Here is a 57671-nt window from a genome sequence, read left to right as displayed (position 1 = left end):
ATCAGTTAAAATCGGGGCTATCGCTTAATTCAGAGTTCTATAGCTACAAAATTACAATCTTGGGAGATCTGGTGCAGAATAATGCGATTCCTTTAAAAGATGGATTAAAAGCTTATACGGGAATTGTCTATGCGATCGCTAGTGATGATGCTAATCAAAAAGTCACAAAGTTACTTCTATGTGAAAGCAATATTCCCACTAAACAAATCCCAACTAAACCTCAAAACCAAGATGAAGGCTATAAATGCCCAAGTGCTTATACTTCAATCAATCCATAAAAAAAGGCGCAAAGCGCCTTTTTTTATGGATTGGAATTACGCAAACGAGCCAAGAACTCAAGTTCTTGGCTAAAAGCTCAAGTCCACTAAAGTGGACTAAAGAATACTTTCGATTAACCCGTTTCAACGGGTTTGAGCTTTTAGCCCGCACTTGAGTGCAGGGCTACAAACCTATGAAGCAGACAAATTAACCGTTCAGAACTTCGATCGCAGCTTTTACACCAGCACCGTAAGTGAAATTAGTGTAGCCAAGAGCCGAAATAGAGGCTTCGAGGGCAGCAATTGCAGTGAGAATATCGCGATCGCCAACAAAGCCTAGATGACCAATGCGGAAAATCTTGCCATTAAGATGATCTTGACCACCAGCCATGACAATATCAAACTTCTTCTTGATCGTGGCGCGAATCTTTTCCGCATCCAAACCTTCAGGTGGAACTACCGATGTGATTGACGCACTAGCTGCATCATCTGGAGCTAGTAAGCCCAGATTGAGAGCTTTCATCGCCGCACGAGTTGCTTCACGATGACGTAGATGACGGGCGAAGATATTCTCTAAACCTTCACGTTGCATAATATCAAGCGAAGCTTGCAGAGCCATTACCATGTTCACCGAAGTAGTGAAAGGCGTGGAGTTTTTAGCAGCATCTTTACGAGCCTTGCCTAAATCGAGATAGAACCTTGGTAGATTTGCCGTTTTATAGGCTTCCCACGCTTTAGGACTGACCGCCACAAATCCCAAGCCAGGAGGAATCATATAGCCTTTTTGAGAACCAGAACCGACTACATCTAGTCCCAATTCATCGATAGGAACATTCATTGCGCCCAAACTGGTAACAGCATCAACGATTATCAAAGCCTTTTCATGAGCTTTAACATAACGATTAATTGCGACAAGATCGTTGAGAACACCTGTCGAGGTCTCACTATGGGTAATGATTACTGCCTTGATCTCTTTGTTAGTATCCGCCTCTAACTTGGCGCGAAAATCTTCGGGATCAAGGGCTTTACCCCATTCAGCCTTAATTACTTCGGCATTCACACCATATGCTTGACAGACTTCGACCCAGCGTTCGCCAAACTTGCCATTATCCCCAACAAGGACACGATCGCCTTTGCTGAGGAAATTAATGATGCCTGCTTCCATTGCCCCCGTACCGCTTACGGTGAGAATTAATACATCATTAGTAGTTTGGTGTAGCCACTTGAGCTTGGCGGTCACATCTGCCATGACCTTGCTAAAATCACCGCTGCGGTGTCCGATGGGAGCTTTTGCCAGTGCCAACAGCGCCTGTTCAGGCACAGGTGTTGGGCCTGGAATCATCAACATCAACTTATCTTCCATGAGTCGAAATCTTGTAATGCTTGGTTTAATACTAGATCTAGTATTCTATAGCAGTATATGAACAAATATAGCAATGCGAGAGATGGCTCGGCTATTCTCATTAAAAAAACGATTTTGGTGTTTCCAGCGCTTTTAGCGCTGGAAACACCAAAATCGTTTTTTTGAAAGCCTGCTATTGAGGCTTGGTGAGTAGTACAGAGAAATTTTTGGAAGCGCTGCTTAGCGCCGCTTCCAAAAATTTCTCTAGATTTTAGGCATTATTTCGTAATACATAACCAACTCCACGTACAGTGTGCAGTATGCGTTTAGAGTTATTGTCTTCTAATTTAATTCGCAGCGCCCGTATGTAGACTTCGATGATATTAGACTCACCCATAAAGTCATAACCCCATACAGCTTCGAGAATTTGGTCACGGGATAGTACTTGTTGGGGATGTCGCAACATAAATTCCAATAGATCAAACTCTTTTGCCGTAAGAACTATTTTCTGTCCAGCCCGATACACCTCATGGGATAGGCGATTTAAAGTGATATCTTCAAATTGTAAGTTGTCAGAAATTTCGGGATACATCCGCCGCATTCTGGCTTTAACTCTGGCTAGTAACTCCTCAATACTAAAAGGCTTGGTGAGATAATCATCAGCTCCTGAGTTCAACCCCGTCACCCGATCGCTTATTTCATCTTTTGCGGTCAGCATAATAATTGGTACTTGCACTCCCGTTTTGCGTAACCTTGTACAAACATCTAGTCCTGATATTTCGGGCAGCATCCAATCCAAAATCACTAGATCAGGCTGATCGTCACGGGCTATAGTTAATCCATCTAAACCATTGAATGCCACAGTAACTTCATAGCCTTCTAAACTAAGTTCTGATTCGATAAACTTAGATAATTTGGGATCGTCTTCAACTAGAAGAATGCGATTATTCATCGTTGTGGATTCCATATCGGTAAAGTAATTGTAAAAATACTACCTTCATTGGGTTTGGAGAGCACAGTTATTCTTCCATCCATTCCTTCTACTAGGCTTTTTGCGATCGCTAGTCCCAGTCCCGTGCCATCTCTGGAGCGTGTGGAAGGATCATCACTGCGATAAAAACGCTCAAAGATACGATGTTGATGGGCTAGAGAAATACCAATACCGCGATCGCAAACATGAATTATCGCTTGCTCATCTTTAGTTGCTAATTGAATTTCCACAGGATCAGTAGAATATTTAATCGCATTATCAACTAAGTTAATTAACACTTGTTGCAGCCGATCTTGGTCAGCCAGAGCAACTATATCTTGATCGGTTGATAATAATTTTACCGAGCGATCGCTGACTTTCTCACTCATGCCTGCAACTTCCGCAGCTAAAGTATTTAGAAAGACGGGATCTTGACGAAACTGTAAATTACCACTGTCCGCCCTTGCGAGGTCTAACAAATCTTGGAGCATTTGGATTGTACGCTCAGTCTCAGCGCTGGCGGTTTCGAGGGCTTGTTTTTGATAAACGCTGAGATTGTCACCTCTCCGTAATAAGCTCTGCAAATAACCACAGATAACGGTTAAGGGAGTTCGTAATTCATGGGATACATTGCCGACAAATTGATGCTGCTGCTCCCAAGAACCTGACAGCCGATGCAGCATTTCATTAAATGCCTGTGCTAATCCCAAAATCTCATCAGGAGCCTTAGCTAGTTGCAGTTTCGCCCCACCTAAGTCGTCAATAGAAATTACACTTGCCATTTGACTCATTTGCTGTAAAGGGACAAGGGCTTTGCGAATTCGCAGAGCGATCGCTAAGATCAAAACCCCAGTTGCTATGGTGCTGACGATCGCTAATCCATAAATGCCATTATTTAGTTGACGTTGTTCATTGGTGATATCTTGCGAGAGATAGACTTTTCCAACTATATTTCCATCTACGATAAGAGCGCTACCACACATGACTGCATAGCGATCGCCTATTTGGACTACCTTTGGTGTAGTTGGTACTTCGTTATAACCAATATTTGTCAAGTCTGCCGATAGGTCATGATTATTCGCAGATTTAGCAAGAATTCGTCCATCAGCACTCTTAACCAAAACCGATAAATCTGAAGTCGAGACCTTGCTAGATGTGCGTTCTATTCCTGCGTTAATTCCGCCCGTTTCCATATACATTTCCACTAGATCGGGGAAACGCATCGCAATGTACTCCAGCATTTGCTTATGACCATTAACTACAGTCTGTTCCATGCTCCAACCTGCCCAAGCAGATACCCCCATTAAGCTAATGACGGACAGTGCAATCAGTTCTACGGTCAAACGAAACTGAAGTGAGGTGGTAGAAACTCGCTTACCAAGTAGATTAGAAATCGCTGTTCTGATTGATTTATGCATTGACATTATTTTTCGCTAAGAAGGATGTAAGGTGCTTCGAGTCATCCTTGTATTTAAAAAACTCTAGCGGTGCGCCGCTCTACATCAAACTCAAAACGTTTACTATAGTCAGTTATACCGTAGATATTCAAACTAATTGTGGGTTCATCACCAATCACTTCAATTTGGTGAATTGCATTGGGCATTAAACAGAGAATATCACCTGTCATAAGTATATGTTCGCCTGTTTTGACAATGCGATCTGGAAAGTCTGGAGTAGGCGATCGCTGCCAAAAGGTATTTTTCTCTGCACCATCAATCAACGCCACAATTCCCCAAGTTGCATGATTATGAATTGACGAAGTACGCTGCGGCGACCAAGCGACGGTCTGCACCGTTAGCGCAAAATCTGGCTCATCATAGAGCATTTGGACTGACCAACCTGTTTCGCGATCGGGAAGCAAAAAACTAGTTAATATCCATTCTGAACTATTTAATAATCGACGAACTAATGGACAAATTTTTTGTAATCGCAAACGGTCATCTTTTTCTTGCCAGATGATATCTTCAATATCTGTGAGGAATCGATAGAGTCGATAGGGCGGTGTAAATGAATCTTCTTGCAAATCATTTTTCTCAGTTTTAAGGGGAAGACATTGGCTCTCATCATTAACTAACCAGTCTTGATTTGTCTCTAGAATTGACATTACTTTAGCGATTTTCGGCGATTTTGATGTTATACCAAATCACAAATTGGCTATACCATTTTGTGATTTTAAAAACCTTATTGGGTTCGTTTTTTTAATTTCCAAAAGTGAGGACATAAAACCCAAGAATAGAATGGCGGCGCTTCGCGCCGCCATTCTATTCTTGGGTTTTGCTTTTACACTATCACAATCGACAGCAGCTACAATTTCTGACGTTATGTAGAACTTAGATGATGAATCTCTTGCATGGATTGTCACAGTATAATCTACGTGACCTGAATCAATAATTACCAGTTGTTCTACCATACATATCTATCCCCAAAATTCTTAATTTACTACCAATAGAACTTAACCGCCAATAAACCACTTTATACCTATAAATAGATAGTAAATTCCTGCCAAAATCAGCGCAATACTGCCGAATCTGGTAATTCCTTCTGAGTATTTCAGCAGCAGTTTGGCTTGTTTAGCGAAGCCAGTCAGCAGACTAGATAAGAAGATCACAATCGTGTAGCCCAACGCATAACTTACCATAGTCAGCACCGATAGAACTTGCGAACCACTTGCCGCCGAAGCTGCAAGCACTGCAAACAGTACAGGGCTAGCACAGGGAGAACTAACCAAAGCATAGGTTAAACCAACCCCAAAAGGACCAAGATTAGATCCGCCAACATTAATTTGAGGTAAAGGAATCCTAATCAAGCCCAATAAACCGAATCCCATGATTAAAATAATCGCTCCAACAACCACATTAATGTGGCCGCGATATTCCACGATTACAAATCCTGCGAAGGAAGAAACTAATCCAAATAGGCTAAGAATAATCACATTGCCAAGTACAAACATTCCTGCTTTGATCAAGGCATCTTTACGAGAGGTAATATTGCGAGTGCCGATATAGCTCAAATTTATGGGCAGCATGGCAAGAATGCAGGGGGAAATGCTGGCAATCAAGCCACCAATAAATGCGAGAGGCATTAGTACCATTGGATTAGCTGTGTCTTGTTGCGCGAACCATTCCTGATAGCGATTTTCCACAACAGATATGGCATATTCCAGTCCTTTAGATACTGGGTCAATAATTAATAGAGCGAGTGCAAAACCTAGAAGTGCTAATCCTCCAAAAACAAACCATTTTTTAGGGATTTTAGAACTGGTTTTCTTGCCTGTAGTAGTTTGCATAACCAGATCATCAGTATCGCGATCGGGTTTCTGAAGATGATTCATATAAGTTTCCTAAGATGAGAAATGAAAAACATTCCATTTGTCTAAGACAAATGGAATGTTTTGGAATTACTTTGTCAGCGCGGCATCCAAAACTTTGGTGTAAGCCATTTTGTCGGCATTGTTGCGATGTTGAGCCAAAATCTTCCCCGTAGCAGGATCAACAATTGTGAGCGAACCAGTTTGAGTTTTGTTCTCTGCCAAAAACTGGCTTAGTCCTAGCTCTTTAGCAGTAGCTTCCGCCGTCGCCGTGGTGGCTTTATCCGATACATCTAGTACCACAAATTCGACTTTGCCATCGTATTCTTTCTTCAGTTCAGAAACAGTTGGGGCAATATTTTTGCAAGCAGGACACCAACTTGCATAGACATCAACCACAACGGGCTTGCCCTGCAACTTTTGAGCAAGAGGACCGCCAATAGAAGCGCCAGAGGCAGATTTAGCAGCGCAAGGATCAGCTTTCTTCGCAGCGCAAGGATCAGCTTTCTTCGCAGCACAAGGATCAGCTTTCTTTGCAGCGCAAGGATCGGCTTTCTTCGCAGCGCAAGGATCAGCTTTCTTCGCAGCACAAGGATCGGGTTTAGTTGCAGTAGTGGTTGTGGCAGCATTGTCTTTGGATGCTTCAGGTGTAGCGCAAGCAATAAATACACCCGTACTCAAGAGCGCGATCGCTGCTAATGAAGCAAGATACTTAATTTTCATAGAATTTTTTGATGACGAATATTGATAATTGAAGGTCAAAGGGATTGGGATAGGCGATCGCCTTATTTTTTAGATAAAGCTGCATCTAAGACCTTTGTATAGGTAGCTTTATTGGCATTATTGCGGTGTTGCGACAAGACTTTGCCTGTGGATGGATCGACGATAGTTAACGAACCTGTTTGAGTCTTATTGGCAGCAAAGAAAGCGCTGAGTCCTAACTCTTTGGCGATCGCCTCAGATCTGGCAGTAGAAGATCGATCAGATACATCTAGCACCACAAAGTGAACTTTGCCAGCGTAGTCTCTTTTCAGTTGAGAAAGGGTGGGGGCAATATTTTGGCAAGCAGGACACCAACTCGCATAAATATCAACAACCACTGGCTTACCATGCAATTTCTTGGCAAGAGGTCCACCGACTGAAGCAGATTGGGCATAAGCAGCTTCACCTGCGATCGCCTCGGATAGAGATTGTTGAAGAGATTCTGGCATTACTAGTGCGATCGCCGTGCCAAAGCTTAGTAAGGAAATCGCAGCAAGTGAGGTTAAGAGCCTAGCTTTCATAGAAATTACTCGGTTAAATATTGGAAGAAATTCAATATAGAATCTATTAAAGGTTAGAAAAATGAGTGGCAGATGAGGACTAGATTGAGATTACATAAATAAAATTGGGGTGGTTTTGTTTCGTACAAGTACTTATAGCAATGCAAGAGAGCTCTAGGACAGATCAAAATCCAAAAGATAAACGGTGGCGCTGTTTATCTTTTGGATTTTGATCTGTATTGAAAACCAAATTTTTGCTAAGATTAGTAATTGGCAACAAATACAGTACAAAATTTGGATTTGTTTTGCTGCCACCGATCGCAAATTCTTCTAATCATCTAGTCACAATACAAACCCTGATATGCTTGATTCTCTAGCTGGTTCTACCAAACTCTATGAAAGCCTGACCGCAATTTATAACAAATTGTCAGCACTAGAGAAGCAGATGATCCAGATATTTGCGATCGCCTATGAGCCAATCAATCGCAGTGTATATTTTGATTGTTTACTTCAGATTGGACTTAAAGACAAGGACAATAAGCATTTTACTGCCATAAGTTTAAAGGGATATGTTGATCGCTTTTTAAAATTAAATTTGCTCACTCAAGACCGCTCTCAAGGTACACAATGCAATACCTATTTAGTGGATATTGCGTTGCGTGATGCTGTTCGATCAGGAAATTTCGAGAAGATTGTTAGTGCGATCGAATTGCAACTCCCTGTACCATCTTATGGAAGAACCGACTCACGCACTTTCAGGAGTGAGTCGCAGTTTATTCGTGAAGTGAGGATTGGGATTTATCGCCAAGATATAAAGTTTGTTACCAAGCAGTTTGAAGACTTCTATCGCTATGGCTATTCCCAGCAAAAAATCACCTTAGATGCAATTTTGTATCAAGCCAGTTGTAATCCCTTTGACTCTGAGTGGTTTCAGACCTTAAGTATAGAGTTTTATGAAATCGCTTTAGCCACAATTTTGACCAATGGAATGCTGAAACTGAAGTCTACGGATGCGGCTTTGACGATCCTGCGGCAGGAGTTTCAAGCGAAAGGCGATCGCTGTACAGATCCGCTAATACTGGTTTTGATGGAGCAGAGTTTATTGCGGGCTGATTTGCAGACCGCCCAAGAAGCATATGATCGCCTATCTAGTGACTACAAAAATGCTGGAGATGCCTTATTAGCTTGGCTGCATTTCTTGAAAGGCGATCGCGAGATGGCGATCGCGCAATTTCGGCAATCACTGAAGATGATCAAAAAAGCCACAGGCAAACGTCAAGTTTACTTTAGTGGTGAACCAGGGCTATTTTTTATATTGGCGCTGATTCAGGAAGGTACTGCTGAGAGTATGCGCGAAGCCGAAGGCTATACGGCGATTATGGCAAAGCAGACAAATCACTGGTTGCAGGTTACCTATAGTCGATTACAAAAAGTCTTGAAATTCCAATTGGGAGATATTCCACAAAAAGACTTGCTAAGTAGTGAATATATTCACAATCATACCGAAAGTCATTGTCTTGAAGCATTTTTTAGTGCACTCTGTCTCTATTGGGTAAATCCTGAAAAATCCAGAATTGAATTACCCAGAATTCTGGAACCATTGCTTAAACAGTCCGTTAATGCTGAATATCATTGGATATCAATGGAAACAGCAGAGCTATTGGGAGAACTAGCAGCCAATTCTATTCATCAAAAACATGCTCAAAAATTAAGACAAGGTAATCAAATCTCCTCAATTGTCAATTTGATTCGTCCTCAAGAGACTTGGGAACTGAGCCTAAATGCTTTATTGAATCTCAGCAAGTCGCCACAGGAACAAACAAAATCAGCCAATACTTCACCGCAGCGTTTGGTATGGTTTATTACCTTTAATAAGGGCTTATGTACGATCCAGCCGAGAGAACAGAAAATCAATGCTAAAGGCGTATGGAGTGCAGGGCGGAATATCGCAGTAAAGCGTTTGAAGGAGTCTGTACACGAGTTTCCCTACATGACTCCGCAAGATATTATCGTCTGCTCCCATGTGCAGGTCTATTCCTATCACGGATATTATGGACAGAGCCAATATGAATTTGACGAAGATACGATCTGCGCCTTGATTGGGCATCCCTTAGTGTTTTGGGAAGATTCACCAACTACTCGTGTCGATATTGCCAAGGGTGAACCAGAGTTATTAGTCAAGGCAGGAAAAGGCGATCGCCTAATTTTAGAATTTTCGCCACAATTAAAGGATGGGCAAAATTTTGTCGTCACCAAGGAAAGCCCCACGCGCCTAAAAGTGACACAGGTGAATGAATCCCATCGCCGCATCACCGAAATTATTGGCAGAAAAAACCGCCTCGAAATTCCTGTAGCCGCGAAGGATAAAGTACTTGCAGCGATTCATGGGATCTCTTCGATTGTGACTGTGCATTCGGATATTGGCGGCGGTGTAAGTGACGCTGAGGAAGTGCCATCGGATAGCAAGCCCCATGTCCATATTTTGCCAGCGGGGAATGGATTGAAGGTGGCTATATTAGCGCGTCCCTTTGCTAATGCAGGGGCATACTATCGTCCAGGGGCAGGTGGCGCAACAGTACTAGCTGAAATCGATGGGAAGCGCTTGCAAGCAACTCGCAATTTAAAAGAAGAGAAAAAGCTTGCAAATGAAGCGATCGCAGCTTGTCTGACATTAGAAAGTTTTGAAGAGCATGAGAGCGAATGGACGATTGATGATCCTGAGTTTTGTTTGGAATTATTACTGGAACTGCAAGCATTAGGCGATCGCATTGTCTTGGAATGGCCAGAAGGCGAGAAGATGAAAATTAGTCATCGGGCTGGCTTTGGTGATTTTAGGATGTCGATTAATCAAAGCCGTGATTGGTTCTCGGCTGAAGGCGAATTACGCTTGGGCGATGACAAAGTGCTAGATATGCAGCATCTATTGGAACTACTCGATAAAACTCCTAGCCGTTTTATTCCTCTTGGCGATGGTCAATTTATTGCTTTAACTCAGCAGTTTCGCAATCGACTCGATGAGTTCCGTCGTCTATCCGAGAAACATGGCAAAGGCACAAGATTCCATCCTCTCGCCGCCTTAGCTCTTGAAGATTTTGTGGATGAAATCGATGATCTTAAATCCGATAAGCACTGGAAAGCTCATGTCAAAAGAATCAAAGAAATGCGGAACTTTGAACCGCAGTTACCATCGACATTGCTTGCCGATTTACGGGATTACCAAATCGATGGATTTGCATGGTTAGCTAGGCTGGCGCATTGGGGTGTTGGTGCTTGCTTAGCCGATGATATGGGCTTAGGTAAAACCTTGCAATCTCTTGCCTTGATCCTCACTCGCGCTCCGCAAGGTCCAACGATGATTGTCGCGCCAACTTCTGTTTGTATGAACTGGATCGGTGAAGCCGCCAAATTTGCGCCAACATTGAATGTGATTGTGTTTGGTACAGGCGATCGCCAAAAGGTGTTAGACAATCTCCAACCCTTTGACATGGTGATCTGTAGCTATGGCTTGCTCCAACAGGAAGAAGTTGGGGAAATGCTCGCTAAAGTCGAATGGCAAACAGTTGTACTTGATGAGGCGCAAGCAATTAAAAACACAGCCACAAAGCGATCGCAAGCAGCAATGAATCTCCAAAGCGGTTTCAAACTAATCACCACTGGCACGCCAATCGAGAACCATCTCGGCGAACTGTGGAATCTATTTCGGTTTATTAACCCAGGACTACTAGGTTCCCTTGATAATTTCAATACGAACTATGCCAATCCGATCGAGCGATCGCAGGACAGAGAAGCCCGTAATCAACTCAAAAAGTTAATTCAGCCTTTCATTCTCCGTCGAACCAAAAACCAAGTACTGCAAGAGCTACCATCGCGCACGGAAGTCACGCTGCAAGTGGAACTAACTAAAGAGGAACTCGCCTTTTATGAAGCACTGCGTCGTGAGGCAGTCGCGAAGTTAACTAGTACCGAGGCAAATGCAGGACAAAAGCATCTTCAAGTTCTCGCGGAAATCATGAAATTGCGTCGCGCCTGTTGCAATACCAAGCTGGTCAGACCCGATATTCCTTTACCGAGTTCTAAGCTTCAGCTTTTTGGTGAAGTGGTTAGCGAGCTTCTGGACAATAAGCATAAGGCTTTAGTATTCAGCCAATTTGTCGATCATCTACATATCATCCGTGATTATCTCGATTCTCAAAAGATCAGCTATCAATATCTCGATGGTAGTACTCCCGCCAAAGATCGCAAAAAGCGCGTAGAAGCTTTCCAAGCAGGTGAAGGTGATGTCTTCCTCATTAGCCTCAAAGCTGGTGGCACAGGGCTGAATCTCACTGCTGCGGATTATGTGATTCATATGGATCCTTGGTGGAATCCTGCGGTGGAAGATCAAGCTAGCGATCGCGCCCATCGCATCGGTCAAAAGCGCCCTGTCACGATTTATCGCCTTGTCGCTAAGGGAACGATCGAGGAGAAGATTGTCGATCTACATACTCATAAGCGAGATCTGGCGGATAGCTTGCTGGAGGGTACAGATATGAGCGGTAAGGTGACGACTGATGCGTTGCTGCAATTGATTAATGAGATTTAGATAGGAGAAGAGGTGAGATCTATGAAAAAAGATAATGGCTCAATAGGTGTTTCGGGGAGGTAAAGAAAGTAGGGAGTCTAGCAAAGCACTCAGCAAAGCTTTACCCCTCCTCTTGGCATTATGAACAAACTCAAAGAAGCTCAAATACAAAGGTAACTTTTCTTGAGAAATACCACGATGAGGTCGTAACCAAGAGCGTAAAAGCGACCAAAAGCCTTCCATTGTATTGACATGAACTTCACAAAAGCCATCACCATCCTCATCTCTAGCATATTCGCCTACCCCATGACAAACAGTTTTGTGAGCATAGCCCCAATCTTGTAAAGGGTTGTAGATAGCATATTCGTCAGTGTAAACCATAGTACCAAGAGCAATCGTTGCTTTAACCAGAGGCTCAATAGAGAGTGTAAAGTAACTGCTAGTCTTGTTAAGACAAACAATGATTTGAGCATAGATTCCGCTCGTAATTGAAGCCTAAAAATATTTACAACTAGACAATCAGAATTTTAGTAATTTTGAGATAAATTAATAATAAATAATCCTATTAATGTGTCGTTATTGACAATATCAAAATAGTGATTTTTATGGCTAAAGCTGAAAACACTCGCTATATAAGCTTTTTTCTTGTGAATATTCTTTTTAGTAAAATAAGAGCGGAAAGTGAGTTTCATCTGAACCCTTAACTAACAAATTTTCTATAAGACTTGCAAAACAAACCTTTTAGAAAATTTATTGTGTTTCATTTACTCAAAAAAAGGTGGTGCGGCGCAAAGCGCTGCACCACCTTTTTTATTTTTATGTCCAAGGATCAAGTGCCTATAGCTATGAAAGCCAAGCTTTATGTAGATTTTATAAAATACATAAGTTTGGTTACTCACAATTTTATTAAAACTGTTATTTTGCAACATTTTTAGCAAAATTTAAGTGGTTTATTGAGATATTGTGGCTGTAAGTTTGGCAATTTCTTAAAGCTGTTCTAAAATTGCTTAAGCCAACAGATCAGAAAAGTATGGAAACTGAAAACAACCAACTAGTTACTAATGAACAACTTTTCTTGGCTAAAGTTGACCGTTTGGAGCAAGAAATCGAATCATTGCGATCGCAGAATATAAGCTTAAAAGAGCTTTTAAATACAAAAATTTCTCAAGGAGAACAGCTAACGCAAGCTAATCATCGTCTGCAAACTGAAATTCTTGATCGCCAACAGACAGAAACAGCTTTGAGATTACTTTTAGATAGACTCTCAAGTGAAAAAAGTGATCTAGAAATCATTCTTGACACCACTACATCTCATAGTGACACGATCGAAGCCTTGCTTTATGATCGAGCTCTGTCACTTGCCCGTGAAGTAACTATCGATGGATTGACCCAAATTGCTAATCGTCGAGCCTTTGATCAGAGATTAGACAAAGAATGGCAACGCTTAGCTAGAGAACATTTGCCACTTTCTTTGTTGATCTGTGACGTAGATTTTTTTAAGCGCTATAACGATCGCTATGGACATCCTATGGGCGATGATTGTTTGCGGGCGGTAGCAAAGACGATCGAGTCTTGTATACGTCGTCCTGCCGATCTGGTGGCTCGTTATGGTGGTGAGGAGTTTGCGGTGATATTGCCTAATACTCTAAGAGAAGGAGCCACTTTTATCGCTGAAGAAATTTGTATTGCCATTGCCGCTCTCCACATCCCACACGAAGCCTCTTTTGTCAAAGATTGCGTTTCTGTAAGTGTTGGCATATCCACAACTATGCCTGAGAAGAACATACATCCAAGAAGTCTCATTGAATCTGCTGATAAGGGCTTATATCTAGCCAAAAATCAAGGTCGTGATCGGGCTGTATATAGCAGTAACTAAAACCCAATATTAATGTTGTGTGGCAACGCCGCACGCCATTAATATTGGGTTTTAGTTGTTTTTATTTCGAGGAGATCGCATTTTCGATCTTCACCTCATTTACACAATTTCCAACCCGTTCAAATTCAGTAATATTGGTAAGAGTAGTTTCGGCGATATTTGCTAGAGCTTGGCTAGTAAAGAAAGCCTGATGCCCTGTAACAATTACATTTGGGAACGTTAGTAATCGCTGAAATGTATCATCTTGAATAACTTCATTGGACAAGTCTTCAAAAAACAAATCCGCTTCCTGCTCATACACATCGATACCGAGATATCCGATCGCGCCTGATTTTAGACCATCGATTGCCGCCTGAGTATCAATTAATGCACCGCGACTTGTATTAATTAACATCATCCCAGTTTTCATTTGGGCGATCGCTTCAGCATTAATCAAATAATGCGTATCGGGCGTAAGTGGACAATGGAGTGAAATAATATCTGACTGAGCGAAGAGTTCGGGCATTGGCACGTATTCCATTCCCATTTCTAAACAAACAGGATTTTGATAAGCATCATAGCCGATTAATTTACAACCAAATCCGTGCATAATTTGGGCAAAAATTGCACCAATTCGACCAGTGCCAATCACACCCACAGTTGCCCCATGCAAATCAAAACCAAGTAATCCCTCAATAGAGAAGTTACCTTCTCTAACGCGGTTATAGGCACGATGAACTTTACGATTGAGCGATAAAATTAGGGCGATCGCATGTTCGGCAACTGCATAAGGGGAATAAGCTGGAACACGCACAATCGTTATTCCCAAATGAGATGCAGCAGCTAAGTCCACATGGTTAAATCCAGCCGATCTTAGAGCAATTAATTTTGTGCCGCCTTGAGCCAACTTCTCCAACATTTTTGCATCAAGATAGTCATTAATGAAAATGGATATGGAAGGAAACCCTATGGCAAGGGAAACAGTCTCATGGCTAAGATGACATTCAAAAAAAACTATTTCGTGCTGATGTTGATCGTTAGCAACATTAAACGATTGACGATCGTAGGACTTAGTATTGAAAAAGGCAATTTTCATAAATAACTTGATAGAAATTTTTCTGTAAACAAGAAGGGCTCGCTTAGCGAGCCCTTCTTATTTGCAATTTAGATGTTAGCCGCCAACATTGAGAGTTGCCCTTGCAGGATCATAGGGTTCCATATCCACTTTCACTGGCTTCACATTCCAGATATCATCACAATACTCTTTGATTGTGCGATCGGAAGAGAACTTGCCAGATCTTGCTACGTTGAGAATGCTCATAGTTGTCCATTTCTCAACATCTTGATAAGTAGCACTGACTTTAGCCTGACAATCCGAATAGGCTTGATAATCCGCCAACAACATATAGTCATCGTGATACATCAATGAATCAACAAGCGGCTTAAACAAGTCTTTATCGCCAGGGGAGAAATATCCCATACCTAGGCGATCGAGAACATTGCGAAGTTCTTCATTGCTTTGATAATAGGTTTGAGGATTGTATCCTTCGGCTTTCTTCTGTTCAACTTCCGCAGCCGTTAAACCGAAGAGGAAGAAATTATCATCACCGACTTCTTCACGAATTTCAATATTCGCGCCATCAAGAGTACCAATGGTCAAAGCGCCATTCATCGTGAACTTCATGTTGCCAGTACCCGAAGCTTCTTTACCTGCGGTGGAGACTTGTTCGGACAAGTCAGCAGCAGGATAAATCAACTGACCGAGTGAGGCGCTGAAGTTAGCAAGGAAGACGACTTTAATTCGCCCCTGCACATCGGGATCGCGATTAACGACATCAGCAACTGCATTGATTGCTTTAATAATCAACTTCGCCATGAAGTATCCAGGGGCGGCTTTACCACCAAAGATAAAGGTGCGTGGAGTAATGTTGATACTAGGATTTTGTTTGATTCTCAAGTACAAACCAATAATGTGGAGTAGGTCAAGATGCTGACGCTTGTACTCGTGAATCCGCTTTACTTGAATGTCAAAGATGGAATTAACATCCACTTCTACGCCATTGTGAGTGCGGATATAATCGGCGATTTTCTGCTTGTTAGCCTGTTTGATCTGTCTCCAGCGATCGCGAAAATCTTTATCATCAACAAAAGATTCAAGTTTACGAAGTTCGTCAAGATGCTTCAGCCAAGTATCACCAATTTTTTCGCTAATTAAACCTGACAAAGCTGGATTGGCTAGTAATACCCAACGTCGAGGAGTGACTCCATTAGTTTTATTATTAAACTTCTCTGGCCAAAGCTTGTAGAAGTCTTTCAATACATCAGCTTTCAGTAATTCGGTGTGCAAAGCTGCGACACCATTAACTGCATGACTGCCAACGGTAGCGAGGTTTGCCATCCGTACTTTTTTGCCGCCACCTTCTTCGATAATCGATAGGCGCAATAGCAACTCATTGTCTTCAGGAAACCAAGTTTGTACATCTTGCAAGAAGCGATGATTGATTTCGTAAATGATTTCTAAATGACGAGGCAGAAGGCTCTCAAATAGAGGCACACCCCATTTTTCGAGCGCTTCAGGCATGAGAGTGTGATTAGTGTAAGCAAAGGTGCTTTGGGTAATCCGCCATGCTTCATCCCAGAACATTTGATGATCATCTACCAACAAACGCATCATTTCAGCAATGCTGATGGCTGGGTGAGTGTCATTTAGCTGCACGGCTGCATGATCAGCAAGGTTGTCTAGACGACCATACTTTTTAAGATGGCGACGAATGATGTCTTGCAGTGAGCAGGATACAAAGAAGAACTGCTGCTCTAAACGCAATTGACGACCTTGGGGCGTGTTGTCGTTGGGATAAAGAACTTTGGAAATGGTTTCCGATTTGATCTTGGTTGCCACTGCACCGTCATAGTCGCCAGAGTTAAAAGCTTGGAAGTTAAAGTCTTCACCTGCCTCGGCTTTCCAGAGACGTAGCGTATTGACGGTATTAGTTTGATAGCCAGGAACAGGGGTATCGTGGGGAATGCCTTCGACCGTGAAACTAGGAATCCAGCGCGTGTGTGGGCGACCGCGATCATCGTTATAAACTTCAGTATGTCCGCCAAATTTGACTTGGACGGTAGATTCGTAACGCACGACTTCCCAAGGATTGCCACATTTCAGCCACTTATCAGGAATTTCTACCTGCCAGCCCTGTTGAATTGATTGGTTAAAAATCCCAAATTCATAGCGAATTCCATAGCCCATTGCAGGGATTTCGAGGGTGGCTAGTGAGTCGAGGAAACAGGCTGCTAAGCGTCCGAGTCCACCGTTACCCAGTCCTGGATCGGGTTCTTGCTCTAGCAATTCGGTCAGATCGAGTCCTGACTCTTTAACGGCTTGGGCGATCGCTTCGTACAAGTCCAGATTAATCAAGCTATTACCAAGATGTCGCCCCATCAAAAATTCGGCGGAGAGGTAATAGACGGTTTTGATGTCTTGTTCGTGGTAGACCTTGAGGGTTTGCAGCCAACGTTGTAAGAGGCGATCGCGTGTTGTGTACGATAGCGCCATGTAGTAGTCGGTGAAGTTTGCCTGCGATCCGAGTTTGCCTTGAATATAGAACAGGTTATCGGCAAAGGCACGTTTGAGGGTTTCGATACTTAAACCTGTGCGATCGTCTTCTACCGTAATATTGCTGGTTTGATTAGCAACATTTGTTTGCATAGAATTATTCCTGAATAGTTACTTAGTCTTATTTCCGTTCTACTGACCCTAAGGCGGAGGGTGATGCCCCCTGTCCTATCCAAGCATAAACTTTGAGCTGTTGGTCATTTATTAACTGATAATTTATGTTTGAGGGGCGTAATATTTACGGTTCCCTGACATTAGCTTAATTTTTTATGAAAAATTTACCTCTTATGCTTTTGGGATCACAGGAAATGCCTCGACTAGATCTCTGCCCCAATCATCAACTGCAACGCAGAATCAAAAATGTCGAGACTTACTCTTTAAACCAATGAAATTACCTACAAAGCTAAAAAAAACAATCAGCACCACTTGGTGGATTGATAATTTAATTATTGCAGTGCTTTACTTCGTCTTAAGCGCATTAGTTTTAAAGATACCCCAATCACAGCTAGGTTCGCCAGTCTGGCCTCCTGCTGGTATAGCGGTTGGAGCTTTATTGGCAAGAGGGCGATCGCGATGGTTAGGAGTATTTTTGGGAGCTACTTTAAATAGCTTTCTTAATTCTAAAGTACCTTTTCTTTTTGCGATTTGTGGAGGGACTATACCTGCGATCGGCGCTTTAGTCTCTACCACATTAGTATTGTATTTTAACAAGACAAATAATTTATTTGGGTACGTTAAACATTTTGTCAAGTTTACTCTTGCAATCACTTTTAGTGGCACTCTTTTACAAGCTTTACTAGGGACTTTAATAGTCCTTTCGGCAGGTTTAATTCCATGGAATATTTACTTGAGTGTTACATGGGGATGGTGGGTTGGCGATGCGATAGGAGTTTTACTATTTGCGCCTTTAGTTTGTGCATGGTGGAGTAAGAAGTCAAACATAATATCGCATCATCAAACTGAGCAGAAATTTGATTATAAAGAGCTATTTTTATGCTTGTTAATCTTAGTTATAACCTCTTATTTTGCACTTATAGAAAATCAACCAATTGAGTATTTTTTATTGCCACCGCTACTATGGTCGGCGTTTCGGTTTGGCACAAGAATCACAACACTAATTACGATGATTGTTGCTATGGCTGCTGCCATAAGTACTGCCTATAAATCAGGAATTTTTTATAAGGTTTCTCAGGAGAGTAACTCTCTAATATTCTTGCAATTATTTATGGGAGTAATGCTAATTACTACAATCGCAGTCTTGGCATTGGTCGCTGAGAATAATCGCGTTGCAGAAAAACTAAAAGAGCAAGTTGTTCTCAAAGATCAAGCCTATACCCAGTTAGATCAAGTCAATAAAAATTTAGAAGATATCATTGAGGAGCGTACCCACGAATTAGTAGAAGCTAATCGGGAAATTAATTCTTTGAATCAGAGGTTAACTGTAGAAAATTATCGAATGAGTTCAGAGTTAGCGGTTACTCGAAAATTACAAGAGATGATCTTACCAAGAACAAAAGAATTAAAAAGAATTGAAGAATTAGATATTGTGGGATTTATGGAGCCTGCGGATGAAGTAGGTGGTGATTATTATGATGTTTTACAGCGCAATGGGCAAATTAAAATTGGGATCGGGGATGTTACAGGGCATGGATTAGAAAGTGGAGTAATCATGATCATGGTACAAACCGCGATCCGTACTTTACTGATTAATGGAGAAAGAAATCCTGTTAAGTTCTTATCTACAGTTAATCAGACGATTTATGAAAATCTTCAACGAATGAATTGCGATAAAAGTTTGAGTCTGATCCTTATGGATTATCATGACAACAAACTCTGTTTAAGTGGACAGCATGAAAGTGTAATTGTAATTCGAGCAAATGGAGAAATCGAAATTATTGATACAGACTCTTTAGGCTTTCCAATTGGATTAACTGATGAGATTACTGAATTCATTTTTGAAGTAGAAATCTACTTGAATTTGGGAGATATAGTCTTGCTATACACTGATGGTATTCCTGAAGCTGAGAACCAAAGCAAACAATATTATGGACTCGAACGTTTGACTCAAGTTATCAGGGAAGCCCATGAGAAACCCGTCGATCAAATTAGAGAAATTGTAATTACAGATATCCGTGAGTTTATCGGTTCTAACAAAGTATATGATGACATCACTTTTGTAGTCATGAAGCGCAAAATATAAGCGAGGTGACTAATCGAGATAATTGGCGCGATCGCAATTTTGACTTGCCTATTGAAATCCTGCAAATCATGAGTTTTTAGTCTGTATAGAATAGATCTGTGATTTAAATATACAACCGTCAATAGTTATGCCTCAAATAGCCAGTAGCTCTGGGAAAAATATCGTTTTAGTCTGGCATCGGCGAGATTTGCGAATTGATGATAATCCTGCGCTGAGTGAGGCGATCGCCCAAGTTGGGGATCAGGGGATCGTGCTGGGGGTGTTTATTTTTGATCCTGACATTCTTGATGATGGTGTGACCGAGGGTAGCAAGGTTGACTTTATGCTGGGGTGTTTACGGGAGTTGCAAGCTAACTATCGGCGGTTGGGCAGCGATTTATTATTTATGTATGGTCAGCCTATTCAGTCGATTTGTGAATTAGCCAAGGCAGTTAATGCAAGTCATGTCTTTTTTAATCAAGATGTCGAACCCTTTGCCATCAAACGCGATCGCGCTGCAACTCTTGCCTTGCAAGAGTTAGGAATTAAAGTTCAGAGTTTTATTGATATTGGTTTGATTGCTCCCGATGCGATCGCTACCCAATCTGGTGAACCTTACAAGGTTTACACCCCTTTTTGGCGGAATTGGCAAAGTAAGCCTAAGCCTAAGCCTTTTGATGCTCCCCAGAAATTAAGGGGTTTAGCTAGTTATGAAAATCTGCCTGTAATTTCTTTCCCAAGTTTGCGCGAACTAAAATTTATTAACGACATAACTTTACCGAAATCGGGAGAAGCTGAGGCTCTGCAATTATTAGAAACATTTTGCGATGGTCATGGGATCTTGCGCTATCAAACCGAACGTGATTTTCCTGCCCATGCTGGTACATCGACATTAAGTCCACATTTGCGATTTGGGACTGTGGGAATTAGAAGAGTTTGGGAAAAAGCGATCGCGGCTGAGCAGCTTGTACGTAGTGAAGAAGAAGCCACGGGGATCACTACATGGAAACAGGAATTAGCATGGCGCGAATTTTATCAACATGTTTTGTACTATTTTCCTGAACTAGAAACAGGTGCATATCGTCCGCAGATGCGAGATTTCCCTTGGGATGATGACGAGGAGAAATTTGTGGCATGGTGCGAGGGGCGCACAGGCTATCCGATTGTCGATGCGGCGATGCGTCAGCTTAATCAAACAGGCTGGATGCATAACCGTTGTCGAATGATTGTCGCTAGTTTTTTAACCAAAGATTTGATAATCAATTGGCAATGGGGTGAGCGCTATTTTATGCAGAAATTACTGGATGGGGATCTGGCGGCAAATAATGGCGGTTGGCAATGGAGTGCTTCTAGTGGCATGGATCAAAAACCTTTAAGGATCTTCAATCCTGCTTCGCAAGCTCGTAAGTATGATCCTGAGGGTGAATATATTTTGCGTTGGTTACCTGAATTGCAGGGCTTAACTACGGCTGAGCTTTTAAGTGGTAATATTCCACCGCATCAGTGCAAGAAACGTGATTATCCTTTGCCAATCGTTGATCACAATATTCAGCAGCAAAAGTTCAAGCAGCTCTATAAAGATTGCAAAGCTAGCCCCTAAGCTCGCACTTAAGCCCAGCACTCAAGTGCGGGCTAAAAGCTAAAACCCGTTGAAACGGGTTACGGAAAATTATTTTTTAGTCTGCTTCAGCAGACTTGCGCTTTTAGCCAGCACTTGAGTGCTGGGCTACTGCTACTACGTGATCGCCATTACATCTCTGCACAAATTGCTTAACTTTCGACAAATCTTTATCCCCAGCAGTCCATTCGACCCCACTTGATACATCTAAACCATGTGGATTTACTAAAGCGATCGCATCGGCAACATTTTCAGGTGATAAGCCTCCCGCTAACCACCAGTCACAAGCTGGGCGAAAATCGCGCAACATTTGCCAATCAAGAGTTTTGCCAGTGCCTCCCGCCATGTGCGGATCATAAGCATCAAGTAAAACCGCATCAACTGTATTACTAAAAAGATGTGCTTGCTCTAAACCTATTTGATCTTTGACTCGTAATGCTTTAATTAGCTTTATTTTCGGGTGAGTAGCACTTAGATGCGATCGCAGTTGATCACAAAATTCTGGAGATTCATCGCCATGTAGTTGCACCGCGTTTAGTCCAGCTAGCGCAACTGTTTCACTAATTTCACTGATACTGGAATTAAGAAATACCCCAATCAAATCGATCTCTGATAATCTGGCAATCTCAGGCTGGGCAGAGAGTAGACTAGATGTGATTTGCCCGATCGCAGTTGGGTTGATATATCGTGGTGAAGAGGATACACAGATAAAACCAAGCGCATCGACTCCCATTTGCGCGATCACTTGGGCTTGATCGAGTTTCGTAATGCCACAAATTTTGATATACATACACAATAAATTAATTCCATGACAGACTCATCCTATCCAAAGTTTATGCAGTCTCATCAACAACTAGATCAGAAATTAGGCAAGAAAATCGTGACAAAAATTTCCGCAGGCTCGGCAATGTTTATGGCGATCGCGATCGCTTGCTGCACTCCAACCCTCCCTGCCCGTGCTGCACTCTTTGATGGTCCAGTTGATCGTCTGCCCTCAGTGCAGCGTGATTCATTGCGCAAAGGGCAAACAGTGGTCACAGGTAGCAGCGGTAAATATGTAGCGCGAGTACTACTCACTGCCTCACCTGATGCAGTTTGGCGAGTTTTGACTGACTATGCCAACCTTTATAAATTTATTCCCAACATGACTTCCAGCAAGATCATCGAAAATCGTGGCACTCGTAAAGTGATTGAGCAAGTGGATTCGCGTCAAGTCTTCTTAGTTTCGATTGTTTCGCGCACCAAGCTTGCTATTCAAGAAACTGATCGCAAACAAATCGATTTTCGACTTATTGATGGCGATCTTGCCCAAATGGAAGGCTACTGGAAAATTGAACCCGTCTCCTCAGTACCACGTCGTCCTGCCAATCAAATTCTGATTACTTACACTGTCAATGCTCAGCCTAAGAGTGGTACTCCTACTGATGCGTTCTATGGAATTTTCAAAGAAGCTTTAGGTGATACATTACAGGCGATTAAACGAGAAGTTGCAAATAGAAACTAAAAAACAAAAGTGCTTCCGCTTCACCGTAGGGACAATTCATGAATTGCTCCTACGGTGATTTCAAACAAGAGAGAACTTGCTATGCAAATTCTCTCTTGCTCTCAAATTCTCAAACTTAATAATTAACGACATGATCGAGCCGATTGGATACATATTAGGAACCAAAGATGCTACCCCACTTGAGTTTTGGGTGGCGGTGAGTGATGGCAAAGTCCTTCGTCTCGATGATGTCGTGCAAGTGAAAACCGATCGCCCTGACAAAAAAGGGATTGTCAACTTTTATGGTGTTGTTGATCATGTGCGAACCATCCATGAGGGGACGCAATTTGATACAGATACATTTCTGGTTACCAATGGCAGTATGCCCGTCAATGTATCCTATGCCGCCCATATCCAAGTCACGCGGATTGAGCCTGAAGAATATTTACCGCCACAACCGAGCGATGCTGTTTATTTAGCTGAAGATGAGAACCTGAGATTTGCGTTGAATTTCGATGGCATGGAGCAGCGCATCTCCGCAGGAATTATGCGAAATGGGAGTCCTGCCTATTTGAATTATGAATTTATCGATGGGACGAAGGGCGCTCATGTCAATATTTCGGGGATTTCGGGAGTGGCAACAAAGACTTCTTTTGCTTTATTTTTACTGCATTCCATTTTTAATTCGGCGGCTTTAGGTTCTAAAAGAGCAAATACTAAGGCGCTGATTTTTAATGTCAAAGGGGAAGATTTGTTCTTCTTAGATAAAGCAAACAATAAAATGCGTGAAGAAGATCGCAATACTTATCATGCTCTCGATCTACCTGTAGAGCCATTTCGAGATGTACGGTTTTGTGTTGCGCCGAAGAAAAATACACTAGAGATAGAGCCACACCTCGATCAACGTTCTGATAATATCTCAGCTTATGTGTGGGGGATGCGCGAATTTTGTCGCGATCGCCTATTTCGCTTTCTATTTGCAGGAGACGATCTGGAGCGCGGGAACATAGGTTTTTTAGCAAGTATTGTCGAAGAACGTCTTGCTCGATTGGCGATGGACAATGACAAATATGATAAGAAGCTAGGATTTTTGCCTAGAGCTAGTCTGGACTTAGATGATACCTATGGGGAAGAAGACAAAGATAAGGTGGAAACATTTCGAGATTTGATTGAATTTCTTGAAGAGAAGTTAGTCGAGAATCCCGATCAGAAATGGCTAGGACGGAATGCTCCTGCCACTGCGGAGGCTCTAACGCGGCGTTTATGGGGAATTGCTGATGAAATGGGACATCTCATTCGCGGCGATCTACCTGCGGAAGAATTGCAAAAATATAAACTCGATCCCCTTGATGCGGAATATCAGCTAACGATCGCAGATATTAACAAGCTCGGCAGCAAAGCCCAAAAGTTTGTGGTGGGTGTATTGCTCCAAAAGCTCTTCATGGAAAAGGAAAAGCGCGGTCAATATCCCGTTGTCTTTATCGTTCTTGATGAATTAAATAAATACGCACCAAAGGAAGGTCGCAGTCCTATTAAAGATTTGCTAGTAGAAATCGCAGAACGAGGGCGATCGCTTGGCATTATCTTAATCGGCGCACAACAAACCGCCTCAGAGGTGGAGCGGCGTGTGGTTGGACAGGCGGCGGTGCGGGTAGTTGGTCGTCTGGACTCCGCCGAAGTGGAACGCCCTGAGTATAACTTCTTGACAGGTGCTTGTCGGAAGCGATCGCTATTATTGAAATCTGGCAGCATGTTTATCCATCAGCCCGAAGTTCCATCACCTTTGCTGGTTGGATTTCCTTTCCCTGCCTATGCAACGAGGTTGCGAGAAGTCCAAATTAATGAGGTTGAAGAAAAGGTTCTTAAAAGTAAAGTTAAGCGACTTTAAGCAATCGCTGTAATCTATAAGATTTATGCAAATAAACCAAGAACTCAAGTTCTTGGCTAAAAGCTCAAGTCCACTGAAGTGGACTACAGAATACTATAAATTAACCCGTTTCAACGGGTTTGAGCTTTTAGCCCGCACTTGAGTGCAGGGCTTCAGCAATTGGTATCAATGGAGTGAACTAATCGCCTCATTCAGGGTCTGACTAGGGCGCATCGCTTGATTAGCCTTATCAGAATCAGCGAAATAATAGCCGCCAATATCAACGGATTGACCTTGAACAGCGCTCAATTCTTGAATAATTTGGCTTTCCTTATCCGCCAATACCTTCGCCAACTCAGCGAATTTCGACTTTAGTTCCAAATTCTGATTTTGTTCCGCTAGAGCCTGCGCCCAGTAAAGCGCGATATAGAAATGACTGCCGCGATTATCGATACCTCCAATCTTGCGGGAAGGCGATTTATCGTTATTGAGATAGAGACTGTTGGCTTGGTCTAAAGCGACCGCCAAGATCTGCGCATTCTCATTGTTGGTTTTGCGTCCGAGGTCTTCGAGCGTAACCGCGATCGCTAAAAATTCTCCAAGCGAATCCCAACGTAAATGCCCCTCTTCGAGAAACTGCTGAACGTGTTTAGGAGCAGAACCACCCGCACCCGTTTCAAACAGTCCACCACCCGCCAGCAATGGCACGATTGAAAGCATTTTGGCACTAGTGCCAAGTTCAAGAATTGGGAATAAATCCGTGAGATAGTCCCGCAACACGTTACCAGTTACGGAAATCACATTTTTACCGACTTTAATTTGTTCGCAGGTAAATTGCATCGCCGCCACAGGTGACAGGATCTGGATGTCTAGCCCTGCTGTGTCATGGTCTTGCAAATAGGTCTTGACCTTAGTAATCAGATTCGCGTCATGGGCACGATGTTCATCTAGCCAAAAAATCGTCGGATTGCCTGTGGCTCTAGCCCGATTGACAGCAAGTTTGACCCAGTCCTGAATCGGTAAGTCTTTGGTTTGACACATCCGCCAGATATCACCCTTAGCGACAGGATGCTCAATGAGGACAGTCCCAGTCTCATCACTAACGCGCACCACGCCATCCGCAGGGATTTCAAAAGTCTTATCATGGGAGCCATATTCTTCCGCTTTCTGAGCCATCAAGCCCACATTGGCGACATTGCCCATCGTGGTGACATCAAAGGCTCCATTTTCCTGACAAAATTCAACACAGGCTTGATAAATCGTGGCATAACAGCGATCGGGAATCATTGCCTTGGTGTCGTAGGGCTTGCCGTCTGAGCCCCACATCTTGCCAGAAGTCCGAATTGTCGCCGCCATTGATGCATCAATAATCACATCGCTAGGAACGTGCAGATTGGTAATTCCCTTGTCGGAATTAACCATCGCCAGACGTGGTTGCTTTTCGTAAACTGCTTCTAAATCTGCTGCGATCGCTTCTTTTTGTTCAGCAGGTAAAGATTGAATCTTGGCATAAACATCGCCCAAACCATTATTCGGTTTGATTCCCAATTGTGCAAAGACATCCGCATATTTTGCGAATACATCTTGATAATAGACCGTCACCGCATGACCAAATAGAATCGGGTCAGAGATCTTCATCATCGTCGCCTTGACATGGAGAGACAGCAAAATATCTTCTTCCTTCGCCTTAGCAATTTCTTGAGCATAAAACTCCCGCAAAGCCTTGACACTCATCACCGAAGCATCAATTACTTCGCCTTCCAATACAGGGGTTTTCTCTTTGAGAACTTGAGTGGAACCATCGGCTGTGATTAATTCAATCTTGACTACGTCAGCCTTGGGAATTACTACCGATTTCTCGCTACCGTAGAAATCGCCATCAGTCATATGCGCTACATGGGATTTGGAATCCTTTGACCATGCCCCAACGGAATGGGGATGCTTTTTGGCAAATTCTTTGACAGCGGCGGCGACACGGCGATCGCTATTACCTTCACGCAATACTGGATTAACCGCACTGCCCAACACCTTAGAATATTTCGCCTTAATCGCCTTCTCTTCCTCGGTTTGCGGATCAGCAGGATAGTTAGGGATGTTGTAACCCTTGGCTTGTAACTCTGCGATCGCAGCCGTTAACTGTGGTAGAGAGGCGCTAATATTCGGGAGCTTGATGATATAGGCGCTGGGTGATTTAGCCAAGTCTCCCAGTTCGGCAAGGGCATCAGGTTGACGTTGTGATTCGGTTAAATATTCAGCAAAATTTGCAATAATCCGCCCAGCCAGAGAAATATCTTTGAGTTCAACCTCGATGTCGGCGGCTCTCGTAAAAGCTTGAACTATGGGCAGCAGGGAATAGGTTGCTAGGGCTGGAGCTTCATCGGTAAAGGTATAGGTGATTTTTGAGGTTTGATTGCTCATAGCGATTGGGCGGATTTTTTGCGGATCTATTACAGATTAAATGATACATGGCTTAGTTAAGCTGATTCGTATCGGTTTTATCTAGAAAATAGCCTTACCCCAAAGCCCAAAACAATCAGGATTATCGGCGATCACATCAACAAGCAATCTCTTAAATGCGATCGCTATTACTGTGAGTCGTGATTTCTAGGCGATCGTATCAACAATCTATCTGCTATAGGGTTCGATGCTATCAAACACATCGCAGAGAGCTTTCGTCCGCCCGCTACCGCGACATGTTAGGCAAACTCACATTCTCCACTCTTGCTTCAGGCAGCACTTCTTGTATTTTTTGCCGCTCCCACATGGACATTTTTCATTGCGCCCTACTTTCTTCGATTGTCTAGGTTCAGGGGTAAAATTAATCTTATTTTTTCCTTTAAGGTTCTGTGGCTTGGGCAAATCTTGCACTAATTCATCTATTTCATTAGACTGAACCCATTCGTATTCTTTGTTTATACCAAATCTTAGTCTCGGAACTTTTTGCCCAATACAAATTCCAAACCATGTGCTTGCTTTTTGTGTGTACTTTCTTTGTTCACAGTGACTTTCTAAACGTGGCAATGATATAGATTCGTGATCATCATTGCAATGAATAGTCAAACCTGATCCCCCCTCGTTCATAAGAGTTAGATCATGATGTTGACCATCTTTTCTGCCTAGCTTAATTAATTCAGTGATACCATTATTTATCATCTCAATGGCATCTTCATTCAACGAGAGTAAGGTAAATCCAAGACTAATTATTGCAGAGTGTTCAAGCGTATCTATATCCCTTATTATTTGATCAAATATCGTCCCTTTGTATTTTGTTAAAATTCCCTCAGGGGTATCTGAACCGGGAACGCCATCTCGTCTTACTAGCATCGCAACATCAAGATAAACGCATATATCATCACCAAGCACCAGCATTGTATGCTCAGCATCCACCCACAAATTCTGCTTCAAATGACAAGAAAGAATGGTTAACTCATGAGTGGAGATAATTTTTTCGCCATAAGATGTTCGTCTATTTACATAACTCAAGAAATGTAAGGGCGACTGCAACATCTCTGTCATTACATCAAGCAAAAAAACATCCATTACAAATGGAGGCTTGATATTTTCAGTTTCCTCGAATTTCAAAAACTGCCCTGCTTGGAACGAGAGAGCTGGATAATGCTCAGAAACCACACAAAAAGGATAAATTTCCTTGTACTTTCGATTAATATTTAGCTCATTTCCGCTCTTATCAATAAGCTTATATTTTTTTTCGTTTAATAGAGTGGCGCACCACAGATAAGCCTGATCGTATGCCTCCTGAATAGCTTTCTTAAAATCAGACTGTAAGCTGTTATCGTTACCTTTACGTGAAGCAATAGTCAGCTTCTTTGACTTCGCCTGTAGAATTATTGCTCTGTCGGCAAAGACGACCAATACATCAATTTCACCAGCCTTGACTTTAGAATTGTAGATATCTATATTTGTAAATACACGATCCTCACCAAATACAAGCTTCAATCTCTCAGCAGAAAAGTTTTCAGTAAATTCACCTCTATGCTGCATCGCCATAGAACGATAGGCTGCATCATCGTTAAACCAAAAAAACGGTGTTTCATATAATGCCTGCACCAAACTATAAATTTGAAATAATAAATATTCATCCCCTGGTAGTCGAATAACTGGATAGGCATTTAGAGGATTAAAGTCATCTAGGGAGTTGAATTCATCAATGCTAATGGATGCTACGAATGATTCAATAACAGATTTTACGGTATCAATTGCAATATTTGAGATGTCACTAATTTCTTGTGCAGTAAACTGATATACTGGAAGAAAAGTCCATTCGCTAGGATCTTTATCAGAGATTTCTCGCACTACGTTATTAGTTTTATAGTTTTGTAGCGATTGCAATGATGTCACGACATCAATTATTTGCTGAATAGAAAATCCTTTATTCCTCAAGAACCAATCGTTATCTTTCTCGTATTTTATCTTTGAAAGGTCTCTGTATTGAAAATCATATGCACTTTCTCCACTGTAAAAAATCGCCTCTCTCAAGACTAAGCCATCTCTAAATGGATTGAAATTCTGATCCCACACTTTACTTGGATCAAATATGTATTCTATTGACGGCTTCATAGACTCATGAATTTCTTTCAGCAAAGAATCAGTCTTGTCAATGTATCTTTTGATTGCTTCATTCGATGGCAAGTCTATATTTAGTTGTTCTTTGCAAGCAAGCCCTATAAGAGTTGATATTTCAGTTCTCACCAAAAAATCCGAGTGTCGCTGAAGCATGTCCTCTGGAGTTAAAGTATCAGCATATCTAATTGTGTCGTTCTGATAGCAAAGGTATGCAATTGCATGAAGGTATCCTGGAGAAGCGCATATTTCAGCTAACTCCGAAAAAATCTCAGATTCTTTTCTGGCTGCCTCTCTCATAAATGCTTGCTCCAATACTAGGTTTTTTGAGCGCCTAACTATGTATTATTTTGTAAATCACAGAATAAATACTCATGCAGGGTGAATATCACATAAATTATTAGATAAAGCAATTAATAAGTGTAATAACAAGATTTTTGCAGAGTAGCATCCCCTACAAGATCGGCGATCTCAGGGGAGCAATGTATTGCGATCGATATTAATGTAAGTTGTGATTTCTAGGTGATCGCATCAACAATCCATTTCTTGAAGGCGATCGCTATTACTATGAGTCGTGATTTTTAGGCGATCGCACCAACAATCTATCTCCTAAAGGCGATCGCTAATACTGTGAGTCGTGATTTCTAGGCGATCGCAAGAACAATCTATCTCTTAAACACGATCGCCTAGAACTTGTTATGTGGTTAGCGAAGCTTTAATTGATTCGCTAAGGGGAGTAGTTGGGCGACCTATTAATTGACTCAAGGTTTTACTGTCGTCAAACAATCCTCCTTTTGAGGCTCCCGTATCCGATTCCGCTAGCATCAAGGCAAGTGGCTGAGGTAAACCAGCATCTTGTAACGCACGACTATAGTCGTCTTGACTTAGATTCTGATACTGAACAGTCTTCCCAGACTGCCTACTAAGTTCAGCCGCAAACTCGCTCAAAGTATATGCCTCATCGCCTGCTAATTCATACACCTTGTCAGTGCGATCGCTTGTCAATAAAACAGCAGCAGCGGCGGCATAATCTGCACGAGTTGCTGAGGCAATTTTACCTTCACCCGCACAGCCAAGTAAAACACCATATTCAAGGGCTGCCGCAATACCAGCAGTATAATTTTCTGTATACCAGCCATGACGCAAGATAACATGGGGCAACCCAGACTCTTGGAGGAGAATCTCCGTCTGTTGATGTTCGGCAGCCAATGGCAAGGGGCTACTGTCGGCGTGCAGGAGGCTGGTATAAGCTAGCAATTTTACATCGGTATTTTTACAAGCGTCGATCACGTTTGCATGTTGAGGAACGCGGCTACCGACTTCACTGCCAGAAATTAGCAACACTTTTTCGGCATCCGTAAAAGCCGCCTCCAGAGTATCGGGGCGATTGTAATCAATCAGCCGAACTTGCACACCCAAGCTGGCAAAATCCGCGACCTTTTGTGGACTTCGGACTGCGGCTACCAATTCATTAGCAGGAACTGACTTTAAAAGTTCTTTCAGGATCAATTGCCCTAACATTCCTGATGCGCCTGTAATAACAATCATCGTTTGACCTCTTTGCTGTTTGTTTTGATGACATAAAGCAAAATTTGCTCGAACCTGCCACAATAAGAGTCACAGGGCAAAGCCCCGCAATGGGTTTTCTATTCTTATTTGTGGCGGTTTGGAAAGCAAATTGCTGTAAATTCAATATAGTGCTATACACTAACTTTTGGTAAGTACCTACAAAAAGGTAAGTATATGAATCCTCCCAGTAATCGTCAAAATACTTTGACAGAACGCCTTGAGAAAGGCGATCTTTTTGCTCAACCCTGCCCTTCTCGGGGAATCCTCAAGCATGTTTGCAGTCAGTGGGGTGTACTCTGTCTAATGACCCTTCGCCAAGGCACGCATCGATTTAGTGAGTTGAGACGAAAAATCGGGGGCGTTAGTGAGAAAATGCTCGCCCAAAGCTTGCAAACCTTAGCAGAAGATGGTTTTGTCCTGCGAGTGTCTCACCCTGTTGTGCCACCCTTTGTCGAGTACAGCCTCACGCCTATGGGAGAAGAGGTTGCCGAGCATGTTGCCACTTTGACTGATTGGATTGAAGTAAATCTACCAAGGGTGCTGAACGCCAGAGATAGACTATAGCAAGGGTTTTAAAATTTAAAATGGCTATGCTGTGAGTCGTGAGTTATGGGAGATCGCATCAACCATCCATTTCCTAAAGGCGATCGCTAGTACTACGAGTCGTGATTGCTAGGCGATCGCAAATATTAATGGGAATCTTAAATTTTTTCAAAACTACTTCAACTCGATTTCAGCATCGACGGGCATACCGATTTTAGCGAATCCATTGGAATCATCGATCGCTAGTTTTACTCCAAATACCTGCTGTGTCCGATCGCGTTTGAAATAGACATTTTCGGGGGTAAACGAAGCTTTGGCATCGATCGCCGTTACTGTGGCTTTGAGGGGATTTTTGCGATCGTGATCGGCATCGAGGAATACTAGTGCTGATTGACCGACGCGGATTTTGCCAACATCACCTTCAGGAATGAATCCGCGCATATAGACAGACTTGAGATCGACAATCCGTAAGAGCGGACGAGTTGGTAATACGACCGTACCGAGTTCGATACTGCGAACTGTAACTACGCCGTTAATGGGACTGTTGACGGTGAGATTATTCAATCGACTTTGGATTAATTGGCGATTGGCTTCGGCGGTTTTGACATCGGCTTGAGCTACAGCCAAAAGACTGCGGGCTTGGTCAGATTGGGCTTGGAGTCTGGCGACTTGAGTGGATTGGCGAGCGGGATTGAGCGTGGTGGTTTGAGCTTGTTGCAATTTGCCTCTTGCGATGCCAACGGACTGACGGGCAGCTTCCACGGCTTTTTCACGACTATATACTGCTGCTAATGCCGTGTTGTAGGCAGTTTTGGCGAGGTCATAGCGTTGGGCAGTTTCCGCACCTTCTTTCGCAAGTTGAGCATAGCGATCGCGATCGACTCTAGTTTGCTCTAATAGTGCTTTTGCCTCTTCCACCCTTGCCTGTTCTTGAGCGACAAAGGCTTCGGCAGTGGAGATCAATCCCTTGGCTTCAGCGATTTTGCCTTGGCTATCGCCTTCAGATTGCAGTACACCCAAACTGGCATCAGCAAGTTGATTTTCGATCACCGAAATCTGTAACTCGGCTTCGAGCGCTCGTTTTTGAGCGGCAACTACCTGTGAGGAAGCGGCTTGAAGTTCAGAGCGAATTTCGGCATCATCGAGGCGGACTAATAACTGTCCTTTGGTGACATTATCGCCTTCTCTGACGGTGACTTCTTCCACTCTCCCAGAGGATTTGGTGCTGACATCGGTTTCATAGCCTTCAATGCGTCCACTAAAGCCGATCGCATTTTGAGTTTGCGGACGGAAGATATACCAACTACCTACGCCGATAATCGCGATCGCACCTAACCCTAGAGCAATTCCTAGCCATTGTGGGTGCGATTTTGGCGATGGAATGTTTTCAGTTACGGGTGGCTGCACGATGGTGTTGCTTTTCTCAATCGCAGGATCGTGAGTTGATGATGGGGTCAAATTAAGCTCTGTCATGGGATTATTCCTCCTTCAAATTGGGAAATGTTTAGGTAAGCTGCTTACGATATTGACTAGCACTGACAAATAGAATCGCGGCGGCAAAGGCGAGTAGGGCGATCGCATTTCCCCAGACAACTTCTAGACCCACACCTTTGAGCAGGATGCCGCGTACAATTACCAGATAGTGATAGAGGGGATTGAACTCCGCCACATAGCGAAAGAAGAGAGGCATACTGTTGATTGCGGTCAATGCTCCCGACAGAAGAATCAGAGGAATATTCAGAAAGAAGCCAATCAGAATCGTTTGTAATTTGTTTTTGGAGAGGGTGGAAATGGTCAGCCCAATGCCCACACCGATTTGGATGTAGAGCATAGAAACTAGCAGGAATAGCAGAAAATTACCGCGAAAGGGAATTTGAAATACAAAATGACTGGTGGCAAAACAGACGAGCAATGTACCAGTTAATAAAATGGAAATTGGCAAGATCTTAGAAATCAAAATGGAAGTGGAGGCAACAGGAGTCATGAGTAGCTGCTCCAATGTACCTTGATCCTTTTCGCGGACTGCCTCCACAGCAGCAGCTAGAGTACAACTGAGTGTCATTATTGTGCCAATTACTCCAGGCACAAAGAACCAACTATCAACCAATCCAGGATTGTAACGGAAGGTCATTTGCGGTTGACTTAGTTGAGCGGGATCGATGAAGGCGATCGCTTGTTTATCCAACAGGAGATTGGCATTAAAGTTAGCAACGATTTGGGCGATATATCCTTTGGCTAAACCTGACGCATAGGCATTAATTCCATCAATGACGACTTGGACTTCCGCACTTCCCGTTTGCAATAGATCACGGCTGAAGTTGGGCGGGATTACCAGTCCCGCATCGGCTTTGCCCTGTCCAACTTGCTGGGATAGTTGGGATTGACTATCGGTGTGATAAGTTGGCAAAAATACGCGATTGGCGGTAAAGGCATCGGTTAACTCGCGGCTGATGGTGACTTTGTTTTGATCGAGGATACTCAGCTTTAAATTGGCAACATCAGAGTTGAGGACATAACCGAATATGATCATTGTAATAATCGGCGCGATCGTTAGAAATCCTACTAACTGACGATTGCGAAGTAGTTCCGTCGTTTCCTTAATCAATAACGCCCTGAGGCGACGATCCCATAAATGTGCCCATAGACGATCTAATCCAAAAATAAACATCATAGAGAAATCCTTCAATCGGATAATTGCATTCGGCGCATTCCTAACCAAGCCAAACCAAACTCCGCGATCGCTAATAGCGTCATGGCGAGGAGTAAATGCCATGTGCCAGCCCAGCCAGATCCACGTACAAAGGCATCGCGACAAAGCTCGATATAGTAGCGGGCAGGTACGGCATAGGACACAATCGAGAAGGGGAATGGCACAGTATTGAGAGGAAATAGGAATCCTGCTAAGAGAAAAGCTGTCAAAACCTTGATCGTGCCAATGCCCTGCACCGCCGCACTTTGGGTTGAGGTAAAAATAGCGATCGCTAAACCTAACTGCACCCCTGCCATCAAAAATATGGGTGTGCCGATAATCAGAGGGATGGGATCGCCAGCAAAGCCCACGCCAAAGAGAATATAGCCACTGAGGATTAGAATAATCGCTTCACCAAGCCCTACCAACACATAGGCAAGGGTTTTGCCCAATAGTAATTCGGCGGCTCCAAGGCTCGTGGCATAGAGTTGCAGAATTGTGCCTTGTTCCTTTTCACGGACGAGGGCGATCGCAATTAACAAGGGCGGAAATAATGCCAGAATTACGCCGTAGGCTCCAGGGACAATAAAGAGGGATTCTTGTCGGCCGGGGTTAAACCAGAGGCGCACCTGTGCAACAACCCCGATCGCCTTGGACTCCAAACCCGTGACTGCTTGCAGCCACGACTGACTAACACCCGCAATGCTGAGTTTAATCACCCTTGCATTCACCACGTCACTACCATCAACCACCACTTGCAGATTCGTACCCCGACCTGAAATGGCATCATTGGCAAATCCTAGGGGGATCGTAATTTGAGCTATCGCCGTACCGCGATCGAGTCCATCGGGAAAAGAGGCGCTATGAAATGGTGCGGCAATAAACTGATTGGTGGCATAGAGGCGCTCAATAAAGCCACGACTGAGCGAGGTTTGATCGAAGTCCTGAATTGCAAGGGGAATATTTTTGGCTTCTAAACGGATCGCATAGCCGATGATCAGCAATGCGGCGAAGGGCAAAATAAACGCGAGGGCAACTCCTAAGCGATCGCGCCGAAATTGTTCCAATTCCTTAAGACATTGATTCATTACTCGATTCATGGCGGCGCTCCTCCTGCCCTTTGCACTTCACCAATAAAGGCATCTTCTAAGGAAAAAGGAATAATCTGCATATCGTGAATCTCCAGATTTGCTGAATGCATCAGCGATCGCAATTGCAGAATTTCGCGATCGGGTTCGTCTAAAACCACATGGAGGCGATCGCCAAAAATGGATATGCGCCAAGGCTCAAACTGGGTGCGTAATAGTTCATAACTGTCTTGTACCTGTGCAACACCAATCTCAAATAGTTGTCCGACTTGCGCCGCCTTAATCTCACTTGCTGAGCCTTCAGCAACCTTCCGTCCCGAAACCATAAAACACATACGATTGCATTGTTCGGCTTCATTCATATAGTGTGTCGTCACTAATATTGCTGTACCATTGCGGGCGAAGTCATTAATCAATTGCCAGAACTGTTTTCTCGCCAATACATCCACGCCAGAGGTCGGTTCATCCAAAAACAAAATTTCTGGTTCATGCATCACCGATGCACCAAAGGCAACCCGCTGTTTCCATCCCCCAGGTAAACTGCCCGTCATCAGTTTTTCCTGTCCTTCCAATCCACAAATCTCCAATACCCAAGCAATTTTCTGGCGTTGTTGCCTTGGTGGAATTCCATAAACGCCGCTATAAAATTCAAGATTTTCGATAATCGTCAAATCATCATAGAGCGTAAACTTTTGACTCATATAGCCAATACGTTGGCGCAAATCAGCACTGCGTAAATTGCCCTTCTCTCCACCCAAGGAAATCTCACCAGAGCTTATTGGCAATAAACCACAGAGCATTTTGATCGCTGTTGTTTTTCCTGCTCCATTGGCTCCGAGTAGTCCATAGACCTCACCATAGCGAATCTCTAAATTGAGATTTTGCACAGCGCGAAAGTTGCCAAAAGTACGATTAAGCTGCCGTGCATGGATGGCGATCGCTGCATCAGCAGGATTGGTGATCTGCTCAACCAGTCGCTGTCGTGGAAAGACCACGAACTTAGGGATCGCGCCCTGACTACGAATCAGATTCATAAATACATTTTCTAAGGTTGGTTCCGATTGGCGAATGGTGGGATCGGGAATTTGTGCCGCAGCAAAAAGCGATCGCACTTCCGCTTCTCCCATCTCTGGTTCACGCACTAACACATCAATGCGATCGCCTAAAACCTGAACATCGACAATTTGGCTACTAGTATTGCCATCAGAAGATTCCACCACATCCAATAGTAAGCGATCGGCTTTCGCTAATTCCGATGTATAAATTTCTAGACGGTGAAGATTGAGAGCATCCTTTAACTGCTTAGGAGTTCCCATCTGTTTGATCTGACCGTCGTATAACAAAGCAATGCGATCGCAGCGTTCGGCTTCATCTAAATCAGGTGTCGCCACGATAATGGTGATCCCCTGCGCGGTCAACCCTGCCAAAATATCCCAAAACTCCCGCCTTGCGACCGTATCAACTCCCGTAGTTGGCTCATCAAGAAGTAACACTTTCGGTTCCGAAATCAACGCACAACAAAGGGCTAACTTCTGTTTCATGCCACCAGACAGCTTTCCCGCAAGGCGATCGCCAAAGCGATCGAGTTGCATCAGTTTCAGATATTTCTGACGTTGTTGCTGAAATCGGCGATCGCTAACTTGGCGGAGACTGGCACTATAGCGCAGATTCTCATCGACACTCAAATCCAAATACAGTGAAAATTGCTGAGTTAAGTAACCAATTGAATTGCGGACTTTTCGCGGAGTTTGACCAAGGATTTGGACTTTGCCTGCGGTAGCTTCCATTACGCCACCGAGAATATGGAAGATTGTCGTTTTGCCTGCTCCATCAGGTCCAATCAAACCAAAGAGTTCGCCACGATTGATATCCAGATCAATGCCGCGCACAGCCGCAGTTTTGCCATAATGCTTGTACAGTCCCTGTATGTGGATCGGAGGTAATTCCTGTGACAAAGCGATCGAGTTACTTTGGGTATAGATAGACACCATAAGTGAAACTCTACGAATTTATGCGATTATCATACTCCTCAAAACTCTTGCCTGAGCCTTTTTGGGGATTTTCTTGACTTTACTTTACATGATTTGGAAGATATTCCCATGATTAGCTTATTGAACAAGTATAATTGATTGCAGATATGACAACAAAAGTTAAGCAAAGTTCTGTATTGATTGCCAAAATTTAGCTAGAGTCAAATATAAATCATAAAAATAATTCGCTCTATGCCATTAATAATCATTAGGAATGAAAATTTATTAAAACCCAAAATTGGTTGGGGCGGCTTCGCCGCCCCAACCAATTTTGGGTTTTAATTGCATAAGTTATTTATTTTCCATTCCTTAATAATCGCCCTTATGAATAATCGTCAAAATCAAATCAAAATAAGCTTTTGGGGAAAGCAGTTTCGTAATGCTGGTCTATTGATTATTCTCTTAGTTAGCGCGATCGCCCTATCCCTATTCTTAAATTCTACTCCGATCGCATGGGGACAATCTGAACTATTAAACTTAAACAAACTGATATCTGGACGCTATAATTCCAATTCCAATATTGCCAATGTTGATAGCGCACCTGTTAAATTAGATGGTTATCAATTGTTCCTGCTGGCGGCTCCCTCAGTTAACCAAAAGTTTCCCCTTGAGCAACGAGTAAAAGGGATTGAGGAAGAACTAAATCGTGTGGCTAATAGCAATTTTGATCCTAATACCTTGCAAGTAACAACGAGTCTTGATGAAAAAAGTGATCAATCTGTAATTAACATTGACAATCGATATTTAATGACTGTCACCACCCTTGATGCTCAAATACATGGAGGAGATCCGATTCAATGGGCTAATTCTCTAACGCGAATTATCGGTGATGCATTGATTAGAGCGCATCAGGAACGTCAACCAACATTCCTACGCGATCGCAGTTTATCAGCATTAGGACTTTTTATTGCGGCAATTGCGACTAATCGCCTGATTACAAAATTGGAAAAATATTTAAAAAAACGCAAGCAAGTAGTGGAATCGCAAATTGATGATCAATTAGATGCAAAACTTGATGTAGTCCCCCTTAACGAATTGCAGCAACAACTATCTCTGAAGCAACAGTTTAATCTCGACGATCTCCAGCAGCGAATCTTGCAAATTGTGCAAATCGGGATTATCGGAAGCAGTGTTTTTGTGATTTTAGGGTTATTCCCTTGTACGCGCTGGCTCCAATCTTTTATTATCTCAACGCCTCTGCAAGTATTAGGAATTATCTTAGTCGCCTATGTCTTAATCCGTATTAGTAATCTTCTAATTGCTCGCTTTGCGATGATTATCAAAGAGAAGGATTTTATGATGTTGAAACCCTCTCAACGCTTGGAATTAAGAGTATCTACAATCACTCAAGTTTTAACAAATGTCGTCGCTATTTTTTGGGTTTGCGCTGCAAGTTTGATGGCACTATCTGTAATTGGAGTTGACTTAATCCCTCTACTAGCAGGTGCGGGAATTGTCGGCTTAGCGATTTCATTTGCAGCACAAGGATTGATTAAAGATATCATCAATGGATTTTTGATTATTTTAGAAGATCAATATGCGGTCGGTGATGTAATTATGGTGGGAACTTTAGGCGGTTTAGTCGAAAAAATGAATCTACGGATTACCCAAATTCGCAATAATGAAGGACAGCTAATTACTATTCCTAACAGCGCGATCTCGATCGTTCAGAATTTATCGAAGGACTGGGCAAGAGTCGATCTCACGATCCAAATATCCTATGAAACTGATCCCGATCGCGCCTTTGCAGTTTTACAAAAATTATCTCAGGAAATTTATGCTGAACCTGAATGGCGATCGAAAATTTTAGAACTGCCAGAAGTCTTAGGTATTGACGAGCTTCAACATTCAGGAATGTTGATCCGCATTTGGATCAAGACTCAACCGCTTCAGCAATGGGCTGTTGGTCGAGAGTTTCGCCGCCGCCTGCAAATGGTAATGCAAAAAGAAGGAATTGCGATCGGTATACCCCGTCAAGCACTTTTGCTAAATAAAGAGTTTAATCAAGATAGTTTCAAGGGCATCTCATCATGAATTATTTTCAGCGTTTTAAATTGTCCGATCTTTTTTTTTTGGATTATTTATGAGTCGTGATTTCTAGACGATCGCATTAACGATATATCTTCTAAAGGCGATCGCTATTACTATGAGTCCTGATTTTTAGGTGGAATGATTTTGCTATTGTTCGACAATTTCCTCTGGAACTTCTTCCAAAACTGGATTTGGTTCTGCTTTGGCTGATCTCATCCATGCGGCAATCATACCAGCGATCGGAATGGCAAGAAAAACGCCCAATAATCCAGCCATTCGTTCGCCAATAAACAGCGATAGAAATAGCAGCACAGGATTTAACTCTAGGACATTGCCCATTACTTTCGGTTGCACTACGTTATCCTGAATTTGACCTAACACGATGCTGGCAATCAACACTCTTAAGGCGATCTCACTTCCTTGGGAGGCTAAGACTAAAAGGGTAACTAGCGTAATTCCCAAGGTGGCTCCAATGCCGGGGATCAAATCGATTAAGCCAAGAACGATCGCCAAAAACAGGGCATAGTTCACCCCCAAAAATGGAAAAATTAGCAAGGAGGAGCCAGAGAGAAACAGCATCAACAGCAGTTGTCCGCGTAAAAATCCGATAAAACTTTGCTGAAAGGTTTTAGCAAAGCGATCGCGGTAGGCGACTGGCAATAGCCGCAGCGATAATTTCCACAGCTTTTCACCGTCAATCAGCATATACAAGCTGATAACCGCCCAAAAAACCCCGATCAAGACGCTAGAAAAGATACTTTTAACGACTCCTAAACCAGATGCTAAACTCGTTTGGAGCGTTTCTATTACTTGTCTAATATCCAGTTGCTTGAGGGAATCCAAAAATGGTAAAAGATCTGGCTGGTTCAACGTATTTCTAATCTGGGTTAGCAAACTCTGTCCCTGATTTAACACTTCCAGACCAATCAGCATGGCTAAACCAAGCAATAAAGTGACTGCCCCGATAAAGGTGACTGTAATTGCCAGTTTTCTGGGCATATAAAGCGATAGCCAGACCACAGGATAATTTAGTAGCACCGCAAAGATACTGGCTGCGGTGAAGAGGGCGATCGTAGTATAAAAATAATTAATCAGCAACACCGTAGCCCAACTACAGCCAAACAGCAGCAGAAAGCGTAGAAGGGCTGAGTTACTAAGGATTTGCCACGGGTTGGAAGATGACTTCTGGCTCATAGTATATGATGTGTGAATAGATTTAAATATCTCAGACTGACCTTCTAGGTTCCCAAAACATCAAATTTCCAAACAATATCTGACCTACCTTTGAAATCCCTTTCATATAAAAACAACAAACCTTCGCAGTTATTCTGTTGCAACTTATAGCTGTCAGCAGTTCGCCATTGTTCGATTAAAGGGGAGAAGTTAATATTTTTCACTTATACCAAAGCTTTAAGTGTGAAAGGCGATCGCTTGATTTCTTGAGTGAGTTGATTGAATACGCTACAAAATGTAACTGAATGAATAGAATCAAACTTAAATAGCTCGTTGAGAGAATTTATATTTACCCAAAGTTTCTGCTCCCCTATAGCAAAGTTATCGAGATCGCCTCAACAATCTATCTCCTAAAAAGGATTGAAATGCCTCCTTATGATTTAGCGTCACGGGCATATGCCTTCCACGTTATCAAAGAACCAATTGCAAATAGGATACATTCGACAATCATGAAGAAGAGTGAATTCGTGTTACCAGTGGCAAGTCGATAGAAACTAGCAGCGAACATTCGGAACAGTCCGAGAGCCAGCAAGAACCAGCCACAGATTGTAATCAATAGAGTCCAGTCACGTTGCCATAGGTTATGCGATCGCACAATAGCCAAACCCGCAATGAACATGAGAACTCCAGAGAGGTAGACGACTGGTGGAATCTGTTCTTCGTAGAGATGCGGTTGAATAAGCGGAAACTCTGAAGCACCTATTACCATTAGGGTTGGTCCCAGCAGTTCTCCTATATGCTTTGAGTTGGTCATGCCTCACCTCTCGATCCTGATTGGACTAAAAAACGATATTTACCCAGAGTTTCTGTTCCCCATAACCAAGTTATTGCGATCGCTGTAATCGCTAATAAAACAGCAAAGATAAACGGGTCATAATGCGAACCGTTACTTGGGAATAGATACGGACTTATATTATTCATGGAATGAAAGAGAATCATCGCAAAAACACTTTTATTAGTATTGTTGAAAATCCAAACCATAATTGTTCGCAAAAAAACTGTGCCGATACATTGCCAAAATATCCATACTGGCGTTTGATGCGCTTAGCTATAGGGAATAATATGCCATATTGCCCAAATAAAACCGATGATGATACTAGCTTTAAAAGCCCCATGCTGGTTTTGCAAAGGCTCGGTAACATAACCGCTCCAACCCACTTCTTCGCCGATCGCACCAATAAAATATACAAAGAAAAAGATGATAACAGATAGAAATGGTGTTGGCGGTTCGGGTAGTATCGCTCCTGTTATCTTCAAGTACAGATAAGAAAGTGCTGCTATGGTGGGCATGAGAAGAAGAACTGGTATATACCATTTTTTGTCTTTGATTTTTTGAAAGTCGAAAGATAGTTTTAAAAGTTCTTTAACTCCCTGAATATTTTGTTCTTTATAAACAAGAATTGCTGCCGCTAATAAAGGACAAAAAGCCATTAATGCGCTTATTGGCAGCTTTATAGGCAGTACTTCAGTTAAATCTCTAGTCATAGCAGCCAATATCCAGAATGGAATTGACAGTAACAAAACCAACAAAAAGAATTTTATAGGTGAGTGTTTTTTAAATATACTGTTATCCATTATTTTTATTCTTTTTCATATTCATGAAATGTGAAATATTAAATAGGAGATACTGTATCCCTTGCTGATCAAGACTCCCAAAATCTAGGCAGACTAAACCATCGTCGTTAATTGGGTGTACTGAAAATAACTATCTTAGTGATAGCCATTGAGAGATGCTAGGTAAGCAATATAAAGGTTTACTAGTACAGTAAGAACGAGATATTTTTTGATCGTATAAATTGATTGCATCAGGATTAATGGGAGCAATATATTTTAAATTAGCCCTCACATAGCATTCTCCTAAGTCATAAAAAATCAGAGGTTTGACGGGATAAGCTAACTCCTCTCTTGTGCCGATTACCCGCAACCAAGGGGAGCCACTACTGTCTAAAACGATGGCATCATCGGCTGAGGTATGGGGATTGGGGACTCGACCCATCGCAGTTTTGTTAAAAACAGCCGTAAGAATAGCACCTCTCTGAATGCGCGATCTTATCTCTCCATTCGGGGTGTACCGACAATTTACAGTACCTCCATTCGCTTCTGATTCTACAGACTGAATAATTAACCACTTTTGAACAGCATAAAAGCCACGGTTTCCTTGTAGAAATATGCTGCTAAAGTCTCCGCTAAGATCAGGTTTTGGCACATCGGCAGATTGCGCGATCGCCTTATCTTCAAAATTAAGTACAGAGAAAATCATTGCTACCAACAAAATTGGCAGTTTATATATATTTAGTTTTATGAATCTCTTTTTTTTATTCATGGGCATTGGAGCGGCTCCTATATTGTAGATAGACAAAATCAACAATCATCAGAAATGTAGGAGCAGCAAGCCATAACCAAAAACCAAGTAATAATTTAGTTAATAGAATTTGACTATCAGGACTACTGCCATTTGGCAAAGCAAACCAATATGCGGATATTGTTCCTAGAAAACCAACAATAATTGCGGTAATAGTAAAAGCTATAGAGAGCTGATATTTCTTCTTTACAAAAAATACACAGGAAAGCCAATAAAGTGGATTTGCTAACCAGCCGATCGCGGGTATTTGCAGAAATAACAATCCGAGTACTCCCCAAGCTGTCACTTCTATTCCCTTCATATCAATGATGATTCCTGAGTGTACTGTCTTGTAATTGACGATCTCAAAGGCAAGCGCTGGGAAAACTAGTCCCATCATATAGAGCCATAAAGATATTCCTAATAGAAATAAGCGGCGATCGAAGAAAGGTACTTTTTTCATGGAGTATTGCCTCAATTAGATTATAAAGTTCTTTAAAGATGAACATTTATGGAGAGATTCGATAGTGGTTATTCTGTTGCAATTCGGAGCTGTCAGCAGTTTGTCATTGTTTGACTAATACCAATTCACGAAAGTGTTGTCACACTTTCGTGAATTAAAAACCAAACCCAATGAGGGTTTTCAAAACTAAAAATGGCATAGCCATTTTTAGTTTTGGTATAAGTTAATATCTTCCGCTCATACCAAATCTTTAAGCGTGACAGGCGATCGTATGACTTCCTGAATGAGTTGATTGAATTGATTGATTACGATACAAAACATGACGCTTGATGCTAAATCAGGTGTATCTATATCGATTCAATGTATTTGATCCCCATAGAAAGACAACAATAACAGCAGTAATTGCCATTATTGAATAGTGAACTTCTGGATAATCAACCAACGGATTATGTATTCCATCTCTTGGGAACAAAGGTCTTCCTACATTCAACAAAGTATGAAATAGGATGCAAGCAAATAAACTTTCTCCTGTGTTGTTATAAATCCAAACAATCAGAACTCTGACAGCAACAGTACCGAGAGTTGCCCAAGCTATCCAAGTTAGTTTGTGTCCCTGTTGAATTATTGACGGGTAATGCCATACTGCCCAAGGTATACCGATAAGAATACTTGCTGATAAAGCGCCAAACCGTTCTTGCATAGGAGCGATCGCATAACCCATATAGCCAATTTCTTCTGCCACGGCTCCGATAAAAAATAGACAAAAAAGAAAAGGGATAGAAAGAAAAGGAACATCAAAATTAGTCGTAAGCGGTAATCCGATGAGGTGAATTACTATGTATATCAATAAATACATTAAAAATGGCAGCAAAGCGATCGGCAAGTACCATATCTTTTTTGTAATTCTTGAAAAGTCTAAAACCCTCTTAAACAGATTGCTAATACCAATATATCCTTCTTCTTTGTAAGTGAGAATGCTAGCCGCTATCAATGGTGTAAATGCAGCTAATATATCTGTTATGGGAATATCTAATGGTAGTCCTTTAACGTCAATTCTTGTCTCAATTATCCATAAAGGGATCGAAAGCCCATAAACAAGTAGAAAGAATTTTAAGGGTGAGCGATTTTCTAGTTTGCTGTTATTCATGATTTTTTGTCAAATAAATTTCTTTTTCTGGTTTTGAAATCATTGTTTAACACAAGGGGATTCTTACGGCTATACGCGATTCCTAAAATGATAGACACTATTAGTTCGATGGAAAAAACTGCAAATACTTTCCAATTCAAATCTAGCTGTAAGGTTCCATTATTTCCGACATATAGAGCTAATCCAATACATCCATTAAACCAAGCATGGCTTAAGATACAAAGCAATAAGTTGTTTGTGTATTTATAGAGAGTTGTAAAACTAGCAGTTAAAATTATTCCTGAAAACAAATATAATCCAAAGGGAAATGAACTTTGGACTGTCCCTTTGATCATCCATAGCGGTAAATGCCATATACTCCAAATAGTTCCTACTATAAGGATAGAGGGCAAGTAATTAATTGCTTTTTCTAATTGAGGTTGTAAAATTCCCCGCCAACCTAATTCTTCTAATCCACCTAAAAGAATGAGCAGTGGTAAGTTAATAATTATCGAGAGAATTGAGATAGGCTTATTGATACCAAAAGCAAGCCAAATCATCAATAAACGCCAAATTGTAAATAATCCAAATATCAGCCATACTTTTCCGTCTATTTTTTTACCAAAGACAAACTTAACAAAAGATGCTTCGCTAAAATCTTCCTTGAACTGTCGATAAATAATGTAGGAACTAATGACTGCTCCCCAACTGCCGATCGCGTAAGGTATCCAAAATAAAGGCTCACCATACCAAAGAGCGTTAAAATATCTGTTCCCAATGATAATAATCAGCCAAGAGAGCCAACTTATCGAAAAAGTATAAAGTAGAAAAAATCCAATTTGGTTTAGCGATCGCTTTTCTCGTTTCATATTTTTACCTTTTAGGGTATTGCTCCACTCACGTTGATCGTATAAACCAATCAACGGGGCGGCGTAGTGAAACTGGCTGCGGATAATCCTTCAAATAACCCACTCGCAAAATAAATTGAATATTCTCGCTAATGCCGATCGCTTGATTTAGCTCTTGTCGCGTTGATGATTCTTCTAGTATCTGAGTCATTGGGTGAATGGCAATATTCTTTTCTCGTACTTTTAAAAAAATTCTTTCCATTCTGCGCCCAGTCTCCAGCAATGTCGCGACAGAATTATCCTTACTGGTAATTAGAATCCAACCTGCCGATTCTGATACTTGCTGCTTAACCTTATTCAGACCCACCTCTCGGAAATCCTTATTCATCACGCTATCTTTGTTATAAAAATTGCGTACTATCCAACCAGAAAAACCTTCAATTTCCATGCTTGCTGTGGTCAGTCCATCACGATATTTCTCAGCATCCTTAGTGGAAAATCTAATCCAGTCGGATAACTCCTGCTGTGCGGGATCTCGGTATGTTTGTATACGATTGGCGACTATGGTTCCTTCGTTGATAAATTGACCTTCTTTGCTAACAGCAGGCAGATAGTGCATAAATTCTGATTCTAAATTCATAAGATATTGGAGATCTTCTGTTTTTAGCTCATCATTTAAGAAATTAGAACGCACGGTTCGGCGCTCTTTGATTTTGGAGATATCAAATGGATTTTTTGATTCTATTTTATTTAGTTTTACGGACACTACTTGCTCGTCCTGATTTGTCTTAGCAAGCAAATTCCAGTGGCAAATATAGCCAAAAGAGCTAGCAGCATATTCTAGATTTTGAATGAACGCTCCAATTGATAAAATCGTTTCTCGCTGAGTTGGGTCAACGGCAGGTAGCCACTTACTTTTATCGTTGCCAATAATCCAGTTATAGGGTTTGAGGTATTGGACAAACCACGGCTGAGCATTGTGAGCGCTGGATGCGAGGGATGCGAGATGCAAAATCTCAGCTTCGTCTGGTTTTAGGGTTACATTGCTAGAATCTATCAATTTAATATCCTTCCTTAAAAGATTGCTTTTATCGCTTAGTAAGTAACCTGTTGCCACGGTGGTAATGATTGAGCCTCCAACAATGCCAATGAATTTTGTTCTATTCATACAAAGTAACGCATCTATTAGGCAAATTAGGCTTCCATCATTAATCTGACAGGTACTTGTTTTATTTGCTGTATGAATTGATTAATTACGATACAAATTGCAATTAATGTTGTTTCTCTTTATAGCTAAGTTATGGCGATCGCACCAACAATCTATCTTCTAAAGGCGATCGCTTTTACCTTAAGTCGTAATTTCTAGGCGATCAATTCTTGCGTATATTTCTAGTTGATTGTTTCACTTCATTCAATATTTTGTTGCGCTGATAAATACTGATCTAACCAGTTGAGATCTAATGTCAACCTTATATTTCGTCTAACATTTCCTATAATTCCAGACAGAGTTATAAAAGATAAATTTCTCCTTTTTAGGTTAGCCACTCTAAGATTATCTGTCCACACTTCTTTCAATATTTGGGCTACAACTTCAGGTAACTCAAAATAGAGGTTGTTATTCATTAATTCAATTATGACCATCCCATTCTCATCAACCCATATAGGGATCACATATTCATCTCTATCGAGATTATTAATAGGGCGTTCAGAAAAAATGTGAACAGGATATTCACCGTTAAGCAAACCAAAATATGAACTTCCGATATAGCGAACTTCATCTAACAATTCTCTTATTAACTCAGCCTCATTTCTAAATATTTCTTGTAAATTTCCTCTGTGTTGGTCTGGATTCTCTAACACCAACCTCAATCCTCTTCTAATATCTAATTGCCTAAGTTCTCTGGCAGTCGTCCCTTCTAATTGGCTTAGTAAATTTTTAATATTATCAAAAAGGTAATTATGGTGGTACTGAATCAAATAAATTTGATGAGCTACTGCATAACGTTGAGCATTTTCTGTAAAGCCAGAAAGTGAAAATATTGAATAAACATAGTTATATCTTTTTAGTTTCAATGTCTGCTCACGATCGGAGAAGTAGTTTTCATTAAGATCTTTTACTACGCCAACAGCATTACGAATTACTCCAATACCCACCTTCCCATTAGAGTTAGGTGTTGGTAAATACGCTTTAGCCTCCAACGCGAGTCTAATAGGATACAAAAATGCAGGTGTATGATCATAAGCAACTAGAGCGTCTATTTGATGCCATTCCCCTCGACCCTGTGTCTCTAAACCTGATGATCCATCTCGAATTGAAGTATCTTCTCCAGATTTTAGGATTCGATAACCTGCTTTACTAAGTAGGATTAAGATAATCTCTTCTAGTACAAGCCCTCTAAGCTGTTGTTTTGAAAGCAAGATACAGTCTCCTAAATTACGCAATTGAGATTTAATTTAGACATTCAGCGTAAAATATAGCAGATCTGACCCTGAATCAAACACGATCGCTTCAACCATCTATCTCGTGAAGCCGATCGCTATTACTGTAAGTCGTAAGTTCTAGGCGATCGTTGAATAGCTAATACGATATCCATCGCAAATTAATGATCTAAATCGCGTTTAGCTAAAGCTTGAATTTCAGTGCGTAGGGCAGCAATTTCTACTTGCAATGCTTGAATGGATTTTGTACCCGCAAGTTCTGCTTCATCACTTTCCGCATCTTGACCGACAAAAAATGTTGCTAATATCGCTGTCGCATATCCACACAAGGCGATCGCATATACCGCTAATAAAAAACACAGCACCCGTCCTTCCTCAGTTTTAGGGAAATAATCCGAGCCGATTGTGGTCATCACCATCGCTGTCCACCATAGCGCCGTACCGTAATCCGCAATACCAACTGCCCCATCGGTCAGTCTGTGCTCAAATGTATAGATTCCCGCCGCACCAGCTAAAGCGACGATCACCGTTAGGGCGAACACATAGCCAATTCCTCGACGTTCCATACTAGTCCCAAGCAAGCGCATTCCCCTATTCGTTCTAGTCATGATCCCCAACAACTGCAACCCTCTCACAGCATGAACTGATTGCAAAGAGCGAAGGATTGGCACGATCTTTAAAGTTCGTAACGCAGGAATGATTAAAGAGAAAGCGATTAGCCAATTGTGATTAAGATAAAAAAGTTTGTGTGGCGCAAGCAAGAATTTTAGACAAAAATCTAAAATGAAAATGATCCAAATGGTAACGCCAATCGTCTCTAAAAGCGGATTCAAACCCCAAACTAGCTCAACTATCAGCAGTCCTAACCAAGCAAAACTCAACACTAGCATCGGCATCTCTAGCCAACCTTCCCACTGTTGCAATACTTCGTAACGTTCTCGATCTATAGCTAGATCGGGAGTTGATTCGGGCGGTGTTTTTGGTGCTGATTTTGGCAATTGGTTGGGATATCTCATAGTTGGTTGGCTGGGTGGGTCTGATGCGCTTTTAGCCTTGCGCGTAGTTGCGCGAGTTCCTGAGCCATATCTAGCACGATCGCAGCTCCAACTAGATTTAGCCCCAAGTCCCGACGCAGGCGTTGAATTTGAGCAATTCGAGAAATTTCGCGCGAATGGAGCATTGTTCCGTTTGGCTCGATTACACCTAACTCGACATAAACCTGTACAACTGTAATTGAAGTCTCTGTTAAGGATGCGGCATATTCAAAGGTGTAAAGTTGTTCACCTTCGAGGGAAACTACCATCGTTGAGAGACTTGATGAATGGCTTGTTGAAAGAACTTCGTTCATAACTTAATCTCCTCTAAGTGAATGCGTGGGTCAAAGCTGGTGTTGGCTTGGATTTTTTCGTAACATTCTTGCTCGATCGCATTCAGATCTTGTGGCGTAACGATCTGAAGTTTGGCAAATAAATCACCGCGTCCGCCTTTGGGCAATGTCCAACCTTTGCCACGCAACCTTAGGGATTGTCCCGTTTGTAATCCTTTCGGGACTTTCATGGTCACGCTGCCATCGGGTGTCGGCACATTGATTTCCGCACCTAAAACTGCTTCATCGGGACGAATTGGGACATTACACACAAAGCGATCGCCTTCAAAGTGAAAGAAGGAATGCGGTAACAATTCAATCGTGAGATACAAATCGCCACGCTGTTGAGAGAAGGGACTAGGGCGACCTTTGCCCTTGAGTCTAATTCGGCTTCCTGTTGTTGCCCCTGCGGGAATGCGAACATTGATCGTATCATTATCAAGTTGTAAGCGCTTCTGAACACCATGAAATGCTTCGGAAAAGGTGAGGACGATCGCAGCTTCGGTATCTGGTGCAGGTGCTTGAGAGCGAAATCCGTCACTGGAGGTTCGACGTTGCGATCGCCCTAGAAGATCGTTAATAAACGAATCAAAGTCTCCATACTGATCGAAGCCATTCCCAGTATTAGTTTCACTTGGTGGTGGCGCTTCAGTGTAATTAGGTTGGTTCCAATGCTGTCCAAAGCGATCGTACTTCTCACGCTTCTCTGGATCGGAGAGTACTTCATTCGCTTCATTTAGATCTTTAAACTTTGCCTCTGCTTCTTCATCCCCAGGATTGAGGTCTGGATGATGCTTACGGGCAATCTTCCGATATGCTCGCTTGATTTCTTCAGGAGTGGCGGTTTTGCTCACTCCCAAGACGCTGTAATAGTCTTTAAAGTCAGTTTTAACTGTAGCCATATTTTTTGATAAACCAAGTCTTTACAAACTGAGTCAGGATGCAATAGGAAGTGAGGATGAAAGCTAGCCAGACAAAGTAAACGGCTGGTAATGGAACAAACCCTAAACTTGAGGCGATCGGTGAAAAGGGTAAATATAAGCCGATGCCCATGATCGTAGCGGTAATCATCAGCATTGGCAAAGAAGCTCGACTCTGGAAGAAGGGAATCTTAGAAGTGCGAATGACATGAACGATCAGCGTTTGCGTCATCAGACTTTCCACAAACCAACCTGTTTGAAAAAGAGCTTGATTGTCTCTAGTTGTTGCCCCAAATACAAACCACATCAAGGCATAGGTCGCATAGTCAAAAACAGAACTGATCGGTCCAATAAAGATCATAAAGCGCTGAATATTATCAATTTTCCATTGCGGAGGCTTGGCTAAATCTTCGCGATCGACATCATCAAAGGGAATTCCCGTTTGCGAAAAATCGTAGAGAAGATTATTGATTAATATCTGGACTGGTTGCATCGGTAAAAAGGGGAGTAATGCACTCGCGCCCAATACACTAAACATATTGCCAAAATTAGAGCTAGTCCCCATCCTGATATATTTGATGATATTGGCAAAGGTTCTGCGACCTTCCATTACGCCAGATTCGAGAATTAACAAATTCTTTTCCAATAAAATGATATCGGCGGCTTCTTTGGCAATATCTACGGCAGTATCCACGGAGATCCCCACATCAGCTTCTCGCAGAGCCGCCGCATCATTGATACCATCGCCCATATACCCCACAACAAGCCCTTTTTTGCGTAGAACTTGAATAACTTTGGCTTTTTGAGTGGGAGAAAATTTTGCAAAAATAGTAGTGGTTGCGGCGACTTCGGCAAGTTTATCGTCCGACAAAGCTTCAATATCACTACCTAATAGAACATTTTGGACGGGCAATCCGACATCTTTACAGATTTTCTGAGTAATGATTTCATTATCGCCAGTTAAGATTTTGACATCAACACCAGAGCGCTTGAGAGCTTTAATCGCTTCCGCAGCAGAATCTTTGGGTGGATCGAGAAAGGCAATATTTCCCAGTAGAATCAGATCACTCTCATCGTTAATTGCATAATGGGCTTGATCGGTTGGCATCACTTTATAGGCTACAGCAATTACTCTTAATCCATCAGAGTTGAGAGATTTTTGTAAATCAGCAACTTTAGTGCGAGCGGCATCATCCATTACCTCAACGCGATCGTGGACTTTAAGTTGAGTGCAAACCTTGAGAACTTCCTCTACAGCACCTTTGCAAATCAGCACATGTTGTTTTCCCATTTCTTCGATGACAACGGACATCCGCCGACGTACAAAATCAAAGGGAATTTCATCAAACTTCTGATAGTTTTTCTCAATTTCTAAGGATTCAAGTTCTTGATCATGTTCAAGAACGGCGATATCTAATAAATTCTTTAAACCAGTCTGATAGAAACTATTGAGATAGGCGTATTTAAGAACATCGGTACTTTCTTGTCCGTAGGGATCTAAGTGTCTCTGCAAAACGATTTTGTCTTGGGTCAAAGTCCCCGTTTTGTCTGTACAGAGAATATTCATTGAGCCAAAGTCTTGAATCGCATCAATGTTTTTGACAATCACCTTTTTGTCAGACATCGCGATCGCACCTTTCGCTAAATTGGCGGTGACAATCACAGGCAGCATTTCTGGGGCAAGCCCCACAGCTACCGATAAACCAAAAGTAAACGCCTCGACCCAGTTCTTTTTAAATATGCCATTAATCAAAAAAACTAAGGGAGCCATGACCAACATAAAGCGCAACAGCAGCATGGTTACACCATTGACACCTTTATTAAAACTTGTGCGGGGCTTGCTACCACTGACAGTTTTTGCTAATGAGGCAAGGTAAGTATGTCCGCCAGTTTCTACGACCACCGCTGTTCCTGAGCCACTGACTACCGCCGTACCCATAAAACAGAGGTTGGCTAGCTCTAGGGGATTTTTCTCATTGCGATCGCTTAGGTCTACATGCTTTTCGGCAGGGAGAGACTCCCCCGTGAGAGTTGACTGACTCAGAAATAGATCCTTCGCCTCAATCAGTCTGATATCCGCAGGAATCATATCTCCTGCGGATAGAAAAATAATATCTCCAGGCACTAGCAGCTTTACTTCAATTTCTGCGCCTTTGGTTATGGCTTTGACATCTTTAGATGGGGATGCAGTCTCTCTTTTATCATTTTGACTATCATTCTTGCGATTAACAGTTGCCTTGGCACTCACCATTTCCCGTAATTTTTCGGCAGCTTTATTCGATTTGAACTCTTGCGAGAACCGCAATAATCCACCAAAAAGTACCATTATAAAAATGATCAAAGCGGCGGTTGTACTTCCAGTAAACAACGAAACGATCGCTAAAACAATCAGTAAAAGCGAGAGAGGATTAGTCACTGTTTTCAACAGTTGTACATACCACGCAATCTTCTTCTCACGAGCAATTTCATTTAGTCCATATTTATCTAACCTCTGCTTAGCTTCAGGTTCGCTCAGTCCCTCTAACTCAGTTTCAAATAAGTGGAGAACTTCATCCACATTGCTCTGGGCAATGCTGATGAGTGACGCGGATGAATCCTTAAAGGTGCTAGGCTTTTGGCTTTTAGATGAACTTGTAGTCTGATTTAAAGTCTGCATAAAATTTTTCAATTTTTCAGTGTCGCTAAATCGTCAAGATTTGGCAAAGTTCTCTCTTGTTTTTGCTGCAATCTGATGATCTGTCATCTTGTCAACCGTCTCGATACCAACGATGCGACTATCGAGATTGTTCTCTTTAAGCCGTTCTTTGAGTTCGTCTTTTGCCGTACTTGGACCAAATATCAGAATAGATTCAGCGCTACCAATAGAGTCAATAACCTTGTCATAGTAGACATTTAAACTTCCTGTGAAAGTTCTCTGGAGGATATCATCAGCAGGGACTTGAACTGGTTCGTATGTACCTTTAAGAGGTGAGTCACCAGAACGCCGAGGCTGTTTTTCAACTTCTGATTCTATCTCTTTTATCTCTTCCCCTTTCTCGGTAATAGATACGACAACAGCTTTTCTATGGTCAATCCACAGCCCTACTTTATTCTTACTCATCGACTATCTCCTTTACTGAATCGCATTACATATCGATTAACATCGCATTGTGTTGTTTGAGATCCTGTACGTTCAACGTATAAGTTAAATGGATAGTCTGAAATTCTCACAAATCTTTACAAAGACTTGTGTTGAGGGGAGAGGGAATGGAGATGCAGTAAAACCATTGCTGTTAGAAAGATGATTAATTGCGTTGCCACAATCTTATTCACGTAAAGATTTAATACAGCTCACACTAATCATACAATTCATGCGATCGCATATACATGATTTCAAGCATCCTCATAACAGAATGGTATCAAGTAGAAAAATGTTTGATTTCGTCTAAACATTTTTAATTGGAATTCAAAAAAGATGACTTAAGAAACCATTTAAGAATTACTTTCTGCGGTCAAAAGCTCTAAGAGATCCCCCTCAATCCCCCTTAAAAAGGGGGAAGAATTTAATTCTCCCCCCTTTTTAAGGGGGGCTGGGGGGGATCTAGACAATTCTTAAATGGTTTCTAATATTGCTTGCCTATTTAACGACTAAATCTCTATTCAAAAAAAATTACAATACTTAGCGATTAGGAATCGAAGATGTTAAATAAAGCCAAAACACTTAATGGGTATAGTTTAAATAGCCTTGATGGTGAAATCGGGAAAGTCAAAGAATTCTACTTCGACGATCAGTATTGGACAATTCGCTATTTAGTCGCTGACACAGGAAACTGGCTTACGGGGCGGCAGGTACTGCTCTCTCCCTATGCGCTGGTTGCAGTGATTAAGGAACAACATGACATCACGATCAATTTGACTAAAAAGCAAATTGAAAGTAGTCCTTCCTTGAGTAGTCACAAACCTGTTTCCAAGCAATTTGAAATGTCCTACTTTGGGTATTATGGATACCCGATGTATTGGAGTGGTTCATATATGTGGGGAGCCTATCCATACATTCAGCATAACCCCGAACTATCGACGGAAATAAATCGAGAAGAGAAATCGTGGGACTCCCACTTGCGTAGCACCGATGCGGTGAATGGCTATCACATCCAAGCCACAGATGGCGAGATTGGTCATATTGAGGACTTTATTATTGACGATGAGACATGGACGATTCGTTATCTGATCATCAATACAGCCAACTGGTGGTCAGGGAAAAAGCTCCTACTTTCACCGCAATGGATCGATCGCGTTAGTTGGGATGAGTCAAAAGTATTTGTGAATCATTCTCGCGAAACTATCAAGCGATCGCCAGAATATACAGACGAGTCTCTACTAACTCTGGATTATGAGACTAAATTGCATCTTCATTACAACCGACAAGGATACTGGGTAGAGGACTTAATTGCCAACGAGCCTCCCCACACAATTGGAATCGGTGTTACACAGGAAGCTTAAATGATGGAAACCAACCCGAAATGAATGTTCAAGATTTGATGGAAACTGCAAAGTCGCTTGTTGCTAACAATAAGGGTCTATTGGCAATGGATGAGAGCAATCCCACCTGTAACAGACGATTCGCAAAGTTAAGCATTCCCCAGACCGAAGAATCTCGACGGGCTTATCGAGAGTTAATTATCACCACGCCCAGTCTTAGTGAGTACATTAGTGGCGTGATTCTTTACGATGAAACGATCCGACAACACAAGAAAGATGGCACTTCTTTTATTAAGGTGCTCTCCGATGCAGGAATAATTACGGGAATTAAAGTTGACATCGGTGCTAAGGATATGGCAGGTCATCCTAGAGAAAAGATTACCGAAGGTCTGGATGGCTTGCGCGATCGCCTCAAGGAATATTTTCAAATGGGTGCGCGTTTTGCCAAGTGGCGTGCGGTGATTACTATTGCTGATGGCATTCCCAGTCGGGGTTGTATCGAAGCCAATGCCCAATCGCTGGCTCGCTATGCGGCGTTGTGCCAAGAAACTGGACTGGTTCCGATTGTCGAGCCAGAAGTGCTGATGGATGGAGTCCATAGTCTGTCACAGTGCAGCGAGATTACAGAGGAAGTCCTGCGAACTGTCTTCAACCAACTCTACACACAGAGGGTAATGTTAGAGGGCATGATCCTGAAGCCCAATATGGTGCTTTCGGGATTGACCTGTTCTCAACAGGAATCGGTGGACGAGGTGGCTGATGCTACGGTGAACTGTCTATCACGGGTAGTCCCTGCTGCTGTTCCGACTATTGCGTTCTTGTCAGGTGGACAATCTGCTGAACTAGCCTCGGCTCGATTGAATGCGATGAATTTTAGATTCAAATCGCGATCGCCTTGGGCATTGGCATTTTCCTTCGCCCGTGCTATCCAGCAACCAGCTTTGGAGATTTGGCAAGGTAAAGAGGCGAATGTATCAAAGGCGCAGCAGGCTCTGTTACATCGAACTAAGTGTAACTGGGCAGCATGTCAGGGCGTATACAATGCTGCGATGGAAGGAGTGGGAACATGAAAAAAAGCATATTTCTCCCTTGAAGCCAAGCTAGCGGCGTAGAAACAAAAATTGTGACAGCTTAATCTCAACTAAAAATTAACCCCAAGGATAAAGTCAATGGAAATATCAATGTCCAAGGTTCATCAAACCACTTACAAAGGGATCTTTCAGCATCCGATCGCCCATAATTTGCAATGGCATGACGTGCGGTCAATGCTTGAGGCAATAGCTGAAGTAACTGAAGAGCATAACGGCAATCTCAAATATACAAGGCATGGCGAAGTGCTAGTCCTCCATCCTCCCAAGCATAAAGATCTATCCGATACTAGAGAATTGATGCAGATTCGGCATTTTCTGGAACGTTCCAGTGTGCCTGAATTGGCAGATCCAACTGAGGATGGAAACCATTTGCTAGTTGTAATTAATCACCGTGAGGCTCGGATCTATAAAACAGAAGTGCGAGATTCAGTGCCTGAGGATATCATCCCTTACGACCCAGATGGAACGCACCGTCATCTCCACAATCTGCATGACAATGCTAAGGGGCAACCTGAACTTAAGTCTTTCTATGATGCGATCGCCGCAACCTTAAAAGGTGCGGAACAGATTTTGATCTTTGGTAGCTCAACTGGAGCCAGCAGTGCTATGGATTATCTAGTAGATGAACTCACGGAAAATCATCCCAATATTGCTAATCGCATAGTTGGGGCGATCGTGGTCAACGAACAACATCTCACTGAAGAGCAACTATTAGCTCAGGCACGGGCATTTTATGAAGCAAATGAAGCCAACAATTCACCTAAGTAAGTGGGCTTAATTCAATATAAAACCCAAGAAACCTGTGGCGCACGCGCAGCGTGCGCCACAGGTTATGGCTCTAGCTTTATATTCAATTGTGCCTAGCTACTCAAGTAAGTTTATCTAAACAAATAATCAGGAGAAAAACCGATGAAAACGAATGCCTACGCTGCCCAAAATGCCACAACTCCCCTTGCACCCTTTAGCTTTGAACGCCGAGAACTTGGCAAGCATGATGTGCAGATCGAAATTCTATATTGCGGCGTGTGTCACTCCGATTTGCACACCGTCCGCAGCGAATGGAGCAGTACTACCTACCCTTGCGTCCCCGGTCACGAAATCGTCGGGCGGGTCAAGAACGTTGGTGCGAAGGTCAATAAATTTAAAGAAGGCGATACGGTTGGGGTGGGTTGTATGGTGGATGCCTGTCTTACCTGTGCTAACTGTAAGGAAAACCTAGAGCAGTTCTGCGAAAACGGTACGATTTGGACTTACAACTCTCCCGACAAACACAATGGTGGAATAACCTACGGTGGATACTCCGAAAGCATTGTCGTGGATAAAGATTTTGTGCTAAAAATTCCGAAGAATTTGGATCTTGCGACAACTGCTCCATTGCTGTGCGCTGGGATTACGACTTATTCGCCCTTACGCTATCACAATGTAACCAAAGGACAGAAGGTAGGCGTTGTCGGACTCGGTGGGCTAGGACATGTTGGGGTGAAATTGGCTAAAGCCCTTGGTGCTAATGTCGTCGTCTTCACTACCTCCCCGAACAAAGTTGAAGATGCGCTGCGGCTCGGAGCAGATGAAGTCGTCAACTCTAAAAATGAAGACGAGATGCAGAAACACCTAAATAGTTTCCACTTCATTCTTGACACTGTTTCCGCAAAACATGATATCAACGCTTACCTCCTGCTGTTGAGACGGGACGGCAACCTCACTCAAGTCGGAGTACCACCCGATCCGCTTTTGCTTTCGGTGGGTAGCCTAATTTTCGGTCGGCGTAGTATGAGCGGCTCTCTAATTGGCGGCATTAAAGAAACGCAAGAGATGCTGGATTTTTGCGGTAAGCACAATGTTACTGCCGATATCGAACTTATTCCCATCCAAAATATCAATGAAGCCTACGATCGCCTCGTGAAAAGCGACGTGAAATACCGCTTCGTCATTGATATGGCTTCGTTAAAACAAGATTGATAAACCTTTACGACTGATAACGAAATGAGTTGTGAGAGGCGCACCCTGCGGGTGCGCCTCTCACAACTCATTTCGGATTGCTATAGTTCAGTTTGAAGCTTTAGTGAAAGCGTTTAAGTGAGTTTATCCACACAAATAATCAGGTGAAAAAACGATGAAAACGAATGCCTACGCTGCCCAAAACGTCACTATTCCCCTTGCCCCCTTTATCTTTGAACGCCGAGAACTTGGCAAGCATGATGTACAGATCGAAATTCTATATTGCGGCGTATGTCATTCCGATTTGCACACCGTCCGCAGCGAATGGAACAGTACTACCTACCCCTGCGTCCCTGGTCACGAAATCGTCGGGCGGGTTACCAACGTTGGTGCGAAAGTCAATACATTTAAAGAAGGAGATACGGTTGGGGTGGGTTGTTTGGTCGATTCTTGCCTTACCTGTGCTAACTGTAAGGAAAACCTAGAGCAGTTTTGCGAGAACGGTACGATTTGGACTTAGGAATGAAAAATAAATAACTTATGCATTTCAGTTATTTTGAGGAATGGCTCTATAATTCCATTTAGGAAGATATTCATCAAAAA

The 57671-nt window shown here is 42.3% G+C and carries 46 protein-coding genes and 2 pseudogenes (1 of these 48 running past the window's edge); 14 read left to right on the top strand and 34 right to left on the bottom strand.

Annotated features, from left to right (window positions below; all coding sequences use genetic code 11):
- Positions 1-278, top strand: the 3' portion of a protein-coding gene (locus CQ839_RS16765; protein ID WP_103669440.1) for a type IV pilin-like G/H family protein. The gene continues 640 nt to the left of window position 1, outside the view; only the last 278 of its 918 coding nucleotides appear in the window; its start codon lies beyond the left edge, outside the window; the stop codon is at positions 276-278.
- A 187-nt stretch (positions 279-465) separates the two neighbouring features.
- Here the strand turns inward: CQ839_RS16765 and CQ839_RS16760 are convergent, their stop codons facing one another.
- From CQ839_RS16760 to CQ839_RS16725, 8 genes are all read right to left on the bottom strand, one after another.
- The gene (locus CQ839_RS16760) at positions 466-1620 is read right to left on the bottom strand and encodes an alanine--glyoxylate aminotransferase family protein (RefSeq protein ID WP_103669439.1); all 1155 of its coding nucleotides are present in this window, start codon (positions 1618-1620) and stop codon (positions 466-468) included.
- Between the two features lie 250 nt (positions 1621-1870).
- Entirely contained in the window at positions 1871-2551 is a 681-nt protein-coding gene (locus CQ839_RS16755; protein ID WP_103669438.1) for a response regulator transcription factor, read from the bottom strand.
- The gene (locus CQ839_RS16750) at positions 2548-3993 is read right to left on the bottom strand and encodes a HAMP domain-containing sensor histidine kinase (RefSeq protein ID WP_181016225.1); all 1446 of its coding nucleotides are present in this window, start codon (positions 3991-3993) and stop codon (positions 2548-2550) included. Before CQ839_RS16750 ends, CQ839_RS16755 begins: the two co-directional genes overlap by 4 nt.
- A 47-nt stretch (positions 3994-4040) precedes the next feature.
- On the bottom strand, positions 4041-4673 hold the full coding sequence (locus tag CQ839_RS16745; protein WP_103669437.1) for a cupin: 633 nt from the start codon (positions 4671-4673) through the stop codon (positions 4041-4043).
- Between the two features lie 39 nt (positions 4674-4712).
- Positions 4713-4979, bottom strand: a complete 267-nt coding sequence (locus CQ839_RS16740) for a hypothetical protein (RefSeq protein ID WP_103669436.1) — start codon at positions 4977-4979, stop codon at positions 4713-4715.
- A gap of 42 nt (positions 4980-5021) precedes the next feature.
- The gene (locus CQ839_RS16735; RefSeq protein WP_103669482.1) at positions 5022-5855 is read right to left on the bottom strand and encodes a cytochrome c biogenesis protein CcdA; all 834 of its coding nucleotides are present in this window, start codon (positions 5853-5855) and stop codon (positions 5022-5024) included.
- Between the two features lie 111 nt (positions 5856-5966).
- Complete coding sequence (locus tag CQ839_RS16730) at positions 5967-6599, bottom strand: thioredoxin domain-containing protein (RefSeq protein WP_103669435.1); 633 nt, start codon at positions 6597-6599, stop codon at positions 5967-5969.
- 62 nt (positions 6600-6661) lie between these two features.
- The gene (locus CQ839_RS16725; protein ID WP_103669434.1) at positions 6662-7159 is read right to left on the bottom strand and encodes a thioredoxin family protein; all 498 of its coding nucleotides are present in this window, start codon (positions 7157-7159) and stop codon (positions 6662-6664) included.
- Positions 7160-7499: 340 nt separating this feature from the next.
- Between CQ839_RS16725 and CQ839_RS16720 the strand changes: the two genes are divergently transcribed.
- Positions 7500-11720, top strand: a complete 4221-nt coding sequence (locus tag CQ839_RS16720; RefSeq protein WP_103669433.1) for a DEAD/DEAH box helicase — start codon at positions 7500-7502, stop codon at positions 11718-11720.
- Positions 11721-11759: 39 nt separating this feature from the next.
- Here the strand turns inward: CQ839_RS16720 and CQ839_RS16715 are convergent.
- A pseudogene (locus CQ839_RS16715) lies at positions 11760-12122 on the bottom strand (transposase); the annotation flags it as partial.
- A gap of 607 nt (positions 12123-12729) precedes the next feature.
- Between CQ839_RS16715 and CQ839_RS16710 the strand changes: the two are divergent.
- Positions 12730-13575 (top strand): diguanylate cyclase domain-containing protein, encoded by an 846-nt coding sequence (locus tag CQ839_RS16710; RefSeq protein ID WP_103669432.1) that lies wholly within the window; start codon positions 12730-12732, stop codon positions 13573-13575.
- A 61-nt stretch (positions 13576-13636) separates the two neighbouring features.
- Here the strand turns inward: CQ839_RS16710 and CQ839_RS16705 are convergent, their stop codons facing one another.
- Complete coding sequence (locus tag CQ839_RS16705; RefSeq protein WP_103669431.1) at positions 13637-14650, bottom strand: 2-hydroxyacid dehydrogenase; 1014 nt, start codon at positions 14648-14650, stop codon at positions 13637-13639.
- 75 nt (positions 14651-14725) lie between these two features.
- Complete coding sequence (locus tag CQ839_RS16700; protein ID WP_103669430.1) at positions 14726-17260, bottom strand: glycogen/starch/alpha-glucan phosphorylase; 2535 nt, start codon at positions 17258-17260, stop codon at positions 14726-14728.
- Between the two features lie 292 nt (positions 17261-17552).
- Here CQ839_RS16700 and CQ839_RS16695 point away from each other — a divergent pair, with 292 nt between their 5' ends.
- Both CQ839_RS16695 and CQ839_RS16690 read left to right on the top strand, forming a co-directional pair.
- On the top strand, positions 17553-19367 hold the full coding sequence (locus CQ839_RS16695) for a SpoIIE family protein phosphatase (RefSeq protein ID WP_103669429.1): 1815 nt from the start codon (positions 17553-17555) through the stop codon (positions 19365-19367).
- Positions 19368-19494: 127 nt separating this feature from the next.
- Positions 19495-20946, top strand: a complete 1452-nt coding sequence (locus tag CQ839_RS16690) for a deoxyribodipyrimidine photo-lyase (protein ID WP_103669428.1) — start codon at positions 19495-19497, stop codon at positions 20944-20946.
- A 103-nt stretch (positions 20947-21049) separates the two neighbouring features.
- Here CQ839_RS16690 and CQ839_RS16685 read toward each other — a convergent pair whose 3' ends face one another.
- Positions 21050-21754, bottom strand: coding sequence for a phosphoribosylanthranilate isomerase (locus CQ839_RS16685; protein WP_103669427.1), 705 nt, complete (start codon positions 21752-21754; stop codon positions 21050-21052).
- 18 nt (positions 21755-21772) lie between these two features.
- Between CQ839_RS16685 and CQ839_RS16680 the strand changes: the two genes are divergently transcribed.
- Together CQ839_RS16680 and CQ839_RS16675 are read left to right on the top strand one after the other, a co-directional pair.
- Positions 21773-22468: an SRPBCC family protein gene (locus tag CQ839_RS16680; RefSeq protein ID WP_103669426.1), complete on the top strand. Its 696-nt coding sequence runs from the start codon at positions 21773-21775 to the stop codon at positions 22466-22468.
- A gap of 130 nt (positions 22469-22598) precedes the next feature.
- Positions 22599-24335, top strand: a complete 1737-nt coding sequence (locus CQ839_RS16675) for an ATP-binding protein (protein WP_103669425.1) — start codon at positions 22599-22601, stop codon at positions 24333-24335.
- A 165-nt stretch (positions 24336-24500) separates the two neighbouring features.
- On the opposite strand, the gene CQ839_RS16670 is transcribed toward CQ839_RS16675, so the two are convergent.
- From CQ839_RS16670 to CQ839_RS16660, 3 genes are all read right to left on the bottom strand, one after another.
- Complete coding sequence (locus tag CQ839_RS16670; protein WP_103669424.1) at positions 24501-26732, bottom strand: NADP-dependent isocitrate dehydrogenase; 2232 nt, start codon at positions 26730-26732, stop codon at positions 24501-24503.
- A 288-nt stretch (positions 26733-27020) separates the two neighbouring features.
- Positions 27021-29195 (bottom strand): SEC-C metal-binding domain-containing protein, encoded by a 2175-nt coding sequence (locus CQ839_RS16665; RefSeq protein ID WP_103669423.1) that lies wholly within the window; start codon positions 29193-29195, stop codon positions 27021-27023.
- A 396-nt stretch (positions 29196-29591) separates the two neighbouring features.
- Positions 29592-30443 carry an SDR family oxidoreductase gene (locus CQ839_RS16660; RefSeq protein ID WP_103669481.1) on the bottom strand — a complete coding sequence of 284 codons (852 nt, stop codon included), beginning with the start codon at positions 30441-30443 and terminating at the stop codon, positions 29592-29594.
- A 195-nt stretch (positions 30444-30638) separates the two neighbouring features.
- On the opposite strand from CQ839_RS16660, the gene CQ839_RS16655 reads away from it, so the two are divergent.
- Positions 30639-31028, top strand: a complete 390-nt coding sequence (locus CQ839_RS16655; RefSeq protein WP_103669422.1) for a helix-turn-helix domain-containing protein — start codon at positions 30639-30641, stop codon at positions 31026-31028.
- 153 nt (positions 31029-31181) lie between these two features.
- Here the strand turns inward: CQ839_RS16655 and CQ839_RS16650 are convergent, their stop codons facing one another.
- The 4 genes from CQ839_RS16650 to CQ839_RS16635 are packed head-to-tail and all read right to left on the bottom strand — an operon-like array spanning position 31182 to position 36775.
- The gene (locus CQ839_RS16650) at positions 31182-32480 is read right to left on the bottom strand and encodes an HlyD family secretion protein (protein ID WP_103669421.1); all 1299 of its coding nucleotides are present in this window, start codon (positions 32478-32480) and stop codon (positions 31182-31184) included.
- A gap of 31 nt (positions 32481-32511) precedes the next feature.
- Positions 32512-33780 carry an ABC transporter permease gene (locus tag CQ839_RS16645; protein WP_258040766.1) on the bottom strand — a complete coding sequence of 423 codons (1269 nt, stop codon included), beginning with the start codon at positions 33778-33780 and terminating at the stop codon, positions 32512-32514.
- Positions 33690-34796 (bottom strand): ABC transporter permease, encoded by a 1107-nt coding sequence (locus tag CQ839_RS16640; protein WP_103669419.1) that lies wholly within the window; start codon positions 34794-34796, stop codon positions 33690-33692. Before CQ839_RS16640 ends, CQ839_RS16645 begins: the two co-directional genes overlap by 91 nt.
- Positions 34793-36775: an ATP-binding cassette domain-containing protein gene (locus tag CQ839_RS16635; protein ID WP_103669418.1), complete on the bottom strand. Its 1983-nt coding sequence runs from the start codon at positions 36773-36775 to the stop codon at positions 34793-34795. Before CQ839_RS16635 ends, CQ839_RS16640 begins: the two co-directional genes overlap by 4 nt.
- A gap of 363 nt (positions 36776-37138) precedes the next feature.
- On the opposite strand from CQ839_RS16635, the gene CQ839_RS16630 reads away from it, so the two are divergent.
- Positions 37139-38848 carry a mechanosensitive ion channel family protein gene (locus CQ839_RS16630; RefSeq protein ID WP_103669417.1) on the top strand — a complete coding sequence of 570 codons (1710 nt, stop codon included), beginning with the start codon at positions 37139-37141 and terminating at the stop codon, positions 38846-38848.
- 144 nt (positions 38849-38992) lie between these two features.
- Here CQ839_RS16630 and CQ839_RS16625 read toward each other — a convergent pair whose 3' ends face one another.
- The 15 genes from CQ839_RS16625 to CQ839_RS16555 form a co-directional block, all read right to left on the bottom strand.
- Positions 38993-40039 (bottom strand): AI-2E family transporter, encoded by a 1047-nt coding sequence (locus CQ839_RS16625; RefSeq protein ID WP_103669416.1) that lies wholly within the window; start codon positions 40037-40039, stop codon positions 38993-38995.
- A 412-nt stretch (positions 40040-40451) separates the two neighbouring features.
- Positions 40452-40832, bottom strand: coding sequence for a hypothetical protein (locus CQ839_RS16620; RefSeq protein ID WP_103669415.1), 381 nt, complete (start codon positions 40830-40832; stop codon positions 40452-40454).
- Positions 40829-41059, bottom strand: coding sequence for a hypothetical protein (locus CQ839_RS25195; protein WP_103669414.1), 231 nt, complete (start codon positions 41057-41059; stop codon positions 40829-40831). Before CQ839_RS25195 ends, CQ839_RS16620 begins: the two co-directional genes overlap by 4 nt.
- Before the next feature lie 63 nt (positions 41060-41122).
- Positions 41123-41653, bottom strand: coding sequence for a CPBP family intramembrane glutamic endopeptidase (locus CQ839_RS16610; protein ID WP_103669413.1), 531 nt, complete (start codon positions 41651-41653; stop codon positions 41123-41125).
- A gap of 130 nt (positions 41654-41783) precedes the next feature.
- Complete coding sequence (locus CQ839_RS16605; protein ID WP_146048754.1) at positions 41784-42338, bottom strand: hypothetical protein; 555 nt, start codon at positions 42336-42338, stop codon at positions 41784-41786.
- Positions 42339-42393: 55 nt separating this feature from the next.
- Positions 42394-42882 carry a hypothetical protein gene (locus CQ839_RS16600; RefSeq protein ID WP_103669411.1) on the bottom strand — a complete coding sequence of 163 codons (489 nt, stop codon included), beginning with the start codon at positions 42880-42882 and terminating at the stop codon, positions 42394-42396.
- Positions 42883-43219: 337 nt separating this feature from the next.
- Positions 43220-44029 carry a CPBP family intramembrane glutamic endopeptidase gene (locus CQ839_RS16595; RefSeq protein ID WP_103669410.1) on the bottom strand — a complete coding sequence of 270 codons (810 nt, stop codon included), beginning with the start codon at positions 44027-44029 and terminating at the stop codon, positions 43220-43222.
- On the bottom strand, positions 44026-44877 hold the full coding sequence (locus CQ839_RS16590; RefSeq protein WP_103669409.1) for a CPBP family intramembrane glutamic endopeptidase: 852 nt from the start codon (positions 44875-44877) through the stop codon (positions 44026-44028). Before CQ839_RS16590 ends, CQ839_RS16595 begins: the two co-directional genes overlap by 4 nt.
- Before the next feature lie 28 nt (positions 44878-44905).
- On the bottom strand, positions 44906-46024 hold the full coding sequence (locus CQ839_RS16585) for an Acg family FMN-binding oxidoreductase (protein WP_103669408.1): 1119 nt from the start codon (positions 46022-46024) through the stop codon (positions 44906-44908).
- A 239-nt stretch (positions 46025-46263) separates the two neighbouring features.
- On the bottom strand, positions 46264-47274 hold the full coding sequence (locus tag CQ839_RS16580) for a hypothetical protein (RefSeq protein ID WP_103669407.1): 1011 nt from the start codon (positions 47272-47274) through the stop codon (positions 46264-46266).
- A gap of 182 nt (positions 47275-47456) precedes the next feature.
- A complete protein-coding gene (locus CQ839_RS16575) occupies positions 47457-48311 on the bottom strand; it encodes a potassium channel family protein (RefSeq protein WP_103669406.1) in 855 nt (284 codons plus the stop codon).
- On the bottom strand, positions 48308-48643 hold the full coding sequence (locus CQ839_RS16570; protein WP_103669405.1) for a chaperone modulator CbpM: 336 nt from the start codon (positions 48641-48643) through the stop codon (positions 48308-48310). The genes CQ839_RS16575 and CQ839_RS16570 overlap by 4 nt, the downstream gene beginning before the upstream one ends.
- Positions 48640-49563, bottom strand: coding sequence for a DnaJ C-terminal domain-containing protein (locus CQ839_RS16565; RefSeq protein WP_103669404.1), 924 nt, complete (start codon positions 49561-49563; stop codon positions 48640-48642). The genes CQ839_RS16570 and CQ839_RS16565 overlap by 4 nt, the downstream gene beginning before the upstream one ends.
- A complete protein-coding gene (gene mgtA / locus CQ839_RS16560) occupies positions 49550-52237 on the bottom strand; it encodes a magnesium-translocating P-type ATPase (RefSeq protein WP_103669403.1) in 2688 nt (895 codons plus the stop codon). Before mgtA ends, CQ839_RS16565 begins: the two co-directional genes overlap by 14 nt.
- Positions 52238-52270: 33 nt before the next feature.
- The gene (locus CQ839_RS16555; RefSeq protein ID WP_103669402.1) at positions 52271-52681 is read right to left on the bottom strand and encodes a hypothetical protein; all 411 of its coding nucleotides are present in this window, start codon (positions 52679-52681) and stop codon (positions 52271-52273) included.
- A gap of 578 nt (positions 52682-53259) precedes the next feature.
- Here CQ839_RS16555 and CQ839_RS16550 point away from each other — a divergent pair.
- The 5 genes and pseudogenes from CQ839_RS16550 to CQ839_RS16530 all read left to right on the top strand — a co-directional run.
- The gene (locus tag CQ839_RS16550; RefSeq protein WP_103669401.1) at positions 53260-54060 is read left to right on the top strand and encodes a PRC-barrel domain-containing protein; all 801 of its coding nucleotides are present in this window, start codon (positions 53260-53262) and stop codon (positions 54058-54060) included.
- A gap of 20 nt (positions 54061-54080) precedes the next feature.
- Positions 54081-55109 (top strand): class I fructose-bisphosphate aldolase, encoded by a 1029-nt coding sequence (locus CQ839_RS16545; protein ID WP_103669400.1) that lies wholly within the window; start codon positions 54081-54083, stop codon positions 55107-55109.
- Between the two features lie 111 nt (positions 55110-55220).
- Complete coding sequence (locus tag CQ839_RS16540; protein ID WP_103669399.1) at positions 55221-55898, top strand: hypothetical protein; 678 nt, start codon at positions 55221-55223, stop codon at positions 55896-55898.
- 141 nt (positions 55899-56039) lie between these two features.
- Positions 56040-57089, top strand: coding sequence for an NAD(P)-dependent alcohol dehydrogenase (locus CQ839_RS16535; protein WP_103669398.1), 1050 nt, complete (start codon positions 56040-56042; stop codon positions 57087-57089).
- Between the two features lie 154 nt (positions 57090-57243).
- A pseudogene (locus CQ839_RS16530) lies at positions 57244-57585 on the top strand (alcohol dehydrogenase catalytic domain-containing protein); the annotation flags it as partial.
- Between the last annotated feature and the right edge of the window lie 86 nt (positions 57586-57671).

The organism is Pseudanabaena sp. BC1403, from assembly GCF_002914585.1.
GTDB lineage: Bacteria > Cyanobacteriota > Cyanobacteriia > Pseudanabaenales > Pseudanabaenaceae > Pseudanabaena.
This window is presented reverse-complemented; position numbering and strand designations above follow the sequence as displayed.

What these genes read in the sequence shown, in the direction of transcription:
- CQ839_RS16735 (WP_103669482.1), bottom strand. Translation starts at nt 5,855, where the DNA reads ATGCAAACTACTACAGGCAAGAAAACCAGTTCTAAAATCCCTAAAAAA.
- CQ839_RS16670 (WP_103669424.1), bottom strand. Translation starts at nt 26,732, where the DNA reads ATGAGCAATCAAACCTCAAAAATCACCTATACCTTTACCGATGAAGCT.
- CQ839_RS16540 (WP_103669399.1), top strand. Translation starts at nt 55,221, where the DNA reads ATGTCCAAGGTTCATCAAACCACTTACAAAGGGATCTTTCAGCATCCG.
- CQ839_RS16585 (WP_103669408.1), bottom strand. Translation starts at nt 46,024, where the DNA reads ATGAATAGAACAAAATTCATTGGCATTGTTGGAGGCTCAATCATTACC.
- CQ839_RS16675 (WP_103669425.1), top strand. Translation starts at nt 22,599, where the DNA reads ATGATCGAGCCGATTGGATACATATTAGGAACCAAAGATGCTACCCCA.
- CQ839_RS16570 (WP_103669405.1), bottom strand. Translation starts at nt 48,643, where the DNA reads ATGAACGAAGTTCTTTCAACAAGCCATTCATCAAGTCTCTCAACGATG.
- CQ839_RS16565 (WP_103669404.1), bottom strand. Translation starts at nt 49,563, where the DNA reads ATGGCTACAGTTAAAACTGACTTTAAAGACTATTACAGCGTCTTGGGA.
- CQ839_RS16750 (WP_181016225.1), bottom strand. Translation starts at nt 3,993, where the DNA reads ATGTCAATGCATAAATCAATCAGAACAGCGATTTCTAATCTACTTGGT.
- CQ839_RS16590 (WP_103669409.1), bottom strand. Translation starts at nt 44,877, where the DNA reads ATGAAACGAGAAAAGCGATCGCTAAACCAAATTGGATTTTTTCTACTT.
- mgtA (WP_103669403.1), bottom strand. Translation starts at nt 52,237, where the DNA reads ATGCAGACTTTAAATCAGACTACAAGTTCATCTAAAAGCCAAAAGCCT.
- CQ839_RS16650 (WP_103669421.1), bottom strand. Translation starts at nt 32,480, where the DNA reads ATGACAGAGCTTAATTTGACCCCATCATCAACTCACGATCCTGCGATT.
- CQ839_RS16725 (WP_103669434.1), bottom strand. Translation starts at nt 7,159, where the DNA reads ATGAAAGCTAGGCTCTTAACCTCACTTGCTGCGATTTCCTTACTAAGC.
- CQ839_RS16575 (WP_103669406.1), bottom strand. Translation starts at nt 48,311, where the DNA reads ATGAGATATCCCAACCAATTGCCAAAATCAGCACCAAAAACACCGCCC.
- CQ839_RS16705 (WP_103669431.1), bottom strand. Translation starts at nt 14,650, where the DNA reads ATGAAAATTGCCTTTTTCAATACTAAGTCCTACGATCGTCAATCGTTT.
- CQ839_RS16645 (WP_258040766.1), bottom strand. Translation starts at nt 33,780, where the DNA reads ATGGCATTTACTCCTCGCCATGACGCTATTAGCGATCGCGGAGTTTGG.
- CQ839_RS25195 (WP_103669414.1), bottom strand. Translation starts at nt 41,059, where the DNA reads ATGGTTTGGATTTTCAACAATACTAATAAAAGTGTTTTTGCGATGATT.
- CQ839_RS16655 (WP_103669422.1), top strand. Translation starts at nt 30,639, where the DNA reads ATGAATCCTCCCAGTAATCGTCAAAATACTTTGACAGAACGCCTTGAG.
- CQ839_RS16695 (WP_103669429.1), top strand. Translation starts at nt 17,553, where the DNA reads ATGAAATTACCTACAAAGCTAAAAAAAACAATCAGCACCACTTGGTGG.
- CQ839_RS16710 (WP_103669432.1), top strand. Translation starts at nt 12,730, where the DNA reads ATGGAAACTGAAAACAACCAACTAGTTACTAATGAACAACTTTTCTTG.
- CQ839_RS16755 (WP_103669438.1), bottom strand. Translation starts at nt 2,551, where the DNA reads ATGAATAATCGCATTCTTCTAGTTGAAGACGATCCCAAATTATCTAAG.
- CQ839_RS16745 (WP_103669437.1), bottom strand. Translation starts at nt 4,673, where the DNA reads ATGTCAATTCTAGAGACAAATCAAGACTGGTTAGTTAATGATGAGAGC.
- CQ839_RS16630 (WP_103669417.1), top strand. Translation starts at nt 37,139, where the DNA reads ATGAATAATCGTCAAAATCAAATCAAAATAAGCTTTTGGGGAAAGCAG.
- CQ839_RS16640 (WP_103669419.1), bottom strand. Translation starts at nt 34,796, where the DNA reads ATGAATCGAGTAATGAATCAATGTCTTAAGGAATTGGAACAATTTCGG.
- CQ839_RS16665 (WP_103669423.1), bottom strand. Translation starts at nt 29,195, where the DNA reads ATGAGAGAGGCAGCCAGAAAAGAATCTGAGATTTTTTCGGAGTTAGCT.
- CQ839_RS16620 (WP_103669415.1), bottom strand. Translation starts at nt 40,832, where the DNA reads ATGACCAACTCAAAGCATATAGGAGAACTGCTGGGACCAACCCTAATG.
- CQ839_RS16625 (WP_103669416.1), bottom strand. Translation starts at nt 40,039, where the DNA reads ATGAGCCAGAAGTCATCTTCCAACCCGTGGCAAATCCTTAGTAACTCA.
- CQ839_RS16720 (WP_103669433.1), top strand. Translation starts at nt 7,500, where the DNA reads ATGCTTGATTCTCTAGCTGGTTCTACCAAACTCTATGAAAGCCTGACC.
- CQ839_RS16605 (WP_146048754.1), bottom strand. Translation starts at nt 42,338, where the DNA reads ATGATTTTCTCTGTACTTAATTTTGAAGATAAGGCGATCGCGCAATCT.
- CQ839_RS16610 (WP_103669413.1), bottom strand. Translation starts at nt 41,653, where the DNA reads ATGGATAACAGTATATTTAAAAAACACTCACCTATAAAATTCTTTTTG.
- CQ839_RS16660 (WP_103669481.1), bottom strand. Translation starts at nt 30,443, where the DNA reads ATGATTGTTATTACAGGCGCATCAGGAATGTTAGGGCAATTGATCCTG.
- CQ839_RS16535 (WP_103669398.1), top strand. Translation starts at nt 56,040, where the DNA reads ATGAAAACGAATGCCTACGCTGCCCAAAATGCCACAACTCCCCTTGCA.
- CQ839_RS16595 (WP_103669410.1), bottom strand. Translation starts at nt 44,029, where the DNA reads ATGAATAACAGCAAACTAGAAAATCGCTCACCCTTAAAATTCTTTCTA.
- CQ839_RS16680 (WP_103669426.1), top strand. Translation starts at nt 21,773, where the DNA reads ATGACAGACTCATCCTATCCAAAGTTTATGCAGTCTCATCAACAACTA.
- CQ839_RS16760 (WP_103669439.1), bottom strand. Translation starts at nt 1,620, where the DNA reads ATGGAAGATAAGTTGATGTTGATGATTCCAGGCCCAACACCTGTGCCT.
- CQ839_RS16700 (WP_103669430.1), bottom strand. Translation starts at nt 17,260, where the DNA reads ATGCAAACAAATGTTGCTAATCAAACCAGCAATATTACGGTAGAAGAC.
- CQ839_RS16690 (WP_103669428.1), top strand. Translation starts at nt 19,495, where the DNA reads ATGCCTCAAATAGCCAGTAGCTCTGGGAAAAATATCGTTTTAGTCTGG.
- CQ839_RS16600 (WP_103669411.1), bottom strand. Translation starts at nt 42,882, where the DNA reads ATGAAAAAAGTACCTTTCTTCGATCGCCGCTTATTTCTATTAGGAATA.
- CQ839_RS16635 (WP_103669418.1), bottom strand. Translation starts at nt 36,775, where the DNA reads ATGGTGTCTATCTATACCCAAAGTAACTCGATCGCTTTGTCACAGGAA.
- CQ839_RS16730 (WP_103669435.1), bottom strand. Translation starts at nt 6,599, where the DNA reads ATGAAAATTAAGTATCTTGCTTCATTAGCAGCGATCGCGCTCTTGAGT.
- CQ839_RS16545 (WP_103669400.1), top strand. Translation starts at nt 54,081, where the DNA reads ATGAATGTTCAAGATTTGATGGAAACTGCAAAGTCGCTTGTTGCTAAC.
- CQ839_RS16555 (WP_103669402.1), bottom strand. Translation starts at nt 52,681, where the DNA reads ATGAGTAAGAATAAAGTAGGGCTGTGGATTGACCATAGAAAAGCTGTT.
- CQ839_RS16685 (WP_103669427.1), bottom strand. Translation starts at nt 21,754, where the DNA reads ATGTATATCAAAATTTGTGGCATTACGAAACTCGATCAAGCCCAAGTG.
- CQ839_RS16740 (WP_103669436.1), bottom strand. Translation starts at nt 4,979, where the DNA reads ATGGTAGAACAACTGGTAATTATTGATTCAGGTCACGTAGATTATACT.
- CQ839_RS16550 (WP_103669401.1), top strand. Translation starts at nt 53,260, where the DNA reads ATGTTAAATAAAGCCAAAACACTTAATGGGTATAGTTTAAATAGCCTT.